51 protein-coding genes and 1 pseudogene (1 of these 52 running past the window's edge) are annotated in these 57,671 nt (G+C 38.8%); 21 read left to right on the top strand and 31 right to left on the bottom strand.

Annotation, left to right across the window (positions count from 1 at the left end; genetic code table 11):
* The first annotated feature begins 290 nt into the window (after positions 1–290).
* The 12 genes from ND2E_RS15135 (at position 291) to ND2E_RS15080 (ending at position 7,576) form a co-directional block, all read left to right on the top strand.
* Positions 291–545: a hypothetical protein gene (locus tag ND2E_RS15135; protein ID WP_033093037.1), complete on the top strand. Its 255-nt coding sequence runs from the start codon at positions 291–293 to the stop codon at positions 543–545.
* Complete coding sequence (locus ND2E_RS15130) at positions 526–855, top strand: hypothetical protein (protein ID WP_150113722.1); 330 nt, start codon at positions 526–528, stop codon at positions 853–855. Before ND2E_RS15135 ends, ND2E_RS15130 begins: the two co-directional genes overlap by 20 nt.
* Before the next feature lie 180 nt (positions 856–1,035).
* Positions 1,036–1,785 (top strand): type 1 glutamine amidotransferase domain-containing protein, encoded by a 750-nt coding sequence (locus ND2E_RS15125; protein WP_033093039.1) that lies wholly within the window; start codon positions 1,036–1,038, stop codon positions 1,783–1,785.
* Positions 1,786–2,416: 631 nt separating this feature from the next.
* Positions 2,417–2,929: a cytochrome b gene (locus ND2E_RS15115; RefSeq protein ID WP_033093041.1), complete on the top strand. Its 513-nt coding sequence runs from the start codon at positions 2,417–2,419 to the stop codon at positions 2,927–2,929.
* A gap of 83 nt (positions 2,930–3,012) precedes the next feature.
* Positions 3,013–3,249, top strand: coding sequence for a CDGSH iron-sulfur domain-containing protein (locus ND2E_RS15110; protein WP_033093042.1), 237 nt, complete (start codon positions 3,013–3,015; stop codon positions 3,247–3,249).
* 97 nt (positions 3,250–3,346) lie between these two features.
* Complete coding sequence (locus tag ND2E_RS15105) at positions 3,347–3,661, top strand: DUF4144 domain-containing protein (RefSeq protein ID WP_033093043.1); 315 nt, start codon at positions 3,347–3,349, stop codon at positions 3,659–3,661.
* 79 nt (positions 3,662–3,740) lie between these two features.
* Complete coding sequence (locus ND2E_RS15100; protein WP_052056309.1) at positions 3,741–4,265, top strand: class I SAM-dependent methyltransferase; 525 nt, start codon at positions 3,741–3,743, stop codon at positions 4,263–4,265.
* Positions 4,266–4,366: 101 nt separating this feature from the next.
* Entirely contained in the window at positions 4,367–4,720 is a 354-nt protein-coding gene (locus ND2E_RS22640) for a YkgJ family cysteine cluster protein (RefSeq protein ID WP_081961990.1), read from the top strand.
* An 81-nt stretch (positions 4,721–4,801) separates the two neighbouring features.
* On the top strand, positions 4,802–5,344 hold the full coding sequence (locus ND2E_RS15095; RefSeq protein ID WP_033093045.1) for a DUF5655 domain-containing protein: 543 nt from the start codon (positions 4,802–4,804) through the stop codon (positions 5,342–5,344).
* 143 nt (positions 5,345–5,487) lie between these two features.
* Positions 5,488–5,763: a hypothetical protein gene (locus tag ND2E_RS15090; protein ID WP_033093046.1), complete on the top strand. Its 276-nt coding sequence runs from the start codon at positions 5,488–5,490 to the stop codon at positions 5,761–5,763.
* Positions 5,764–5,890: 127 nt separating this feature from the next.
* On the top strand, positions 5,891–6,493 hold the full coding sequence (locus ND2E_RS15085; protein WP_033093047.1) for a flavin reductase family protein: 603 nt from the start codon (positions 5,891–5,893) through the stop codon (positions 6,491–6,493).
* A gap of 213 nt (positions 6,494–6,706) precedes the next feature.
* Positions 6,707–7,576 (top strand): MYG1 family protein, encoded by an 870-nt coding sequence (locus ND2E_RS15080; protein WP_033093048.1) that lies wholly within the window; start codon positions 6,707–6,709, stop codon positions 7,574–7,576.
* A 210-nt stretch (positions 7,577–7,786) separates the two neighbouring features.
* Here the strand turns inward: ND2E_RS15080 and ND2E_RS15075 are convergent.
* Positions 7,787–8,206: pseudogene (locus tag ND2E_RS15075) on the bottom strand (tetratricopeptide repeat protein); the annotation flags it as partial.
* A gap of 267 nt (positions 8,207–8,473) precedes the next feature.
* On the opposite strand from ND2E_RS15075, the gene ND2E_RS15070 reads away from it, so the two are divergent.
* The 3 genes from ND2E_RS15070 to ND2E_RS15060 are packed head-to-tail and all read left to right on the top strand — an operon-like array spanning position 8,474 to position 9,913.
* Complete coding sequence (locus ND2E_RS15070; RefSeq protein WP_033093049.1) at positions 8,474–8,758, top strand: hypothetical protein; 285 nt, start codon at positions 8,474–8,476, stop codon at positions 8,756–8,758.
* A gap of 53 nt (positions 8,759–8,811) precedes the next feature.
* Positions 8,812–9,150 carry a hypothetical protein gene (locus ND2E_RS15065; RefSeq protein WP_033093050.1) on the top strand — a complete coding sequence of 113 codons (339 nt, stop codon included), beginning with the start codon at positions 8,812–8,814 and terminating at the stop codon, positions 9,148–9,150.
* A 10-nt stretch (positions 9,151–9,160) separates the two neighbouring features.
* Positions 9,161–9,913 carry an SDR family oxidoreductase gene (locus ND2E_RS15060; RefSeq protein WP_033093051.1) on the top strand — a complete coding sequence of 251 codons (753 nt, stop codon included), beginning with the start codon at positions 9,161–9,163 and terminating at the stop codon, positions 9,911–9,913.
* Positions 9,914–9,976: 63 nt separating this feature from the next.
* Here the strand turns inward: ND2E_RS15060 and ND2E_RS15055 are convergent, their stop codons facing one another.
* The 9 genes from ND2E_RS15055 to ND2E_RS15015 all read right to left on the bottom strand — a co-directional run bounded on the left by ND2E_RS15055 (position 9,977) and on the right by ND2E_RS15015 (position 23,244).
* On the bottom strand, positions 9,977–10,378 hold the full coding sequence (locus ND2E_RS15055; RefSeq protein WP_033093052.1) for a thioesterase family protein: 402 nt from the start codon (positions 10,376–10,378) through the stop codon (positions 9,977–9,979).
* A gap of 52 nt (positions 10,379–10,430) precedes the next feature.
* Positions 10,431–11,603, bottom strand: coding sequence for a 2-alkyl-3-oxoalkanoate reductase (oleD, locus tag ND2E_RS15050; protein ID WP_052056312.1), 1,173 nt, complete (start codon positions 11,601–11,603; stop codon positions 10,431–10,433).
* Between the two features lie 25 nt (positions 11,604–11,628).
* Positions 11,629–13,410 carry an olefin beta-lactone synthetase gene (gene oleC, locus ND2E_RS15045; RefSeq protein WP_033093053.1) on the bottom strand — a complete coding sequence of 594 codons (1,782 nt, stop codon included), beginning with the start codon at positions 13,408–13,410 and terminating at the stop codon, positions 11,629–11,631.
* 39 nt (positions 13,411–13,449) lie between these two features.
* Entirely contained in the window at positions 13,450–14,376 is a 927-nt protein-coding gene (locus ND2E_RS15040) for an alpha/beta fold hydrolase (protein WP_081961991.1), read from the bottom strand.
* Between the two features lie 2 nt (positions 14,377–14,378).
* A complete protein-coding gene (locus ND2E_RS15035; RefSeq protein WP_033093054.1) occupies positions 14,379–15,428 on the bottom strand; it encodes a 3-oxoacyl-ACP synthase III in 1,050 nt (349 codons plus the stop codon).
* Between the two features lie 318 nt (positions 15,429–15,746).
* Positions 15,747–19,715 (bottom strand): thrombospondin type 3 repeat-containing protein, encoded by a 3,969-nt coding sequence (locus tag ND2E_RS15030; protein WP_033093055.1) that lies wholly within the window; start codon positions 19,713–19,715, stop codon positions 15,747–15,749.
* A gap of 174 nt (positions 19,716–19,889) precedes the next feature.
* Positions 19,890–20,495, bottom strand: coding sequence for a hypothetical protein (locus ND2E_RS15025; protein WP_033093056.1), 606 nt, complete (start codon positions 20,493–20,495; stop codon positions 19,890–19,892).
* Between the two features lie 305 nt (positions 20,496–20,800).
* Positions 20,801–22,561 carry a gamma-glutamyltransferase gene (gene ggt / locus ND2E_RS15020; protein ID WP_033093057.1) on the bottom strand — a complete coding sequence of 587 codons (1,761 nt, stop codon included), beginning with the start codon at positions 22,559–22,561 and terminating at the stop codon, positions 20,801–20,803.
* The gene (locus tag ND2E_RS15015; protein WP_033093058.1) at positions 22,561–23,244 is read right to left on the bottom strand and encodes a tRNA-uridine aminocarboxypropyltransferase; all 684 of its coding nucleotides are present in this window, start codon (positions 23,242–23,244) and stop codon (positions 22,561–22,563) included. The genes ggt and ND2E_RS15015 overlap by 1 nt, the downstream gene beginning before the upstream one ends.
* Before the next feature lie 148 nt (positions 23,245–23,392).
* Between ND2E_RS15015 and rrtA the strand changes: the two genes are divergently transcribed.
* Entirely contained in the window at positions 23,393–24,019 is a 627-nt protein-coding gene (gene rrtA, locus ND2E_RS15010) for a rhombosortase (RefSeq protein ID WP_033093059.1), read from the top strand.
* An 86-nt stretch (positions 24,020–24,105) separates the two neighbouring features.
* On the opposite strand, the gene galE is transcribed toward rrtA, so the two are convergent.
* The 8 genes from galE to ND2E_RS14970 form a co-directional block, all read right to left on the bottom strand.
* Positions 24,106–25,128 (bottom strand): UDP-glucose 4-epimerase GalE, encoded by a 1,023-nt coding sequence (gene galE / locus ND2E_RS15005; protein WP_033093060.1) that lies wholly within the window; start codon positions 25,126–25,128, stop codon positions 24,106–24,108.
* A 163-nt stretch (positions 25,129–25,291) separates the two neighbouring features.
* The gene (locus ND2E_RS15000; protein WP_033093061.1) at positions 25,292–26,290 is read right to left on the bottom strand and encodes a hypothetical protein; all 999 of its coding nucleotides are present in this window, start codon (positions 26,288–26,290) and stop codon (positions 25,292–25,294) included.
* 41 nt (positions 26,291–26,331) lie between these two features.
* Entirely contained in the window at positions 26,332–26,964 is a 633-nt protein-coding gene (gene cysC, locus ND2E_RS14995; RefSeq protein WP_033093112.1) for an adenylyl-sulfate kinase, read from the bottom strand.
* Between the two features lie 112 nt (positions 26,965–27,076).
* Positions 27,077–28,804, bottom strand: a complete 1,728-nt coding sequence (locus tag ND2E_RS14990; RefSeq protein WP_033093062.1) for an SLC13 family permease — start codon at positions 28,802–28,804, stop codon at positions 27,077–27,079.
* Between the two features lie 162 nt (positions 28,805–28,966).
* Complete coding sequence (cysN, locus tag ND2E_RS14985) at positions 28,967–30,367, bottom strand: sulfate adenylyltransferase subunit CysN (RefSeq protein ID WP_033093063.1); 1,401 nt, start codon at positions 30,365–30,367, stop codon at positions 28,967–28,969.
* Positions 30,368–30,421: 54 nt separating this feature from the next.
* On the bottom strand, positions 30,422–31,321 hold the full coding sequence (gene cysD, locus ND2E_RS14980) for a sulfate adenylyltransferase subunit CysD (RefSeq protein WP_033093064.1): 900 nt from the start codon (positions 31,319–31,321) through the stop codon (positions 30,422–30,424).
* A 234-nt stretch (positions 31,322–31,555) separates the two neighbouring features.
* Positions 31,556–31,894: a ComEA family DNA-binding protein gene (locus ND2E_RS14975; protein WP_033093065.1), complete on the bottom strand. Its 339-nt coding sequence runs from the start codon at positions 31,892–31,894 to the stop codon at positions 31,556–31,558.
* Positions 31,895–32,069: 175 nt separating this feature from the next.
* A complete protein-coding gene (locus ND2E_RS14970) occupies positions 32,070–32,594 on the bottom strand; it encodes a TlpA family protein disulfide reductase (protein ID WP_033093066.1) in 525 nt (174 codons plus the stop codon).
* A 170-nt stretch (positions 32,595–32,764) separates the two neighbouring features.
* On the opposite strand from ND2E_RS14970, the gene mfd reads away from it, so the two are divergent.
* The 3 genes from mfd to ND2E_RS14960 all read left to right on the top strand — a co-directional run bounded on the left by mfd (position 32,765) and on the right by ND2E_RS14960 (position 38,578).
* Positions 32,765–36,388 carry a transcription-repair coupling factor gene (gene mfd / locus ND2E_RS14965; protein WP_033093067.1) on the top strand — a complete coding sequence of 1,208 codons (3,624 nt, stop codon included), beginning with the start codon at positions 32,765–32,767 and terminating at the stop codon, positions 36,386–36,388.
* A gap of 181 nt (positions 36,389–36,569) precedes the next feature.
* Positions 36,570–38,213 carry a CsiV family protein gene (locus tag ND2E_RS22345; RefSeq protein WP_052056314.1) on the top strand — a complete coding sequence of 548 codons (1,644 nt, stop codon included), beginning with the start codon at positions 36,570–36,572 and terminating at the stop codon, positions 38,211–38,213.
* Between the two features lie 77 nt (positions 38,214–38,290).
* Positions 38,291–38,578, top strand: coding sequence for a DUF1244 domain-containing protein (locus ND2E_RS14960; protein ID WP_033093068.1), 288 nt, complete (start codon positions 38,291–38,293; stop codon positions 38,576–38,578).
* Positions 38,579–38,866: 288 nt separating this feature from the next.
* Here the strand turns inward: ND2E_RS14960 and ND2E_RS22150 are convergent, their stop codons facing one another.
* The 5 genes from ND2E_RS22150 to ubiU all read right to left on the bottom strand — a co-directional run bounded on the left by ND2E_RS22150 (position 38,867) and on the right by ubiU (position 44,101).
* The gene (locus ND2E_RS22150) at positions 38,867–39,754 is read right to left on the bottom strand and encodes a TIGR04219 family outer membrane beta-barrel protein (protein WP_035142417.1); all 888 of its coding nucleotides are present in this window, start codon (positions 39,752–39,754) and stop codon (positions 38,867–38,869) included.
* Between the two features lie 151 nt (positions 39,755–39,905).
* Positions 39,906–40,637 carry a pseudouridine synthase gene (locus tag ND2E_RS14955; RefSeq protein ID WP_033093069.1) on the bottom strand — a complete coding sequence of 244 codons (732 nt, stop codon included), beginning with the start codon at positions 40,635–40,637 and terminating at the stop codon, positions 39,906–39,908.
* Positions 40,638–40,876: 239 nt separating this feature from the next.
* On the bottom strand, positions 40,877–42,028 hold the full coding sequence (locus tag ND2E_RS14950) for a cupin domain-containing protein (protein WP_033093070.1): 1,152 nt from the start codon (positions 42,026–42,028) through the stop codon (positions 40,877–40,879).
* A gap of 54 nt (positions 42,029–42,082) precedes the next feature.
* On the bottom strand, positions 42,083–42,964 hold the full coding sequence (locus ND2E_RS14945; protein ID WP_033093071.1) for a U32 family peptidase: 882 nt from the start codon (positions 42,962–42,964) through the stop codon (positions 42,083–42,085).
* A gap of 141 nt (positions 42,965–43,105) precedes the next feature.
* Positions 43,106–44,101 (bottom strand): ubiquinone anaerobic biosynthesis protein UbiU, encoded by a 996-nt coding sequence (gene ubiU / locus ND2E_RS14940; protein WP_033093072.1) that lies wholly within the window; start codon positions 44,099–44,101, stop codon positions 43,106–43,108.
* Between the two features lie 172 nt (positions 44,102–44,273).
* Between ubiU and ubiT the strand changes: the two genes are divergently transcribed.
* Complete coding sequence (ubiT, locus tag ND2E_RS14935) at positions 44,274–44,864, top strand: ubiquinone anaerobic biosynthesis accessory factor UbiT (protein ID WP_223303559.1); 591 nt, start codon at positions 44,274–44,276, stop codon at positions 44,862–44,864.
* A 119-nt stretch (positions 44,865–44,983) separates the two neighbouring features.
* Here the strand turns inward: ubiT and kdsB are convergent, their stop codons facing one another.
* The 5 genes from kdsB to ND2E_RS14910 form a co-directional block, all read right to left on the bottom strand.
* The gene (kdsB, locus tag ND2E_RS14930) at positions 44,984–45,832 is read right to left on the bottom strand and encodes a 3-deoxy-manno-octulosonate cytidylyltransferase (RefSeq protein WP_052056316.1); all 849 of its coding nucleotides are present in this window, start codon (positions 45,830–45,832) and stop codon (positions 44,984–44,986) included.
* 2 nt (positions 45,833–45,834) lie between these two features.
* Positions 45,835–46,023 (bottom strand): Trm112 family protein, encoded by a 189-nt coding sequence (locus ND2E_RS14925; protein WP_033093073.1) that lies wholly within the window; start codon positions 46,021–46,023, stop codon positions 45,835–45,837.
* Between the two features lie 91 nt (positions 46,024–46,114).
* Positions 46,115–47,143: a tetraacyldisaccharide 4'-kinase gene (gene lpxK, locus ND2E_RS14920; protein ID WP_033093074.1), complete on the bottom strand. Its 1,029-nt coding sequence runs from the start codon at positions 47,141–47,143 to the stop codon at positions 46,115–46,117.
* A gap of 12 nt (positions 47,144–47,155) precedes the next feature.
* Complete coding sequence (gene msbA, locus ND2E_RS14915; protein WP_033093075.1) at positions 47,156–48,961, bottom strand: lipid A export permease/ATP-binding protein MsbA; 1,806 nt, start codon at positions 48,959–48,961, stop codon at positions 47,156–47,158.
* 285 nt (positions 48,962–49,246) lie between these two features.
* Positions 49,247–51,907, bottom strand: a complete 2,661-nt coding sequence (locus ND2E_RS14910; protein ID WP_223303560.1) for a DNA internalization-related competence protein ComEC/Rec2 — start codon at positions 51,905–51,907, stop codon at positions 49,247–49,249.
* A gap of 100 nt (positions 51,908–52,007) precedes the next feature.
* Between ND2E_RS14910 and ND2E_RS14905 the strand changes: the two genes are divergently transcribed.
* Entirely contained in the window at positions 52,008–52,517 is a 510-nt protein-coding gene (locus tag ND2E_RS14905; protein ID WP_033093077.1) for a DUF2062 domain-containing protein, read from the top strand.
* Positions 52,518–52,863: 346 nt separating this feature from the next.
* On the opposite strand, the gene ND2E_RS14900 is transcribed toward ND2E_RS14905, so the two are convergent.
* From ND2E_RS14900 to ND2E_RS14890, 3 genes are all read right to left on the bottom strand, one after another.
* A complete protein-coding gene (locus tag ND2E_RS14900; protein WP_052056318.1) occupies positions 52,864–54,246 on the bottom strand; it encodes a sensor histidine kinase in 1,383 nt (460 codons plus the stop codon).
* Between the two features lie 71 nt (positions 54,247–54,317).
* Positions 54,318–55,712: a sigma-54-dependent transcriptional regulator gene (locus tag ND2E_RS14895; RefSeq protein ID WP_033093078.1), complete on the bottom strand. Its 1,395-nt coding sequence runs from the start codon at positions 55,710–55,712 to the stop codon at positions 54,318–54,320.
* Positions 55,713–55,828: 116 nt separating this feature from the next.
* Positions 55,829–57,671, bottom strand: partial view of an ABC transporter permease gene (locus tag ND2E_RS14890; RefSeq protein WP_052056320.1) — the 3' portion only. 587 nt of this gene lie beyond the right edge of the window; only the last 1,843 of its 2,430 coding nucleotides appear in the window; its start codon lies off the right edge, out of view; its stop codon occupies positions 55,829–55,831.

Below are 57,671 nucleotides of genomic sequence, written 5' to 3' on the forward strand. Positions count from 1 at the left end.
ATGCGAAAAAAACTAAATTCCTTGACTGATGCCGATCACTCAAGTTAGATTTTACTGAGGTCTACTGGCAGACAAAAAAGTGATCGGCTTGAATGGTATTGAGCGATCGGCATCATAGTATTACGCACATTAGTTAACTTTACTGTTTTTAGTCTATTATTTTATCTATTTTCTAAGGTTTTTGGCTGGTTGTACTCTGCATCACCAAATAAAAAATAAAACATTTAGGTAGCTCGGTTCAAACATCGCTAACAAAAAATCAAACTAAAACTGTATAGGCGTTAATACCTATGTCATGTATTAAAACTCGATTTATATTTTTAACTTTAATTCTTTGTGGTTGTACTTCAAGTTCTGCGCCAAGTTATTATGAGCCAGGCTGTGGTAAAGCCGATGCATATTGCATTGCTGAAATTGTTGCTTATGTAATAGACCAACCTGAGTCTAGTAAAAAATGTTCTGCTATGGTGGGTGAACAGAAAAAATCTTGTGATACGCAAGTAAAAGCATTGAAAAAGCATATAAATGACGCAAGTAAAAAGTAAATATAACAATAATATGAACAGGACATTCATCATGGAAGAAGTTGTTACTGAAGCTGCTCGTCCCCTATTACGATTATTCTTTTACATCTTTCGAGGCATACTTTGGCTTGCTTGGGATTTATCTGTTCAAACAATTGGCTGGAGTGTTGGTTGGTGTTTCTTACGTATAATAACAGTCGGCAACTTTCCTAAACATAAGATTTCAGAGCAGAAAAACGCACCTTTAAGGCTATCATTATTAGTAGAGTTTTTGGGTATGGCCATCATTGGCTTTATAACAATGGTATTTTATCGTTTAGCTTTTCAATAGCACTTAATTCACAACAAACCTATGTGGTTCGACTAACAACCTGCTTAATCTCTTTTTAATCTAGCCAGCAATAATTTCTCCCTTAACAAAGCGTAAATTGCCTAACTTTATTTTGTATTTAAACCTTTTAGTTACTTTTTGTCTCTAAATATTGATTTTAACTATCTGAAAAGGAAGATCATGAAACTTTTAGCCACTATTTTATTCATTACCGCCTTACTTGCCATCAATGCGCTAGCAGAGCCTAGCAAGAAAGTACTAATCGTAGCATCTAACATGATAGATATGGGAGATCCTGAAAAGCATGACGCCAGAAATAATTTATGGGAGTTTGCGCCCCCTTACCACATTTTTGTTAGCCACGGCTTTGAAGTTGACTTTGTCTCACCTAAAGGTGGAGAAGTTCAGTTTATGATGGATCCTTTAGGTATCAGCAGCTACACCATCAAACATGAAGGGTTCTTAGAAAAAGCAAACAGTTCAATCTCCCCTTCTCAAATTAATCCAAATAACTATTGGGCCGTATTCATTGGCGGTGGTTATGGTGTGATGTTTGATGTTGCTGATAACCAAAAGATCCACGCTATTATCAGAAGTATATATGAAACAGGTGGTGTCATAGGTGTTGGTGGTCATGGCTCTGCAGGCATAGTCAACGTATCACTCTCTAACGGTGAGTTTTTGGTAAAAGGAAAAAAAATAGCTGGATTTCCTAACTCCACTGAAGAGTCTAAGTCGTGGGCTAAACAAGGTACGCTATTGCCTTTTCTTATCGAAAGTCAACTTAACAAGAATGGTGCTATCGCTCAGAATAAGAAAACACTTAAAGATAAACACGCAGTGGTTACCGATCAACGTATTATTTCAACAATGTTTTTGCCTTCAGCTGCACTTGTTGCAAAAGAAATGATAATCTTGAAGCAACAGTAGCAACGTTTGTTAGAAACCTCTGGTTATCGACTAACGCTTTTACATAAATTCAGCTGTTAGATATCAATATAAGTACTGATATCGACTCGTACTTCATCATTCAGTCCAAGCTAAAAGCAATACTGTAGGCGTGATAATTTACATACAAGAAACTTAACACACGGCTAAATAGGGCAACCAACAGCTAGCTGATTGCTCTTGGATTTATACCCCGTTAGAAGATGGACATTTAATCATCTTTATATCGTAAGGAATTTAAATAATTGGGCACAACAAAAGGGAATAACTATTACAAGCTATTTATCGTTTCTATTAAATATGCTCTGTATTTTATTGTTCCCCTAACGGTATTGATTTTTTGCATCGAATTAGGATTTGAACTCAATGACGGCGGCTCAATAGGTTTATTTTTCACCAAAGAGTTCATAACTACCTTCATATTCCATGAATTAATGTTTATCTTTTATTTTGGTGTATTTTTAATCGTATTTATAATACGTTTGTTACTGACTAGATTAGAAAAAAAGCAGTAAAAGAAATACGATAATTTGGCCCCAACAATAACCTGAACCTACGCCTTAGATTTTAGCAAAAATTATTAAATAATTATGTCGCATAACAAGGAGTTGCTGTGATATCGGATAAAAAATCTTATGTAATTGATAGAGTGTTGCATTGGTCATGCTCTCTTCTCATTTTATTTATGTTATTAGTTATGGGCTCTCAAATTCATAATACCGACTATAGGATTAAGGGGGCTATTGAGCATAAGCAAGATGCGATAGAGGTCCATTTCATCATGGGGGCTTTAGTATTACTGCTCATATTTTCAAGAATTGTTTGGTCAAAGTTCTTTCTAGCTGAATCTCGTAAAACAACATTTAACAGCCTAATGCACAAAAACATTGTCAACCTTGTGCATTTTTCAATGTATTTGGTTTTGTTTTCATTAATGGTATCCGGTTTTTTAATGGTGACAAACTATGAACACCCTCTTTCGATTTTAAATATTATTTCTTTCTCCCTTGGCGAAACTAGACTATTTATCTTTAACCAAGCAAATCAGATTCACCTCTATTTAGAAAGTGCTATTTATTTTTTAATCGCTTTGCATTTCACAGGTGCTTTATATAGTCGACGATAAAGTAACTCACAAAGTAATCAAAAAACTAAAAATAGTTTGCCATTGTTTAGACCTTACCTATTATTAACGTAAGGAGACTTATCATGGCTAAACCTGTACGTGCGTCTGATACACCTTTTGCAGTAGCGGTTGAAAAAGGTAAAAAATATTCTTGGTGCTCTTGTGGTAAAAGCCAGAAACAACCATTTTGTGATGGCTCTCATAAAGGCTCTGAATTCTCACCGGTGAGGTTTACGGCGACAGAGTCTACACAAGTGTATTTTTGTGGCTGTAAACAAACAGCATCACAACCCTTGTGTGATGGTAGCCACAAGTCATAACAAATAGTAATTGGTCATGTCGCATTGTATTTAACAACGGGAAAGGTTTTATTGATGAGCTGTTTTACTTCAGTATTATGTTTTTAAAGGTAACTTTATGATTACATGGCCTTGCATGCTAAAACTTGATGGCGATGATGAGCTTATTTACTTACCTTCTCAAGCAGATTTTATTGTTGAATGTCACGAGGTACTCTTAAGTGATACCGACAATGTTATAGATTCACGGGGAAATAGTTACTTAATACAAGCAACTTCACAGAACCTGAAGTTGCTCCCTACAGAGCGTGTATTCACTGTGGATGAAGTGACGAGTTTGCTAAGGGCGCATGAGTTTCAAAAGGCAACTCTTTGCCTCGCTAAGATTCACTTTGTATCGGTGTCAGATGCGATAAGATCACTCGCTTATTAATGAGGATATTATGCTGTAAGGCAGAGGAGGCAATATTAATTATTATGATGACCCCGAAAATGTCAAAAAATATATTCAAATGTGTAAAGGATATGATGGAAATAATATCTATCAACTTCTGAGTAAATCACTGCCAGTTAAGTCATCATTACTTGAATTAGGCTCTGGAGGGGGGCTAGACATTGAGTATTTAAAGAGAGTGTATTCCATAACAGGCTCAGATTTATCAGACGCCTTTTTGAACGTATGCAAAGCAAAGCATCCTGACGTGCCTTTTTTGAAACTCAATGTACAAAAACTTGAAGTAAATGAGCTATATGACTGTATCTACTCAAATAAAGTATTGCACCATTTAACAAGAGAAGAATTAAAAGCGTCACTTTTTCAACAAGCATCAATCTTAACCTCTAAAGGCCTTATAGCCCACTCATTCTGGCTCGGTGATACAGATGAAGAAATGAATGGTTTGTTATTTACTTACTATAACCCAGACGAACTTATTAGTATTATTTCTCAATCATACGACGTAGTTTCTACGTTAAGTTATCAAGAATTTGAGGAAGATGACTCACTCTTTGTGGTTGCAAGAATAAAAGAGGTTTAAAAGTAATTAACGCGTTACTTGCGTGCTTTATTGAGAGAGCCATTTCTAAAACATAAAATATACAGTAATCATTGTCACGAACAGTATGAAGTTAGGTCATAATGAAAAATAATAGCGAAATAGTCGATCGACTACGAGACCGTATTCCAACATTTAAATGTACGCCAGGTTGTCATGATTGTTGCGGACCGGTAACAACGTCTTCAGAAGAAATGTCACGTCTGCCCGTAAAAACCATTGCTGAACATGAAGCTGCATTAGATCAATATAACTGCGTGCATCTTGGACCTAATGGCTGCGAGGTATACGAGGAGCGTCCGTTGATTTGCCGCGTATTTGGAACAACCCCGAATATGCCCTGTCCCAATGGTTGTCGACCAGAAGATATGATTGACTCGAAAGTTGAACAACAGGTTCATTACTACATTAAGAATACACGACAAGTTTTGGTATAATACCAAGCCGGTGGATTTATTACTCAACTTAACGTAAATGAGTCCATTAGACAGCGGAAATATTTAAGTAAAGGTGAATGTATGGATAAAGCACTGCAAACAATGATTAATAATATGCCTGAAAAAACAGGTAAAAACCTTAAAGAATGGCTTCACATATTGCATAAAGAAAACATTGAGAAACATTCAATCGCAGTGAAGTTTTTAAAAACTGAATATGGGGTAACCCATGGATTTGCCAATACAATAGTTACCTTATCAAAAGAGCAAAATGAAACGTCTGAAGATCTTGTGGTAAACCAATATAAGGGCAAAGAGTTACTTAAGCCAATTTATAACCTATTGATTTCTACCATCGAACAATTTGGCTCTGATGTAGTTATAACCCCGAAAAAAGCCAGTGTTAGTCTTATTAGAAAAAAGCAATTTGCCTTAATAAAACCTGCTACCAAAACAAGAATTGATTTAGGCTTAAAGTTAAAAGATATCGACGTTCAAGGCCGTCTAGAAAACTCAGGTCCCTTTGGTGCTATGTGCACACATAGAATACAGCTTCATACTATTGCTGATATTGATGCAGAGGTAATTGAATGGCTATCGATGGCTTATAAAAAATCGGTATAATACGTAGTTAAACATCAGTTGAATTAGGTAAGATCAGGTTGAATAATCTTGACTACTTAACCTCACCTCAATAAATTCACCAACAATGAATCAATAGAAGCATTGCCCTTATATGGGCTTTTTATCAATCAGGAAATTTAGTTATGCAATCCATATTAGTCTTTTTAGTTTTGTTTTATTTTGTTGCCTTTGCTTATGACAAAACAATTGATAATGAGATTAAACGCGACCAATCATTGGCAGACAAGTTAACCGAATATAAATACTTTCATTCACTGCAATCTAGGCCTAAAGCACTTTCTGGCGTATTGAGTTTTAAATTTTATGGCATCTCAACGCTATTAAATGTTGTTGGCAGTACTTTTTCTTTGATGATGTATTTTGCTTTGATTATTGGACTTTATTTATTATTCCAATAAAGCGCTATGTGCAGAGTCACTTGCTCTGCACTACAGTCAAAATCTCGCCTAAAACAGAACTAAGTGAATTTTAATTGTGTCTTGATGGTCTTATGAGCACGAAATATTTTTAAATAATGGATAACCGATGAACTTTGATATGTCAGAACTCGCGGTTCAAGAAAAATATCGCTTATTAAATGGCGGTGTAACCCCAAGGCCCATAGCTTGGATAAGTACTCGCTCAAAAGCTGGCGTAGATAATCTCGCACCCTACTCGTTTTTTACGGTGGCTAGCTGTAACCCTCCTGTACTTCTCTACACACAGGTGACGCAACGAAATGGCATTGATAAGGATACCTTGCAAAATTTGCGAGAAACCGGCGAATGTGTAGTTAACATTGTTAATTCCACTTTATTAGAAAAGATGAACATCACCAGTACTAGCATTGCGATTGATGAAAGTGAGTTTGACCTAGCAAAGGTTAAGCAAAGTACAAGTTGTAAGGTCGATGCTTTTTCAGTTGCTGAATCACCGATTCGATACGAATGTACCTTAAGAAAAGTCATCTCTATCGGAGATTTACCGGCAGGCGGAAGCATTATTTTGTTAGATGTAAAATCTGTGTATGTAAGAGATGACCTTTACAGTGATGAAGGCATCAACCAAGCATTAATTGACTCTGTTGGTAAAATGGGAGGCGATGGTTATAGCCATACATCTCACTATGTGTCGTTAAACCGACCTTAGAAAACAAGTGGTAGCACATGTATTGCCATACTATGACGATTGTTTTGTTATCAAAAATCAGCTGTTTTTGTTAGCGCGCTTCGTATAGAATCCTGCTCTATAATTTTTACTCGATAAAATTATTAAAACTAAGAAATTTCAAATGGGGGAAGTTCAAACTATAACAGTTAACGAACTCCCCTTATTATCCCCTTCTAACATGATAAGTAACAAATGACCGATAAAGTAATAGCAACTCATAATGGTAGTTTTCATGCAGATGATGTTTTTAGCATCGCAGCACTTAAGAACATCTTTCCTTCTTTTAAGCTGATACGTACTCGTGATTTAGACGTTATCAGCAAAGCCGACATTGTAATAGATGTAGGGGGAGAATATGATGCTGATGCAGGCCGATTTGACCATCATCAACGTGGCGGTGCTGGTGAGCGTGAAAATGGCATTCCTTACTCTTCATTTGGTTTGATTTGGAAAAAATATGGTCTAAAAATATGCCAAAATAATCAAGAGGTTGCTGACAGTGTTGATGCTGGTTTAGTATCAACAATTGATGCTATTGATTGTGGTCATGTAGAAGGAGTTCCGCAAGGCATCAGCCTTAGTCAAACTATTTCAATGTTTAACCCAACGTGGCAAGAAGACAGTCATTTTGACACTTGTTTCGAAGAAGCCGTTGATTTTGCATCACGCGTATTAACGCGATTTATTGCTTCTGCGAGCGGTGGCATTAGCGCAAAAGACCTTGTCGCGAAAGCTATCGATGAAGCAGAAGATCCTAGAGTCATCGTACTTGAAAAGTATATTCCGTGGAAAAGAACTGTCCATGCCTTATCTGCAGAAGCATTATACATGATATACCCGTCACCTACGGGCCAATGGAGAATTCAAACGGTACCTGTTGAACCAGGTTCATTTGAAGACAGGAAGCCACTACCTATGCAGTGGGCTGGTTTATCTGATGATGCACTTAAAGAAGTTACGGGCATTGATGATGCTATGTTTTGCCATAATGGTTTATTTATCGCTGGTGCAGAGTCATTTGAAAGTACCATGAAAATGGCTGCTATCGCACTTCAAGCATAATAAAAGCATCCTATCACCGCTTTGTTTATTTTGGTTTTTAACTTCATAATTAAAACGTGATGTTATAGCTCTGCTTCAAATGAGGTAGGGCTTAACGCAACTTATAGTAAGTTAGTAAAGCCAAGCAGCTTTATAATTTAACTACTGCAAATCTTTCCACCCTTTCAATTTCTTTGTTACTTCAACAACTTCTGCTACTTCTTCAATCTCTTCATCTCCACCTAACTCTTCTAATAAGGCAGAGATTTCTGCTTTTAACTCTTTGTCCGCAATTTTATTACTATTGATTTTGGCATTTTTTAAATGTTCAATAGCACTTGCTTTATCACCTAACTCTACTTGCAATGACGCAATTGCAAAGGCGATTGATGAAAGGAAATCTTTTGAATTAATCGCTTCAGCTTTAACTAATGCTTTGCCATAAATATCAATGGCTAACTCAAGGTCCTCAGTAAAGTCAGCAAGTGTTTCCCATTGTACCGGATGGTCTTTATCCGTGTTTTCATTATCTTCACATACTTGCTTTAATTCGGCGTAACACTCATCAAAACGACTTTGATTTTTTCTATGCACTGCCTGCATTAAGTCTTTAGCCAAAGAATGTACATGTTTATATATTTTTGTATTCATGATTTGCCTTTCTTTATATTTTCATAAAATCTTATGGCGATTATAATACTTTTCCTATAACTAAACAGGTTGCTGATTAAAATATTGCCGCTAAATATCTTCTCATTTAGTGCCTTTGAAACCGAAAGGTGCCTTCTTATCCAAAAATAAGGGCGTGTAGTAATTAATTCATATAAAATGGCACAATTTGGCTAACTTCATATAACATGTGCTTTAGTCTACATCAGTAACCTCTTAATGAATCGTAATATTTTCTGAGTACCTATTATGAATTTAGATAAATCAACTAAACGTATAGCAAAGAGAGTCAAAAAAGGATTTCAAGGTTATCCACAAATATCACTGACGTATTTTGGCGAGTCAATCAATTGTGCAAGCCAAGTAGTCATAAGTTTTATCCAAGAAGAAGGCGCGCCTGTTCAAGAACAAACATTCTCCAGTAAAGGTGATGCAAGACGAGATGAAACCATACAAACAACGTTATTGAAAATTATTGAACGCGCTGAAGCAAAAACGGTAATAGAGGCCGCAGGTGTAAGTCTAAAAAGTTAATGCAACATGAGAATTATTTGCGAGGGTTTACGATGAGCAACAAAGAGAATTAGATGAAAAATTTACTTAAAGTTATTCAGTACGACATGCTAGATTTTATTGAAGGTGAAGATGAAAACGAGACGGTATATAGCGCAGAAGATGTGACTCTCTGTATCACTAGTCTGCTAGAGTTTATGTCAGTGATGGAAGCTGAAGTACAAACAATAGACAGTGCAAAAGAACATATTGAATCGCTAGTTCTGTCTCTAAACTCGTTAAATCACCAGTGTGGTGACTGTTTAATAGAAAAAGGACAAAGTGAAGATATTTGTCAGTTCATTCAACAAGTCATATCTGCTGCCAATATCGAATTTATTGGTGATGTTACAGAGCAATGGCGAGAGTGGTAATTGATATAAAATGAGCAATCTAAATGTAGCAATCATTACTGGTGCAGGTCGTGGTATTGGCGCGGCAACCGCAAGACTTTTTTCTCGTCAAGGCTATGCCGTTTGTATTAACTACAAGTCAGATGAAAAATCAGCGAAGCAACTCGCTAAATCAATTAGTGAGGATGGTGGTCAATGCATTACCGTACAAGCCGACGTCTCCTGCGAAAGCGATGTAGAGCGCCTGTTTTCTACCGTAGACAAAGCCTTGGGCACAGTCACTGTGTTAGTTAATAATGCTGGCATTTTGAAAAAACAATCTCGATTAGAAGAGATGACAGCCGAACGCATAAATTCGATACTAACGACTAACGTGACGAGCTATTTTTTATGCTGTCGTGAAGCAGTTAAACGTATGTCTACTCGCCACAGAGGGTTAGGCGGCGTTATTGTTAATGTATCTTCTGGCGCTGCTCGCTCTGGCTCACCCAACGAGTATATCGATTATGCTGCGTCAAAAGGAGCAATAGACACCTTAACTAAGGGGTTATCACTTGAGGTCGCTGCAGAAGGCATACGTGTTAACTGTGTTCGCCCAGGATTAATCTACACCGATATGCATGCCGATGGCGGCGAGCCTGAACGTATTGAACGATTAAAAGATATTATTCCATTACAAAGAGGTGGACAACCCGAAGAAGTGGCTGAGGCTATTTACTGGCTGGCGAGCGAGAAATCCTCTTTTTCTACCGGTAATTATTTAGACTTGGCTGGTGGTTTATAAATAGAATTGAGCTACTACTTATGAGTAGCTCATCTTAAACGCCCATGAATTCAACCAAGTTAATTAGCCAGCCGTTAAGGGAGCAAGAATCTCATCTGGTATAGGTTGTAAACGCTTTTGTTTATCTAGACAAACCATTTCAATATCGCCAATCACCGCTGGTTTACTTGCATTGGGTCGCCATAACTCTTGCCGCCACAACGTTTTATATTTACCCTCAAACTGGTAGCTGGTACGCACATCACAAATTTCAGCAAACTCAACGCCATCTTGAAAGGTTAAGTTGGCTTTATAGACAGCAAACCCTAGTCCCTTTTCTTGCCATAATGTTGCCAATCTATCACTGTCAATCACGTGCTCACGGGCCCGTTCAAAATACTTGAGAAAATTAGGATGATACACCACGCCAGAATGGTCAGTATCTTCATAATATATTTGAACAGGATGATGGTAAATTTTACTCATTTTAATTCCATAGGTATGCTTCAAAAAAACCACGACAAGGGCTGAAGTCTAATTAGTTACTAACTTCCAATGAAAGTTTAAGTTGTTTCATGCCTTCTTCAATTGATATCAGCGGTGTGTAGCCTAAATCTTTTTTGGCAGCACTAATATCAAAGTAGTGGCAAGTTGAGAGTTGTCTAGCTACAAAGCGTGTCATTACCGGCTCGTGCTTGATATTCAATGTTTTATAGAACCATTCCAACGTCGCACCAACAGCATACGCAACGCTAGTAGGCACTCTTTTAGTGACGGGCGGTAAATCAACACAATGCAGAATTTTATTAAGCATAGCAGCCATCGTAATAGGCTGATCATTGCTAATAAAATAGGCTTTACCACTACAAATTGCTTCAGGTCTGTTTATAACGACGGCTGCTAATATGTGCGCATATGCCGCGTTATCAACAAAAATAGTATCAACAAGCTTATCTTCGTTGCCGACAAGTTTTAACTTACCAGCTCGGGCACGTTCTAATACTCTAGGAACTAAGTGAGGATCATTTGGTCCCCAAATTAAGTGTGGACGTAGCGCTACTGTTTTTAAAACCTTCTCACTTTTCACGTTTTGAGATGGCTCTTCAGCATGGCCATGGGCTTGCCTCGGAGGGTTTGAGGCAGCTAACACCAATTGCTCTGCTAATGCTTTAGACTCACCGTAGAAATTTAAAAAGGTATGGGCATAGGATGTTGACTCATCAATGCCTGCTTCATCAACACCCGCAAATGTGACACTGGGCGTACTGGTATACACCAAGCGAGTGATCTCGAGTTCTTGACAAGCTTGAATGACATTCTTAGCTCCTTGAACATTAGGTTCAAAGTAATCTTCTTTACTACCCCAAACCCCTGCTTTCGCTGCTACATGAAAAACCAGATCGCATGTTTTCATGGCCTCTTTAAGGCGAATATAATCGGTGATATCCCCTTGCACCATCTTAACGCCCATCTGCTCAAGCTCAGGGTAATTTCCCCGTGCAAAACCTGTCACTCTGATGCCTGCTAAGCGTAATAACCGACAAATAGCTTTACCCAAAAAGCCACCAGCCCCAGTAACAAATACATGATTAGCTTGCGTGGCTAACTCATTAAGTGGTGCTTGTATAACCTCATTAAAATGGGCGATTACATCGGTACTGTTGGCTTTGCAATGCGTAGGGATAACACTACTTTGCGAATGTTCAATCATGGTAGAGCTCTAATTATGCTGTAAGTTAGTCAAGTTCTTGTTGTGCCCACACGGCAAGCTTTTCACGAAAAATCTTAGCGTTATGGCGGATATCTACAGGGAAATCATCATGAATCAAAAAGTGTGATATCGCCGATGTTTGTTTATGAGCGAGTGCCGATACTTTTAATGCTGAAAAAAGTGTTGCTTCATCAAAATTCTTATTTCTTTTAGCTTCATCCGTTAGCTCAATACAAAGTAAGGGGACACTTTTATGGTTAATTTTCACTCCAACTAAAGCGGTGCGCTTTACCGATTGATGGGTATTAAAGATGCGTTCGCAGGGTATTGAAAATAAAGTTTTTTTATCCGTTTCAACACGGTGTGCTTTACGACCACACATCCACAGCACACCTGCATCATCAAGGTAACCCAAATCCCCCATCCGGTGACGCACATCATTACTCGTTGAGCATGCCCCATCTGCAGCAAGAATTTTCGCCTGCGCAGTTGCCGACGGACGATTATAATATTGATGGCTAACCATATCACCCTTAACAACAATTTCACCAATGGTGTTTGCCGGCAAGGCTAACTGGTCATGCCATGTTTCAATGACATTATCATTAATAGCAATAATACTGATTTCAACACCGTTCACCGGATGACCTACACAAATACCGCCACCATTATTGGTTATATGGCTGGTTGCCAGTAAATCTGCGCTAGCTATTTTAGTTAATGGTAACGACTCAGTAGCACCATAAGACGTTAGCACAGGAACATCGTCGTTAAGTAGTTGAGTAAATCGCGCTATTGAGCTCAGGGTTGCGGGTGCCCCAGCTGAAATGACTCTTTTTAAACTGCGTAACTTTACGCCAGTTTTATTATCTAACTCAGTATCAGCTGGAATATCAGTCACTCCCGCCTGTCCTAATACTTCTATCAATGCAGGGTTTGCAAATAAGTTAGTGCATTGATATTTTTCAATGGCGGCAAAGATAAAAGCAGGGTTCGCCTTTATCGGTTTGCTTGCATCCATCTCAGGCACAATCGAGGCCATGCCTAATGCTGGCCCAAAAAGTGAAAACAATGGAAAGGTTGCTAAATCACGTTCGCCTGGTGTAATGGCATAATCATCTTTAAGCGCAGTAATTTGTGCTTCAAACATTTTATGACTGTAGACTACACCCTTTGGTGTTCCTGTACTGCCGCTGGTAAATAGAATAGCTGACATCGCATCATCACTAAGCTTTACCATTTCAAAAGACTTTTGTTGCTTTGTTTTAGCGGCATTTTTTATTGGATAGCGAGTCAGTAACTTGGTTAAACTCATACCACCTATAAGCGAGGCGAATACATTTGCGCCAGCGCCCGAATTAGCGTCAGTCACTGTTAATAGTTTTTTAATGCTGGACTTGCCCCAACCAAATAACAGTCTGGCAATATGCGCTTTAGGAATACCGATAAAGGCATCGGGAGCTGATTCAGAGAAACATTGTTTAAGGTTTTTAACGCCCATTCCTGGGTCCACTAAAATAGGGACAATGCCTGCTTTAAATAATGCAAATGTTAAGGCAAAAAAATCAATGCTTGGCGTTACCATTAACACGGCTTTCATACCTGACTTTAAGCCATAAGCCGTTAACGCATAGGCAATTTCATCACTACGTTGGTGTAGAGTAACAAAATCAATTTCTTGATAAGTCAGTTTGCCGCGTTGGCCTTTTTGTACGGCAACAGCTAACGCGTTGGGCGTTGCTATTGCTGCATGTGCGAGATGGCGACATAAATTAGCTTGATTGGACTTATCCATGGTCTCTGTCATTTACACTTTACCTATTAAATAAGTCCTACTAGATTAGTTCTACGCTAATTTGTCTTCGCTCGTCTTTAAGAAGTTACCTATTAACGGAACCACTTCATCGCTCGCGTCTTCTAAAATGTAATGGCCACAATCATCAAACGCATGAACTTGTGCTTCAGGAAAACGGTGTTGCCATTCATCAAGAAAGTGCTTATCAAAAACGAAATCTTTTAGACCCCAACAAATTAGCATAGGGATTTTCTTAAACTGCGCTAAACTGCCTGCAATTTCAGTAACTAACTGATAATTTTTATCGCCAACTTTTAAGGGAATATCTTGAATAAAACGTAATGTTGAAATGCGGTTTGTCCATGAATTAAAAGGCGCTACGTAAGCTTCTCGTATTTCTTTCGACATGGGTTTTCGCTTTACACCAATATATGAAGCGACACTTGAAAAGGCATTAAACCCTCTCACCAATGTAGCCCCTAAAAGGGTATTACGACCTAACCATAACGCTGGTGGTAATTTTTTAGCTTTAGGTAAATGAAAAGCGCCGGTATTTAAAATAACCAGACGTTTGATACGTTCAGGATAACGCGCAGCATACCCCATACCAATCATGCCGCCCCAATCATGTACGACTAAGGTAATTTTTTCTTTTACGTTTAAATGATCAAGTAATGCTTCTAAGTCATCTATTCGATTCGCTAAAGTATAATCATAACCGTCATCATCGGGTTTATCAGACAAACCACAACCAATATGATCTGGCACGATACATTGATGATTCTTGCTCAGTTGCTTAACTAGATTACGGTAATAAAAAGACCAACTTGGGTTGCCATGAACCATTACAACAGGAGAGCCCTGCCCTTCATTAACAAAATGGTATTGATGACCATTACGGTTGATATAGTTACGTGTAAACGGGAAGAGTTTTGTTAATTTATTTTCTAACATACTTTTTGGCATTGTATCAGACATAGTTACCACTTAAGCCCCAACATCATGCAATTTAAACCACTGCCTATCCCTAAAAAGCTAACATTATCGCCTTTTTGTAAAAAACCTTGATCATGAGCCATTGCAGCGGTAACAGGTAACGAAACTGTGCCCATGTTACCTAAACGTTGAAAGGTAGGAAATTCTTTAGCGGCAGGTATATTCAACGCAGACAACACTTGTTTTTGATTAGCTGCACCGACTTGATGACAAATAACTTTATCAACTTGCTCTTCAACCCACTCGCGTTGTTCTAGAAAGTGTTCCCAAGTATCTTTAGCTAAAGAAACACCTTCTTTAAGTAAACTTACAGCATCAGTACGCATAAACTCGCGGAACAGCTGTGGACCCACTTCTTTTAAACCCCATTGACATAAATTGTTATGCTCGGGGGCTGATAAGTGACTAGCCCCTAATAATTGATGATTACGATCACCGTCTAGATCTAAACTTCCATCAGTAAGTAGTACGGCAACAGCACCCGAGCCTCCCGTTAATGTTGCAAGAGAGCGCGCATAATTTTGCATGCTTGGGTCAGCGAGCATGTCATCAATAGTGACATCAACAATATGACGTGCAGATTCACACGATACAACAAGGCCAGCTTTAATTTGTCCAAGTTCAATTCGATTAGCAATATCTAAAATGCCAGAAAGCACACCTAAGCAGGCATTACTAATATCATAAATTGCAGTATCTTTTAATACACCAAGTTTAGCGGCAATTCGACAAGCGGTAGCGGGTTCATGCTGGTCACGACAAACCCCGGTATAAACAACGGCGCCAATATCTGCCGCTGCGATGCCTGTTTCATTCATCGCTTTTTCGGCAGCAACAATAGCACCATCTGAAAGAATATGATCAGATGGCCACCAACGGCGTTCTTCAATCCCAGTTAACGCAGTGAGTTGCCCCATAGGTATACGAAACTTTTGATATAACGGGGTCAAACGAGATTCAAGCTCTGTACTGGTTACCACTTCAGGGGCCAATTCATACGCTAAGCTATTAATAAAGACGCGGGAATATTTCATTTATGTGACTGTTGCTTATTATGTCTAGGTTATCTGTTGCAATACACTGTAAATCCATCGATGTATTGAGGAAACATGCGAACTAAGTAACCAATGTTAATTATTTATGACTCTGGGGCGCCATTTGAGCAAGAATATGCCAAGGATTCAACCAAAAACATGATTTATCGATAATCTACCTGTAAATTGGTTAAATTATTACATGTTATCCTCTGTGATCCCTAATTAGCCATTGTCATGATATCAAAATAAAAAGGCCCTCATCATGAGGGCCTAGATAAATATTTTGTGTTAATTCACCTTCAAGTTTTCTTCATACTATTCTTTAGCCAAATATTTTGAGCGCATTGTTCGAGATACGTACAACAAAAATAGTGCAAGCAAAGCAAAAACTGACAAACTACCACTGCTTGATTTTTCAGGGGTAACGTCAAGTGAAATGGTACTGTTGTCAACTACAGCTATGCCACCAGGATCATCAATAACACCGTTTGCAATACCATCAAGATCATTGGCACCACCATCTTCAATGAATAATTTTAAACAGGTATCTCCTACATTAAGACCTGCTTGGTATAGCTCACTATGCGGTGCTGGGCAAACACCGTTAACAGCTGCACTGGTAAAAATGGCATTATTACTGTCTTCGACAAAATCAACCCATTGATTTTCCGCATTTACCTTACGGTAGACAGAGTATTCAACTATCGCGTCAGATAAAGGCAGTACAATGGCAACTGAACGACCAAAAGGTGCAATATCATGTATTTCAAAATCAAAATAGCCCATGGTATTCTCTAGGTTATCTTGCTCAACTAAACCTGTTGCTAAGATTTCTTGTAGTGTAAGTGCTATACCATCAGAGCTTTGCAGTCGCGCAAACTTACCTAGTTTTAATTGTAAGCCTGGCTCTGTTTCTACTAACTTCACTAATGAAGCATCAATGTGTAATGGCTGTACGTACGGGATGGTTGAATTATCCATGTATGCGGGTAATCCATCTGCGTCCTCATCACTATACCCTTCAATCAAATCACTGATGCCGTCTCTGTCACTATCTAAACCACGTAATGTTCTTTGAGTTGCCAATAAAGCGATAGAAAGCTGTTTAGTTTGTGACAACTCTGCGGTGCCACTATTGGTGCTATTACCGCTATCTGTTACCGTGACACTAAGATTAATCAGACCTTTGTTTTCTTCTGGCACACTTAAACTATCTACTGCAAAGACAAATTGTAATTTATCGGTTGAAAGCACTGCATTTAAGTAGTCGGGGATTTGCCAATCAATTTGATGGGTATCTTGAACATTCGAATCTTCAATGTCCAAAACAACTGTCACTTCACCATCATTCATAGCAACACTAGGCACTTGTATGCCCTTTTGCCAAATTGCTAAATTAATAGTTGGCGCTACATTACCTTCAGTCACTGTGATGATATGCTCAGCATGAACACCCGCATTGACCCCTTGTTCAAAACTAAGTATGAGTTGTTCATCACCCTCTACTTGAAAATCATTATTCACCTTGATATCAATAAACCCTGCTGTGCCCTGTGTGATTACAACCTTGTTATCGGCAATAGTGTAATCCGCATTATCGACAGTACCTGTGATTGTCAGTGGTAATGTCACGGGATAAGCCGGCGCTTCACCTGATAAAACCACTTCAACTCGAGCAACCCCACCTTCAGCAACAACTTGTGCAGAGGAGAAGTTCACTAACGGGTGAATATTTAGCACTTGCGAAACATTGGAAAGATTACCGGCATTATCGACTGCTCGCCATAATATTGGGATCAAACCTGAACTAACATTTTTAGCCCCTGTCTCAAAGCCAAGTGCCGTTAAACCACAACAGTTTGTGCCATCAAGTCCATCACTTACGCTAATACGGGTTAATTCGATTAACCGCTGTAAAGTTAATTGCGTAAAAGTATGATCAGCATTGATGTGCACCGCTTGCGGCGGGGTAATAATAGGCGCGTAATCATCACGCAGAGGATGAGTGCCCGCTAACGCTTCTGCTGCATTGTTAACCCCATCAAAATCGGTATCTAGCAGTCCATCATCGACATTAAGTGGGTCAAAATTATGCAATAATTCGAATTCATCACTCATGCCATCGCCGTCATCGTCTAAATCGGCATTATTGCCAATTAAATCACCATCGGTGTCAAACTGCTCAGTGGCATCTAACGGCAGTTGATCTTGAAAGTCTGAGACACCATCATTATCATCATCACTGTCAAAAACATTACCTAAGCCATCACCATCAGAATCAAACGCTTCAACTGGGTTATTAGGAAAGGCATCTTCGATATCTCTGATACCATCATTGTCATCATCGCTATCAGCATTATCACCTAAACCATCATTATCAGCATCTAGCCATTCTGTTGCATCAAGAGGGAATAAATCAAGACTATCAAGACGACCATCACCATCATCATCATTATCAGTGTTATTACCTGTACCATCTCTGTCAGTATCAAACCATTCCAGTGGGTCATTATCAAAAGCATCGACTGCATCAGAAAAACCGTCGTTATCATCATCACTGTCGGCATTATCACCAATGCCATCGCCATCACTGTCGTATTGCTCATTAGCATTTAACGGATAACTGTCATCGCCATCTAAAACACCATCACCATCATCATCGGTATCGGCATTATTGCCCGTTAAATCACCATCAGTATCAAGCCATTCTGCAGGGTTAAGTGGAAAAGCATCAATACTATCAGGGTAGCCATCACCAACAAGGGTGACATTATGGGTATCATCATCTGAGTCTGCATTATCACCAACACCATCACCATCATTATCAACTGATTCTAAGGGGTCAAACGGAAAGGCATCGAGCCCATCAAGGACACCATCATTGTCATCATCAGTATCTGCTACATTACCAGTACCATCGCCATCGCTATCTCGATCTTCAAGTAAATCAAGCGGAAAAGCATCTATCGCATCAGCAATACCATCATCATCATCATCACTATCAGCAAACCTGTTCCCTAACCCATCGCCATCAGTATCTTGCCATTCAGTCCCATCTAACGGAAAGGCATCTGTCGCATCAGGTAAACCGCCTATAGCCATATCACCATCATCATCTGTGTCAGCATTATTGCCAATACCATCACCGTCAGTGTCTACATATTCATTTAAATCTAAAGGAAAAGCATCAGCGCCGTTAGCAATGCCATCGCCATCAATATCGGCATCACTATTATCGCCAAAGCCATCACCATCTAAATCGAATTGCTCTGTGGCATCTAAAGGAAAGACATCGGTGACATCCAATTCTCCATCGCCATCAGCATCTGTATCTGGTCCATCACAAATACCATCACCATCGGTATCGAGACGCTCTAACGGATCTAAAGGACACGCATCGACTCCATCTTGAACTCCATCACCGTCATCATCATCATCAGCATTATTACCTATACCATCATTATCAGTATCGATTGTTTCTGATGCATCTAGGGGCAAATCATCAGAGATATCAGCAAGACCGTCACCATCATCATCAGTATCAGTATTATTACCAATGCCATCACCATCCGTGTCATACCATTCAGTATTATCGTAAGGAAAAACATCAAGGGTATTCTCAATGCCATCATTATCAATATCAGGATCTTGCGCATTACCCATGCCATCACCGTCAAGATCAGCATTAACATTAAAATCTAACGGGAAAGCATCACTGCCATCATTGACACCATCACCATCATCATCAATATCAGCATTATTACCAATGCCATCAAGGTCTGTATCTATTGTCTCAAGTGGGTCTAACGGAAACTGATCATAAACATCAAGAACACCGTCGCCATCATCATCAGCATCAGCATTGTTACCTATGCCATCAAGATCAGAGTCCAAACTTTCTTGCAAGTTAAGTGGAAATACATCAAGAAGATCAGGAACACCATCGTTATCGTCATCGGTATCGGTATTGTTACCTAAGCCATCATTATCAGTATCTAGCCATTCACTGGGATCTTTTGGTAGGGGATCATAAATATCAATGGCCAAATCACCATCATCATTATTATCAACGCTATTAATTAAACCATCGCCATCAATATCGTTGTCGCTATTATTACCTATACCGTCCCGATCGGTATCAATCCATTCAAGTGGATCACCTGGAAAAAAATCGACGGCATCATCATAGCCATCACCATCAGTATCTACAGCAAAAGCACTGGTACTGATGACAAGGGTAAGTATGCTTAACAATTTAAAGCGACGTATTTTATACTTCAACACACGTTTCTCCACGGAGAGTATTATCTGGAATCAACACCAGATAGTTGTGTCCCATAACTTATGCAAAGCTATAAGACACAAAAGAATATAGGGGTAGAAAAATTTTTATTGCAACAATCCGTTTGCAAGCTTTCTTTATAACGGCCAATCTACATCTAACTTGAATAATTAACGTTAGTAGCCAATTTGGCGACCAAAACGATAATTAAAACCGATAAATACCGTACTGATGCTGCCAAAATCAGAATAGCTAGGGTAATGTTTGACACCTATGTGCATAGCAGAGTTTTTGGTAAAACTTTTTTGAAGAGAAATAGACAACACAGGATTGATATCTCCTTGCTCTGCAAAGTAAACATCATCTAAATTAAGTTCAGGATCTGGAATGAGTTTATTTTCACTAAGGTTGATCGATGCACCCAATTGAAATTCAAGCATAAGGCTAGTGATAAATTTATTATAAGACTTAGGGTAATAACGATAACCTAACGATAAATCGACCGTTTGTAAGGTGAAATCAAAACCTGCTTTGTCCCACACTTCACTTGTTTCATCTAAGTCACTAATTTCCACCTGTTCAAAGCGGTTATAACTAACCTGCCAATTAAACGCTTTTTGATTAAAGAATTCATCGCCAATGGAGAGGCTATAACCATAACTTTTATCTTGATCAACTTTATGCAGTTGCACTGAGCTTTCTAATGCGTAGCTATTGCTTGCCAGCATAGCAATAAAAACACATAACACTTGTACGATATACGGAAGTTTTTTCGAGGTCACTACTTTACACTCCTGCCAACATTTTGTCGGTATTTAGTCAGTATTAGCGGGACTACTAATAATTGGAGTTAAGCAATTATCACACCAAAAATATTCTTGACTACTGGACAGCGATAAAGCAATAACTTTATTGCTTATTAGCCCTAGGCTCCGAAAGAGTAAATAGGAGATGAACTATAGAACCATGATTGATGATGAGTGAATTATTATTTCTGATTGGAATTTTGTACTTAACCTTCGCTTATAGCCACTCTACTTGATGATAGCTAACTCAGGGCTTACAAGTAGAGTGAGTTGATAACCATTTAGCGTCCTAACACTAGCCCTTCTCGACGTGGATCTGCGCCGCCTACGAGCCCAGTATTAGTCACTTCAATTGCGTGTAAGCCACTATTTAACCCTCTAACTTTCACAGTATGCCCTCTCGCTTCAAGCGCTGGTTTTAGTTTAGCAACATCAGTATCTACCTCCAACGTAGTGACGAAATTTCGGTTAGTTACTTTGGGCAAATTAATAGCCTGCTGTACATTCAGCTGCCAATCAAGGACGCCAATAATGGTTTGCGCAACATAATTAATGATACGACTGCCACCCGGTGCACCAAGAATCAAACGTAATGAATTATCTTCATTAAACACCATCATTGGTGCCATAGAGCTACGGGGTCTTTTTAACGGCTCTACTCGATTAGCGACCCAAATTCCATTTCGTTTAGGCGCCAGAGAAAAGTCAGTTAATTGATTATTTAAAATGAAGCCTTGCACCATTAGCGCTGAGCCAAAACCATTCTCAATACTGCTGGTCATCGAAATAGCATTACCTTGTTTATCAACGACGACCAAGTGAGTGGTTGATGGTCTTTCAATAGCGTTATCATTCGCTAATTCTACACTCTTTTCTGGCTTACCTGCTTCAGCTTTACCCATATCTCTTTTTTCATTAATTAACGCAGCACGTTTAGCTAGGTAGTCTTTTGCTATCAACCCTTGAACAGGTACACTAACGAAATCACTGTCGGCAATATATTTATTTCTATCAGCAAAGGCCAATCGTGAACTTTGCGTTAATAGGTGTATCGCATGTAGAGAATTAGGCGGATACTGGGCAAGTTCGAATGTTTGTAATTGTGCTAGTATTTGAATAACGCTGATACCACCCGAGCTCGGCGGTGCCATACCACATACCTTATATTGATGGTAAGGGCCACAGACAGATGCACGTTCTATTGCTTGGTAATTTATCATATCATCTAGGCTTAATAACCCTGGTGAAATGACTGATTTTTGCACCTTTTCAACAATTTTTTTTGCTATCCATCCTTGATAAAACACTGCAACACCGTCTTTAGCAATACTTTTTAAAGCTTTAGCCAATTTAGGATTCTTTAAAGTATCACCCGCTTTTATACCGATACCATTGGGTGAAAAATAACTTTTAATCTCCGGTAACAGATGAATGCCAGGATTGAAATTCATCCCCAGTAATTTTTCTAAGCGTTGTGAGACAATAAAACCATCTTCCGCTAATGCTATTGCTGGTTGAAATAACACTTGCCAAGGCAAGACACCGAACTGCTTATGCGCTTTATCAAGCGCTGCGAGTAGGCCTGGCACACCAACAGATTTACCGCCAACAACGGCTTCAGACCACCTTAGTGGCTTGCCATTTTTATCTAAAAACAATTCACTGGTCGCATTTTTTGGCGCAGTTTCTCTGCCATCAAAAGTTGTTAGTTTCTGGCTTTCATTATGCCAATGCAACATAAAGGTACCGCCACCAAGGCCTGATGATTGCGGCTCTACTAAGCTAAGCACGAGTTGAGCAGCAATAGCAGCATCAACAGCACTTCCCCCTTTTTCAAGCATGGCTAATCCGGCTTTACTTGCATAAGGATTGGCAGCTACCACCATATATTCTTTAGCAGATACGGCTTTCTTTTGATTAAATCCCGTTGCCGCTTCAGGCTCACGAATTTCACGTTTAGCCAGAGCAGTTTGACTGGTAAAAAGATGGGTCACAATCAATGCAAATGTAGAAAGTCGTAATAAAAATGAACGCTGAATCATCAAGTTTCCTTAAGGGATTTTTTTGCAGGTCTAAAAGATAATTGGAACTGGTTAAATTGTTGAAATTTCTCAAGTAGTGGCTGGTATTTACCCGCATGTTGTGGGGTAATCGGTGAAGTATTATTAGCCAGTTCTTTTGAGGCATAATCCTGTTCGAGCAATGCTAAAGCATAACAACTTGCTTCTAAACTAGATAAAGCATTTTTTTTAGCTACTTTTCGAATCAGGTATTGACCCGCATTTGCTAACTCATCAGGTAAACAGACTTGCGGTAACTGTTGTAATTTAGTGGATAACATAAACATGCGATATGCTTTTTTCCATGTTCCATCAAGGATAACTAAACAAAGCGGTTTAGCATCAAGTTTAGTTTTATCAAGACGAGTCAATTGCGTGACAACATGTTGATCAAGTGTTTGCGCTTTCTCACCGGGATAAAGTAAAACGAGCTGATATTGCTGCATCATTTGTAAGAAACGAGCTTCTTTATCAAAGTCCTCACCGACAATAACGTCGCAAGATTGTAATGATTTGGCTAACAAAGCCACAGTACCTTTTGTCTGAGATACTTCACTGGGATGTTGTAGTACAACAAGGTGAATATTATTCGCAATATCTGCACTAAAAGAACAAATACACGCTTTTTTAGGTCGCAGACAACTAGGGCAAAGTATTCGTGACATAGAGTAGTAAAATAAAGCACAATGAATGAAGCAGCCATTGTATACTTTATTAATGATTTATAAATACTTTTGAAGCTATTACTCATAAACAATCATTAAATACCTGTTACTTTGTAAAATTTCTATTTAATCAAAAATACTTAAACACATGACATTATCCTTAAAAAACCTTCCGCTAAAAAAACAACACTGCATACTTGTTACTATCATCGCTATGCTGGCAATTATTGCCTATTTCTTCGATGATGCGATTAGCGATCTTTTCGTTTATCAACACCAATTAATTAGCCAAGGTGAATTATGGCGTACATTCACTGGACACTTTTTCCATACTAATGGTGTTCATCTCTTATTAAACCTAGCCGCGTTAGTGCTTTTATGGGCTTTACACGGTCATTTTTACACTGTAAAAAGCTATAGTTTGCTCTTTATCATATCAGCGTTAATTTGTAGTGCAGGAATGTTTTATTTTTCACCTGAAATTCGTCAATATGTTGGGCTGTCAGGTGTTTTACATGGTATTTTCGTTTTTGGTGCCATCATGGACATTCGGCACAAAGATAAAACAGGCTATTTATTATTTATTGGGCTTTGTCTAAAAATTGCACACGAACAATTTTTTGGAGCAAACGAACAAGTATCGACACTAATTGACGCTAATGTCGCAATTGACGCACATTTATGGGGTGCAATAGGTGGATTACTTTTTAGCTGTTGCTACCTGCTATATTTACTTCCCCTAAAAAAGGCTCCCGCGAATAAAAGTGCCCATTAAAAAGGCAAAAAAAAGACCTATGGTGTGAGCCATTGGTCTTGGTTAATACTTATTATGTCAGTCAATACGTAAACTTTTATTTGTTATTAAAAACCATTTGGGTTTTCAGACTGCCAGCGCCAGGTATCTTGGATCATCGCGGTTAAATCGTATTTAGCCTGCCAATCTAATAATTCATTTGCTAACGTTGCATCAGCATAAACAGTAGCTAAATCACCCGCTCTACGAGGTACTATTTGATACGGAATATCTTGTTTACTGATGTCTTTAAAGGTATTTACTATCTCTAACACTGAAGTACCGTTGCCTGTTCCCAAGTTAATCGCCTGACAACCTTGAACCGTGCCTTTTGCATGACCTAGACTCTCTAACGCTTTGACATGGCCTTGCGCTAAGTCAACCACATGTATGTAGTCACGGACTCCGGTACCATCTTGGGTATCATAATCATCACCAAACACTTGCAACTGCGCTAAGCGGCCAACTGCCACTTGTGCTACATAAGGTAATAAATTATTCGGAATGCCGTTAGGGTTTTCACCTATTAGGCCTGATTGATGAGCGCCAATAGGGTTAAAGTAACGTAAACACGCAATCGACCAAGACGCATCACTTTTGGCTAAATCAAAAAGGACGTGCTCAACCATCAATTTTGTCTGGCCATAAGGATTTGTCGCTGAAGTCGCCATCGTTTCATTCAATGGTGAGACATTATTGCCATAAACCGTTGCCGATGAACTAAACACTAGATTCTTAACCTGATGTTTCGCCATAACTCGCAATAACGTAATCGTACCTGTTACATTATTTTGATAATACGCTAATGGAATTTCATTAGACTCACCCACTGCTTTCAGTCCGGCAAAGTGTACGACCGCTTCGATATTATGTTGTTCAAAGACTTGCTCTAGCGCATTTTCATCACAAACGTCAGCTTTAATAAAGGTAACAGTTTTATTGGTTATTCGCTCAATACGTTCAAGAACTTTAGTTGACGAATTAGATAAATTATCAACAATTACAATACCTTGCTCATTGTTACTTTGCAATAATTCAACAACAGTATGACTGCCAATATAACCAGTACCACCCGTGATTAATAAACTCATGATATCCCTACTTTTTCGATAATTTACTGAAATAGTTTTTTCAATTAGATCACTAATTACCACTAAAACAGTCCAACTTGATGTTAACTATTTTAGCGCTTAGTTTTTGACTTTGGTACTAATTTCTATGCTTAAATGTAGGCTCACAGAAATAGGGTATTATCTAAGCACGGTAATAATGTTCAACGTGCTTGATAAATTTTGCTAATTGGCTCTTAGGGAGAACATTGATGCCAGCCGCTGCCGCCCTGCCGCCCCCTGTTGGAAACTGGGCACAAATATCACCAGCACCTTGTTTATTATTTAACGGAGCCCGTAAACTTAAGGTATAACTTTGCTCAGTTTGACCATCACTTGTCGATGGTTGATCAATTTCATTTGGGTTGAGCGTAACAACAATATGTGCTTTATCTGGTGCTTGATTCGCTAAGTCATTGCCATAAACACCACTGACTCTACGAGACCACGCTGCATCTTCAAGCATGATGGTTTTAACCACCTCATTATCACTCAAAACCTCTGCAGTACGCGCTTTAGCCATATCGGCTAAATAGGCCATTTTGAGCTGACTAAAAACAGAATCTCTTTCATTAATTAAGATAAAAGGGTCGGGATATTGTAATAACAACTGGTAGAGCTCTGCGGGATGAAAGTGCAAATCACTTAATTCTTGCCCATAACCATTATAATTAATGTACGTACCTAGTTCATTGAGCTGTTCTTGCTCCCGCATTGACAAACCAACTTTCTGCGCTAAATGGCTGGCACTAGCGTGCATATTATCGCCAAAAGCAGCAGCTATTGCCCAGTTAGTATATTGCCCTTTTAAAAAGTCATTAACTAATAAACTGGTACACGTATTCGCATCAGTATTAAGTAATGTCGTTAGTTTAGTTGATTTTGGAATATCGCCCGTTCTATGGTGATCAACATAAAAAACATCAACTTGGTTATCGAGCAGTGCTTGCAGCGCTTGATTATTTTTTTCTAAAGAGATGTCTAATACTGTTACCGTTGATGCTTTACTAACATCAACGCGTTTAAGCAGGCTAATATCTCGCTTAACGCCGGTAATTAATCTCGATTCTTTAGGCGCAGCTAAGCGTAACTGGAGTAAGGCAATAATGCCGTCAGCATCGCCATTAAACACATCATAATGCATGGTACAAATATCCCTGATTTACTGAGTCAATTGGCGAATAATTATTGGCCTAACGAGTTATCACTAATGAAGCCTTGCTCCATCAGGTAACCAACAATTTGCTCTGCACATTGCTCTACAGATTGCTCTGCTGTTTTGACGTGAATTTGTGGCGACGTAGGTACATCATAGGTTGAGTCAATACCAGTGAAATCTTTTATCTCACCTGCCCTTGCTTTTTTGTATAACCCTTTAGGATCACGCTGTTCGCAAACACTGATGGGGGTATCGATAAAGACTTCGATAAACTCTCCTGCTTCAAGTTTCGCTTTGGCTAGCGCTCTATCACTGGCAAAAGGAGAGATAAAGGCAGTTGACACAATCAAGCCGGCATCAAGAAATAATTTAGCCACTTCTGAAATACGTCGAATATTTTCAATGCGCGCTTCATCACTAAAACCTAAGTCGCCATTAAGACCATGACGTACATTATCGCCATCAAGTAAATAACTATGACAACCTAATTTAAACAATAAGGCATCCACTGCATTAGCCACGGTTGATTTACCCGAGCCACTTAAGCCGGTATACCATAATAATGCTGGTTTTTGTTGTTTAAGCTCTGCGCGTTGCTCTTTGCTGATTTGTTGGTTATGCCACACAGTGTTCTGTGTTTTCATAGTCGTTGTTGTCATATTATCTGTTGTCATGCTAGGTGAGCTCTGTATTTGGCTGTCATTTGGTTTACTAAGAGAGTTACATAAGTCTGATTATGTAACACAATTAACGACCAAGTTAACAGGAAAGTTAAAACGGATAAACAATGGGAATAACCAAAATTACCGTTGTACTATAAATCAATGAAATGGGTAAACCAAAACGGACAAAGTCCGTTAATTGGTAATTGCCCGCGTTATAGACCATCACGTTGGTTTGATAACCATAAGGACTGATAAAACTGCCACTTGCCGCAAAGGCAACGGCCATCACAAAGGGTGTTGGGTCTACGCCAAGACCTAGCGCAATGTTATATGCAATAGGAAACGCTAAGGCCGCTGCAGCACTGTTAGTGATGAGCTCTGTCATGGTCAATGTTAATAAAAAGATAATAACAAAAGCGATATAGATACTTTGGCCATGTAAAAAACCTTCGATGTTTTGCGCTAACATCGCGGCAATCCCCGTATTCTCAAGGGCCGACGCTAAGGTTAATGCGCCTAGCACTATCATCCAAATTTCTAAAGGAAAGCGGCGTTTTATTTCGTTAACCGACAGTGAATCACTGAAAATTAAAAAAGCTAAATAAATAAATAAACAGCTAAGTAAAGGTAACGGGGTAAAAACTGACACTAAAATACTGGTAATAAAGCCCCACACCGTGGTGTGATCACGCCAACCACTGAGCATATTATCGGCCTGATGGCCGGATAATATATAGAAATTTTTCGATAAATTTGGTCTGGTGGTAAAGTCTTGACCAACCGCTAACACCAGAAAATCCCCTGGTTGTAAGACGATATCACCTAATTTACCCGATAATGCAGAGCCTTCTCGACGCACTGCAACAACCGCAGCATCAAAACGTGCGCGAAAACCGGCTTTTTTTAAAGTTTTCCCGGCAATAGTTGAATCCGCTTTCACCAGTACTTCTGTTAAATTATCTCGCAATAAATCATCTTGCTCGGCATATAAATTCAAACCGTCAAATTGCTGTAATGTTAATACCTTGGAGATATCACCACTGAAAATCAGTTTATCCTGTGCAAGTACACGCTCTTCTGGGCAAACGGGTGAAATTAATCGACCTTGACGGACTATTTCCACTAAAAATAACGAGTCCAAATTTCTCAGACCATTATCTTCAATACTCTTACCAATTAGGGTTGATGAGGTGGCAACTTCCGCTTCAAGTAAATAATCATTGGTGGTTAAATTATCATCTACCAAGGTAGGTAAAGAACGGCTGCGAATTAAAATGACAAAAAGACATAAAACAAAAGCGGCTAGACCAATTAAGGTGAAATCAAAGAAGCCAAAGCCCGCATGACCTTGTTTAATCAATAAGCTGTTTACAATCAGGTTGGTCGAGGTGCCCACGAGTGTCAGTGTCCCCCCTAAAATCGCGGCAAAGGAAAGCGGTAATAAGAGTTTCCCTGCATTAATGAGATTATTCTTTTTCACGGTATTAATCAGTGTGGCCACGACCGCCGTATTACTCATGATAGCCGAAGAAAAGGCCGTACCGAGTAATAAACGTAAGGTTGATTTTACTTTTGAGCCATTAAAAACACCGGCAGATAAACGTCTTAAAATACTGGTACGTTCAAAAGCAAAGGAGCAAATCACTAACAAGACTAGGGTAACAAGGCCTGGGTTAACGGCGTTGGTTAAAATGTCATCAACGCTGACTAATGACAGTGCTAAACACAACAGTATCGTCACAGAGAAAACTCGCTCTGGTACATGGCTGTATTTAACTAAGCTGATAAAAGTGGTAACAAACACACCTATCATCAACCACTGCGCTATTGTCATATAAATTCCCTTGCCTAAAAAATGATAACCACGGTGAAACGTTATACAAAATAAAAAGGCTATAAAGCGCTAACTTTACAGCCTTAAAGCTCTCTCTAGCGCGAACAAGTTCCCGCCTACAATTCATTTAACTCGTAGGCGGAATTTTAATCACGCTTTGGGCTATTTAGTAATGTCGCGTGCACCCCAGTGTGGGAACTGCTTGCGAACTAAAGCATTCAACTCTAATTCAAACGCCGAGTACTCATGCGTTTCTTCATCGATAGCGTGGTTTATCATGCCCGCACCAACGGTTACATTACTGAGTCTGTCGATGATAATGAAAGCACCCGTGCCTTGATTGTCTTGATAAGCATCAAAATGTAGAGTTTCACCAGCGACGAAGTTAACGATACCGATATCATTCACCGCGAGTTGCGAGCTAGATAAACTTTCCATGGTGTTTACGTCGTATTTGCTTACAATGTTTTGTGCATGACCCGTAGTCATTTTACTGCCGTGCTTGATAAAGTATTCACGACCCGGCTCAAGTTCATTTTCATGCATCCAAACAACCGTTGCACTGAACTCTTTTGCTGAAACAGGTAAACAGTCCTTTTTAACTATGATTTCGCCGCGGCTAATATCTATTTCATCTTCTAGGGTTAGCGTTACGGCCATGCCTTTATCTGCACGCTCTAAATTGCCATCAAAGGTAACAATGTCTTTGACGACACTTTCTTTACCTGACGGCAAGGCAACAATAGTGTCACCGACCAGTACATGACCCGAAGCGATAGTGCCGGCAAAACCACGGAAATCAAGATTAGGTCGGTTCACATATTGTACTTGGAAGCGAAACTGAGTGAATTCATCTTGGGTTTTCACATCAATCGTATTAAGCAACTTCATCAAGGTTGCGCCCGGATACCATGGCATGTTGTCGCTTTCTTCGACCACGTTATCGCCATTAAGCGCTGACATTGGCACAAAACGTACATCAGAAAAGGCTAATGATTCACTAAATTCACGGTATTCTTTTTTGATTTCTTGATAACGTTCTTGAGAGTAGTCAACCAAATCCATTTTGTTTACCGCAACGACAATGTGTTTGATACCCAACAATGAACAAATAAATGAATGACGACGAGTTTGCGTCTGTACGCCATAACGCGCATCAATCAAGATAATCGCAATATCACATGTTGAAGCTCCCGTAGCCATATTACGAGTGTACTGTTCGTGGCCTGGGGTGTCAGCGATAATAAACTTACGTTTATCTGTTGAGAAGTAACGATAGGCCACATCAATGGTAATGCCCTGCTCTCGCTCCGACTGAAGACCATCAACCAGTAATGCTAAATCAACGGCTTCGCCTGTTGTACCTGATTTTTTAGAATCTTTTTCAATAGCCGCAAGTTGATCTTCAAAAATCATCTTTGAGTCATGTAATAAACGACCAATTAAGGTGCTCTTACCATCGTCTACGCTACCGCACGTTAAGAAACGTACTAACTCTTTGTTTTCATGTTGCTTTAAGTAAGCCTGAATGTCTTCTTCAATTAAGTCTGATTGGTGACTCATAAGTTTATCCTTCCAAAATTGTTCATCAATAAAATGCTGTAAAATAAATGAGGCTTAGAAATAGCCTTCCATTTTTTTCTTTTCCATTGAACCGGCGCTATCGTGATCTATCACGCGCCCTTGACGTTCAGAGGTTTTCGTTAATAGCATTTCTTGAATAATTTCAGGTAAGGTACTCGCCGTTGACTCAACTGCTCCCGTTAACGGGTAACAACCTAACGTTCTAAAGCGTACATTTTTCATCTGTATTTCTTCATCTTCGCCAATCGGCATACGGTCATCATCTACCATAATTAAGGTACCGTCGCGTTCAACAACAGGACGTTTTTCAGCCAAATAAAGCGGTACAATTGGAATACTTTCTAAATAGATGTATTGCCAGATATCAAGCTCAGTCCAGTTAGATAATGGGAAAACACGTATGCTTTCGCCTTTATTTACTTTACCGTTATAGATATTCCACAATTCTGGACGTTGGCTTTTCGGATCCCAACGATGGTTTTCATCACGGAATGAATAAACACGCTCTTTGGCACGTGATTTTTCTTCATCACGGCGTGCACCACCAAACGCAGCATCAAAACCGTATTTATTAAGTGCTTGCTTTAAACCTTGGGTTTTCATGACATCGGTATGCGTAGCACTACCATGGGTAAATGGCCCCATACCCATTTCAATACCTTCAGGGTTTTGATGCACAAGTAATTCAAAGCCGTAGTCTTTCGCCATTTGGTCACGAAAAGCGATCATCTCTTTAAATTTCCAGTTAGTATCAACATGTAATAACGGAAAAGGAATTTTACCTGGCGCAAAGGCTTTGCGCGCTAAATGCAGTAACACGGCCGAGTCTTTGCCGACAGAGTACAACATCACGGGATTATCAAATTCAGCCGCTACCTCACGAAAGATATGGATAGATTCAGCTTCAAGTTTTTTTAAATGGGTTAAATTCATTGCTAATACAAACTTTATGAAAAATTAATGTCCTTATAATGCCATAAACAGATATATTTTCCATATAAGAAACGCATTCAATATAACCAAAAGTAATATAGATATTTATAGCGATTCTAGTCATTTTGATAATAGAGTGATATTGAGTAAAAGGTAATGCGGGCGATTTGAACTAATAAATAAAAAGTCAGCATTACTGCTGACTTTTAAACAATGGATCTGAGCTAAAAAAACTTAAATAGCTAATCTAGCTTTATTTTCAGCAACAATCTTTTCCCCAATGCCACTAACTTTAGTAAGTTCATTAACAGACTTAAAAGAACCAACCTGTTGTCGATACACAATAATGGCTTGAGCTTTAGTATGCCCAACTCCTTTTAGGGTGACCAACTGTTCAAAGGTGGATTTATTCAGGTTAACAACTTGCTGTTTTACTGCTTGTGCACTTTGTCCTTGTGCAACTTGACTTCCATTAGCCTCTTTAGCAAAAGTTAATGGTGAGCTCACGAGTAAAATTACGCCTAACGTTAAGGCAGCTATGGTTTTATTGAGGTGTTTCGGCTGATTATTCATCTTTAATTCCTTCTAAAGTAATCCATTAAACAACAACTGAATTGCCACTAATAAAAAACCTAGTAACAACTTAACAGTCATTACTAGGTTTAGATCGATAACTCTCTTTTGTCAAAAGCCAAATGAGCTATGAAAAATCACTCGCTAGATCAATAGCCACTAATTATGTCTATTTTTAATGCCAAATAATCTTTGCTAACTGTTGTTCACCCTCAGCTAGATTCATTTGGATTATTTTATTATTTTCACCAATGGTGATCAAACGTGGAATGCCACCTGAAGCAAATCGTTTGTAGATACTTCGATCATTATCAACCGCTAATGCGACCTTAATACCACGCTTATCTCGCCAAGTGCTAACAGTAGTAACATCCTCTTCTCGAGCAATAGCGATGATTTCAATGTCATCACTTTCAAGTAATGGGGAATTATTTAACGCCTTAAGTAATCGGTTAGAATCATGGCACCAGGTCGCGAACAAAATAACCAACTTACGTTTGCCTAGTTGGTGTAAATTCACGGTTTCACCATCAATGGTCGAAATGCTTTCAATCGGTAATATATCGCCCGAATTAACGTATTCATCATGAATAACAGCTTCTTGTTGATTTAACGGTATCGCCTGACAAGCAGATAAAGCAATTGTTAAACTCGCCGTAAAAAATAAACGCTGTAATGTATTCTGGGTGGTTTTAACCATGAAAGATGTCCCTATATATATTAATTGTGGTTAACTACCGGCTATTTAACCTTAATTCACGCTATTTTCCAATAAACAAAACAAAAATACGTATCTACTAGCGCTTTTGTTATAGCTTAATTAGAATAGCTGTCATTATTTTATCGCCTAGTTATTAATGTAAGGAAATCATGAGCAAAGCAAGTAACCTGTTGACCCCTGTATTGGCCAAGCGCCGTGGAAAAAATCCCGATAAGAAGAGTTGGCATAATTTACATGGTAGCAGCAGTAGTTTTGCCCTTTACCAAGCCGCACAAACGGCGAAAACACCTATACTATTGATTACAAGTAATACGCCTCAAGCCCTTAAAATTGAGCAAGAATTACTTAGCTTAACGAAGAGTGATAGCCAAAATAAGGCAAAAATCTGCTTATTTCCCGATTGGGAAACACTGCCGTATGATAACTTTTCCCCACACCAAGACATTATCTCTCAACGCTTAGCTACCTTGTATCATTTATCTCGTATGGAATCTGGCATTATTATTGTGCCGGTTACCACGCTTGTACAAAAGTTAGCGCCGAAACAATATATAGAAGCAAACAGTTTAATCATCAAACAAGGCGATAAAAAAGATTTACATCAAATGCGACAAGCGCTCGAAGCAAGCGGTTATCGTAACGTAGACCAAGTGTTAGAACACGGTGAATTTTCTGCTCGAGGCGCCATTTTAGACCTTTTCCCTATGGGCAGTAATAAACCTTTTCGTTTAGACTTTTTTGATGATGAAATTGATGAGATACGCCTTTTTGATCCTGAGAGTCAGCGTTCAAAAGAAAAGATTGATGAGATTAACTTGCTACCAGCACACGAGTTTCCAATTGATGAAGCAGGTATTAATTTATTTCGTAGTCAATTTCGTGAACAATTTAGTGGCAATATCCATAAAGAATCGGTTTATCACAAGGTTAGTAATGGTATATTGCCACCTGGTATAGAGTATTACCTACCGCTTTTCTTTGATAATAAAAAAGACACCGATAAAGATGCTCTCCCATTAAGTAATACGCTTTGTGATTATTTAACCGATAATACCTTGGTCGTTATTAGTGGTGATATTGAACACTCATTGAACCAATATTGGCTTGATATCGAATATCGCTATGAAAACAGACGATACGACCCTACTCGACCTTTGTTACCGCCAGAGCAGTTATTTTTAACGGCAGAATCACTTTATAGTGCCTTAAAACCTTTTGATCGTATTACCATTGCTGAACAAGCCTCAACCGAGGCATTGCAAGTACAAACTAATGAAGATAAAACAAGCGGTCCACAAGTTACAACAGAGATTATTGCGGATACTACTAATGAAGTAAAAAGTAAAAGTAGTGACATCTGTTTTGACGTTAACGCTTTGCCTGATTTAACCATTAACCATAAATTGAAGCAGCCCTTTGAATTAATCAATCAATTCATCGCCAGTAAAGATACGCCAAGCAAAGTACTGTTTGTTGCGCAAAGCCAGGGGCGTCGAGAAAGTGTGCTTGAGTTACTTGAACGAGATAACATCAAACCAGCACAATTTGACAGTATTGATGAATTTATCAATGCCAAAGATACTCTGGGTATAACCGTTAACAGTTTAAGTCAGGGGTTTTCCTTCCAAGCGAAAGGTCACAGTCAGAAAAATGCTATTGCATTAGTCACTGAAGCTGAATTGCTCGGTGATCATGTTTCACAAGCAAGAAGACGCACCAAAGCCCAAGACTTACAAGCTGATGCTTTATTTAAAAACCTTGCTGAGTTAACCATTGGTCAACCTGTAGTCCATATAGAACATGGTATTGGTCGTTATTTAGGTCTACAAACCATTGAAAACGGCGGCATAGTCACTGAGTTTTTGATGCTAAGTTATGCTAACGAAGCCAAACTTTATGTTCCGGTTAGTTCGTTACACTTAATAGGGCGATATTCGGGTACTGACAGTGAAAATGCACCACTGCACAAGTTAGGTAATGATACATGGAGTAAAGCTAAGCAAAAAGCGGCAGAAAAAGTTCGTGATGTAGCTGCAGAATTACTCGATATTTACGCAAAACGTGCCAGTAATCATGGTTATAGTTTCAAACGTGATAAGCAAGAGTATCAAGCGTTCAGTGACAGTTTTGGCTTTGAGGAAACCTTTGATCAAAAACAAGCAATAAATGCCGTAGTCAGCGATATGTTATCACCTAAAACAATGGACAGGCTTGTTTGTGGTGATGTTGGTTTTGGTAAAACTGAAGTGGCTATGCGCGCTGCTTTTGTAGCAGTAAACGATGGTAAACAAGTGGCAATACTTGTTCCAACAACATTGTTAGCACAACAACATTATGAAAATTTTAGAGACAGATTTGCCAACTGGCCCGTAGTCACCGAAGTCTTATCACGATTTAAAACGGCTAAAGAACAAAAAGAAGCGATAGCCAGGGTTGAATCAGGTAATGTTGACATTCTTATTGGTACCCACAAATTACTACAAAATAGCATAAAATATAAAGATCTTGGTTTGCTTGTAGTTGATGAAGAGCACAGATTTGGCGTAAAACAAAAAGAAAAAATCAAACAGTTACGAAGTAATGTTGATATTTTAACATTAACCGCAACCCCCATTCCGCGTACCTTAAACATGGCGATGGGCGGCATGCGTGATTTATCCATTATTGCCACGCCACCAGCAAAGCGTTTAGCAGTAAAGACCTTTGTTCGTGAACACGATGAAGCATTAATTCGAGAAGCTATTTTACGTGAAACTACCCGTGGTGGTCAGGTATATTATCTACATAACCACGTTGACTCTATTGATAAAACAGCAGCAGATATTCAAGCGCTGGTTCCTGAGGCGCGCGTTGTTACCGCTCACGGACAAATGGGTGAGCGCGAACTTGAACGCATCATGAGTGACTTCTACCATCAACGCTTTAACGTTATTGTTTGCACCACTATCATTGAAACAGGTATAGATGTTCCCAGTGCAAATACGATTATAATGGACAGAGCTGACCATCTTGGTTTAGCACAATTACACCAACTTAGGGGTCGTGTTGGTCGCTCACATCATCAGGCTTATGCTTATTTGTTAACGCCACATGAAAAACGTATTACCAAAGATGCTAAAAAGCGCTTAGAAGCTATCGCTTCTCTAGAAGATTTAGGCGCAGGTTTTACCTTAGCAACTCATGATCTAGAAATTCGTGGTGCGGGTGAGTTATTGGGTGAAGATCAAAGTGGCTCAATGTGCCAAGTTGGTTTTAGCTTGTATATGGAAATGCTCGACCAAGCCGTAGCAGCCCTTAAAGAAGGTAAACAATTATCTTTAAACCAAGTTATGTCTACACAAACCGAAATAGAATTACGGGTTCCAGCACTTCTCCCTGATGATTATATTTTTGATGTGAGCCTACGTTTGAGCTTGTATAAACGTATTGCCAGCTGCAAAACCAAAAATGAGTTGGATGATATACAGGTTGAACTTATCGACCGCTTTGGTTTATTACCTCAGCCAAGTAAGAACTTAGTTCAAATAGCCAAGTTACGCCTGAAAGCTCAAACTATTGGTATATCACGGATTGAAGCTAGCGCCACTGGTGGTTCGATTGAATTTAGTGATAATACCTCTGTCGATCCTATGTTGATTATAGGCTTAATTCAAAAGTTCCCATCGGTCTACAGAATGGCTGGAGCGAGTAAGTTGAAGTTTGTAAAAGCTAATGATGATACTCATAAACGTTTCACCTTAATTACCAATATCTTAAATGACTTAGCTAAATAGTTACAACACTACTTAGATCCGTTCAAAGTGCTGCATTGAGAGTGCTTTGAATGGTAACTGGTATAATGGTAAACTTTGGCAAGTAACAGTTAGTTGTCATAAGTCCCTGATATACGGTGACACAGTTTAAGATAACACCTAGTTCGACTGTTTTACTTTGGCCTTACAATACGGATTTTTAATGAAATACCATTCAATTCTAACCCCTGCACTAACCTCTTTATGCTTATTAACGAGTCATAACACGTTGGCTAACAACGTTAAGGAAGAGCGTTGGTTTGAGATTGAAGTCATTATCTTTAAACAACTTGCAGATAATTCAAAAAATACTGAGCAATTCTCCTCTAACGATTTACGTGCCAAAAAAAGTAACGCTCGTGACTTGCTAGCGCCTTATTTACAACCCGATATAACGTCATTAAAGCAATTACTACCTCATTGTGGAAAACAAGATATACAACTACCCTATGATCTAACTAATACGCCCTATAGCCTTTTAACCGCAAGTAATGATACTGACGAATCTTTACTGCAAATAGAGGGCGAAGCTGAGCAAAATAGCACTGAGGGTCAGCTTAAAGATGCTGCAGAAAATAAAACTTTAGCCACCCCGACTGGCACTATGTCTGTTACAGTTATGTCCGAAGAAGACAATGACACTCCACAAGACGAAAACCATAATGACGATGAACAAGACTTCCAAGCTCAATTTACCGCACTAGAATTACCAGCTTACAACCAGTACCCCACCAGTAACAAAATGCCATTGTGTGTTATTCCTGCTGAATATTTCCAACAACACCTGACGGCTGAGCAACTTGAAAGCTTCAACTTCAATGGTTTCCCTGTAGAGAAATTAACAAGCACAATCAATGGACTAGAGCAATGGCGCGATGATGAAACTGACGCGATCACTTGGGCAAGTGATAGTCCTTACTTAATCAGTAAAGATTCCTTACGTTTAAAATCTATTGCTAGTCGCATAAAACGTTCACGTAATTACGCGCCGTTATTGCATCTCGGCTGGCGACAAGTTGGTGAGAGTAAAAGAAAAGCAAAAGCCATGAAGTTATATGCCGGAGAGCATTTAGACTTACGCTATCAACAAGCAATGGCCAAACAGGAGAGTCAGCAGCAAGCGCTTGAGATACAGGCTATTTTGGAAAAAAGAGAGAAAACTGAAGCGTTAATGGGCAAGCAAATGCCTTTAAGTGGCGGCGAAACAACTCAAGTAACAAGCAAGAATATAGAAAGCTCAGAGACGTTTAATGAGATATCGATAGCTGAAGAATTACGCCAGCAAGCCAAACAGCAACAGCTTGATACTCTATTCAAACAACTTTCAATGTTAGATAGTCAATTAAGTAGTGAGACTAAAACTAATGAACTCGATGCCAATAGCGAAACCACACTGACCATGGCAACAACTAAACGTATAGTTGAGCAGTTGTCCTCTGATATTAGCCTTGAAGATATACCATTAAGCGCAAATAATGTGATAGATGAGCAACAGCAAGCGATACCGCCTCTACAACCATGGTCAATAGACGGCCTGTTCAAAGTGCATTTGGATCATTATCTTTATATTGATACTGAGTTCAATATTATTGAGCCTACAAGCGCTTCTCCAATGATAAATAGTAAAGAAAAGTTAGCCAACAAAGAATCAGATCACACTAAGGTTATCTCTTTTAAGCAAGACCGACGAGTGATCACTGGAGAGATTCATTATTTTGACCACCCCCATATCGGCATGGTCGTTCAAATTCGACGTTTTGATCCAACAAAACCTGCTGATGAAGCGGTTAGTCAATCAAAAAAATAAAGTGGCAAAACTAAATCAAATAATAATCATAAATAACAAGACATTCTCAACAAACAATCAATGTAAAGGTTAGTAAAATGGATAAAGAAATAGAAATTCAAGCAGCAGTATTTCGTCGTTTACTTGCGCACTTAGACTCACGTAAAGACGTACAAAATATTGAATTGATGAATTTAGCTGGTTTTTGCCGTAACTGTTTCAGTAAATGGACAGTCAGTGAAGCCGAAAAGCTAGGTGTTAATGTTGATATAGAGACAGCACGTGAGCAGGTTTATGGCATGCCTTATAGTGAATGGAAAGAAAACCACCAATTACCAGCAACAAAAGAGCAGATGGCTAAGTTTAACGAACTAAATAAAAAATAATCGTTAACTTTCACATGAAATTAGTCATTTTTGGGGGTTTAATTCAGCCTAGGCCTAGATACTAAAATACTTGGTTTTCATATTATCTGACAGGCATCTTCAAACTCTTTGCTGCCTGTTGGAGTTTATCTCAGTACACTAACATTTACCTCATTGAGGGCCTTATACCAAACAAAGTTTCGTATAGGCTTTGTTATAGTTTCGCTTCAAAATGAGAGTTATTCGAGAACAATATAACTTAAACAATGAGCCCTTTCCTTCATTAATTGCAGAAATGACATAGGCTTTTTAAAAGTGTGTAATCATGCCAATGAAAGCACCTTTAAATTCAAGATCCGTATATAAATTGTCTAAATCCTCAAATTCCACTTTCACGGCCCGATACCCTAAGGTCAGATAAACGTCCATTTTACGACTATCAGCTAGGCCGTAACTTAAACCAAGTTGATAATCATAAAGTGAATGATCATTGGCCAATGAAAAATCCCCTTGGGCAAATGCGCTTAGCCTCGTTAACGGCAAGCTAATATTCGTAGCAACATGTAACATAGCTTCAATTTGGTCGGTTTTTATTTTACCCGTAGGAGTGACAGAATTTGATGTTGATAATGGCGAGCAATCCCCATACAACTCCCCATCTTCATTAAAACATGATTCATGCCAACCATCAGCCTCATGCTGGGTATTCTCCGTAATTGTTACCCCTGAGACGGTGGCAGCACCATTAAAATCTCGAGCGGTGAAACCCAAGTCAAAAGAAAAAAAGCCATTACTAAATAATTCATAATAAAAGGTGTAATCAACATAACTGACGTTAAAACGGGCATCAACTTCGGCATCGGTAAGAAAGGTTTCATCGCCGAAGTTAAACTTTTGCGTTAACGTAAATTTACCAGTGCTATCAAGCATGGTACTTGAAATACGTACATTAGGGAGTAGTGGATAAGGGTGTTCAATAGCAAAAAAATAGTTAATCTGCTGTTCTTTGTTTAACTTAAAGTCAATTAGCGTATTTTCTTCACCAAAAATACCACTTGCTTCACTTTGCCAGATTTGACCACCCAGATAAAAACCAACCGTATTATTTTTTTGTGGGGTAAAAGTAAATTGTGCAGCTGTTTGTGGGCTAAAAGCAAAAAGTGTTGCAATAGTTGCTGCAAAAACCATTTCTTTCATCGAGTAATTATCCTTGTGCTTCAAATGGCCATGTTCCATGTTTTATATAATCACCGCCACTTTTATGACCACAAAAGATAATATAAAGAGTTACTTAGACAAAAACTTATTGTAACAAATACTTCGATTCAACTTAAGAAAACCTAAGGGGTTATGAAAATTGCGCTATTTCATTTTCAGTTAATTCACGCCACTCACCCGGTGCTAAATCACCTAAAGTTATTGTTCCTATCTGTTCTCTATGTAAGCCCACTACCCTATTACCAACAGCAGCAAACATACGTTTAACTTGATGATACTTACCTTCAGTAATAGTAAGTAGCACTTCACTTCGATAAGAAGCTTCATCAACCAAGTCATCTTTTTCAACACGAGTTAATAGAGCAGGTCTCGTTAATGAGCTTTCGCCTTGAAGCTGAAGTCCTGTATCAAATTGTGCAACTAAAGCCGATAAGTTATCATCATCAATTTCATTGCGCAGCCATACACGATAAGTTTTCTCGCACTGTTTTTTAGGTGAAATAACATTATGTGACCAGCGCCCATCATCTGTGACTAATACCAAGCCTGTGGTATCCGCATCTAAACGCCCAGCAATGTGTAAATCAAACGCTTTATCAACTTCAATACCGTGCAATACTGATGGATACACCTCATCGACATTTGAGCAAATAGTGTCGGCTAACTTATGTAAAATATAATACCGTGAGCCACGTGCACTTAATTGTTGACCATCAATAGTGATAACGTTATTTTCATGTACTTGCATTGCTGGATTTTTAGCAACTTCATTATTCACTCTAACTTCGCCGCTTTTAAGTACTTTTTTAGCTTCATTTCGAGTGAGTTCAGTACTTTTACAAATAAATTTATCTAAACGCATAGTAGACAAGTCCTACTGAAAATATAAATAAGCCGCTATTATCCGTATTGCTTATTAACAAGCAATAACTAATTCCAATTAGTTGTAAAATGGTCAAATTAACGGCTATTATTAACTAAAAAATCCTGCTCAAGAAACCGTTTAAAGGTACTTTTGCAGGACTCTATAAAGAAGCGTTAACACAAGGTTTATCAGTTACAATCTTAGCTTACAAACACTTGTTAACTATTGTTTTCTCGTTATTCTGCTTCCGCTAAATACCAATAACCTTGGTTAAGCAGTTCTGTTGCTAATTCAACAAAGGCAGCATTGTGACTCCAGTCACTGAGATCATCTGGTAACAACATCACTTTGTCACAAAGTAGTTTCACACCATTTGCTATTTCAGCTGAAAAAGCCAATTCACTGCCATTGATATAACACAAACCTTGCTCAATAGTATCTTCAAAGTAAAAAGCGCGTAAACCGCCTAAACGTTTAATAGCATGGCTATTAAGTAGGTTACTTACCTCTGTTAGATCAAACGGTTCATCGGGTAACAAAATATCAAGATCATGCTTAGCTGCAGTTAAAAACTGGCCAGTAAAGGTTTTAAAAATGGCATCGTCATCTAATAAGCTAGCCACTTGCTTTTTAATGCTGGCATAATCATCATTACTGATTTCACCACTTTGGTTAACGACTTGTCTGTTAGGGTCAGTTAATAATTCAGAGCCGTGTTCATTATCGATTAAATGGTCGGCAAAGGCGCTCAACACACTAACCGATGAATTACCTCTAAAACCAACCGAAAAACTCATTGAAGTTTCAAGCGTAATACCTTCATGAGGAAAACCTGGCGGAATATATAAAATATCGCCAGCTTCAAGTTCAGCATCAATAATCGCTTCAAAAGGTTCAACGTGCAATAAAGCTTCATGAGCAGCAAACTCGACATGTTCACCGCATGCTCCTACTCGCCAGCGACGCTTGCCTGAGCCTTGGCAAATAAATACATCATAGTTATCAATATGAGGACCGACACTACCTCCTGGTGTGGCAAAACTTGCCATTAAATCATCTAAACGCCAATGCGGAATAAACCGAAAAGGCTCAATCATTTCAGCAGCTTCTTCAGAGAAATTATCAAGTGCTTGAACAACCAGAGACCAGTTTTCGCTACCTAAATGTTCATAGCTTTCAAATGGGCCAAAAGCAGCTTGCCATTGTCCATCTTTTTTATGAACTAGACGCGACTCAACTTGCTCTTCCATCGCTAGACCAGCAACTTCATCAGCTGAAATAGGGTCGACAAAATCTTTAAAGCCTTGGCGAATTACAACGGGTTTTTTCTGCCAATATTCATTTAAAAATTCTTGCGGGCTCAATTGGTTCAAGTTTAAGGTATACATAGTAATCTCATTATTCTCATTTAATAATTGCAGCTAATTTAGCTATTGCTAAGTTTACGCTACGGACATGCCTGCAATTTTGTGCCAAAAGCCATTACATTCTGTGACGCCGTCGAGTTCTTTTCTCGTTGGGTTAACGAGTTGCTCTCTAAAGTTATCAAGTTGGGTAAAAGCTTCTGTGCTATCTGCACTAATGCGAGCAATATCAACCCCCATTGCATCAAGGGCTGGCATTTCATTGATGAGATTATACTGGTAACCTGACAAAGTTTGAATACCATTGAGCACAAATACTCGCTCTCCTTCACGACTGTTCATTCGGCGACCTTCAGGGTACTTAATGCAACAATACTCACAGTCATCTTTTGCTTTATCCTCAGAGCGAGCAGTAAAACAACGGGCAGAATAAGCTAAGGGTAGATATCCCCACGAAAAAACTTCACATTCAAACTGCTGTCTAATTCCCGCATCAGATGCTTGATTTAATAATGTTTTCAACCAATCACCACTGAGCTCTACAGGCATTAACCAGCGCGTCATCCCTTGTTTTAACAAGACTTTAAGGGTTGATAAATTATAACAATTGATCGCAGGTCCTGCGACAAATGGCATGTTAAGCTCATGCATGATTTGTACTGCACTCAAATCATTAGCTTCCACCAGAAATTCACCATTATCACACAAGCGCTTTAACACTTGTATTTCAGCAGGTGACTCTAGTAAGGTCATTGTTGAAACGACGATTTGTTTATTGGTATCTTGCGCCACATCTTGCGCTAGACCAAGCCAATCTTTTGCACGAAGTTCTCGCCTTTTTGAACAAACTGTTTCGCCCAGATAAATAACATCGGCACTTGATTCCTTCGCTTGTTGGTAGAAGTCTACCACTTCATTTTTCGGCCAAAAAAATAAGCTAGGTCCTAAAGAGAATTTCATCATTTTTCCTAAATTTTATTGCTATCAATAATTTTGTGCTTTACCAATCAAACATTCTTCGTGTGCTAAGTGACTTCCTGAAGAATCGAGTTGTCCTAAAAACACATTAATTGCTCAGTAAAGCGGTAAGATGTGTGGTAATTATTGCCACTTGCGGTGATATGCCCCTAAAGTAGTTTGTGAGCCTTCAGATAAATTAGCTAAAGTATTCATCCAAGCTCCCTCAACAGCATAGTTTTCAGGGCTCTGTTGGTACCTGTCTAGCGCCATACGCCATGTTTTAGCTACTTGCTCAACATAAGCAGGACTTCGTTGCCTGCCTTCAATTTTTACCGAAACAATCCCCATGGCAATTAAGTCAGGAATAAGTTCTAAGGTATTAAGACTGGTAGGCTCTTCTAGTGCATGATAAACATTATCATCAACTTCGAAACGACCTTTACACAGTGTTGGATAGCCCGCATTCTCATCTTCTTGGTAACGGTCTATAAGTACGCCATTTAAACGAGACTCTAAGCCTTTATCAGTATCTTGCCAACGGACATATTTAGCAGGTGAGCAGGCACCAACGGTGTTAGGAGACTCTCCTGTCATGTAGGACGACAAGTAACAGCGCCCTTCTGCCATAATGCACAAGCTACCAAAAGCAAAAACTTCTAAAGGCACAGGACTGCTTTTAGCTAACTGCCTAACTTGTTGTACAGACAATACCCGTGGCAACACAACGCGTTGAACATCAAAGTTATTTTTGAAGAATTTTATCGCTTCTAGGTTTGTGGTTGAAGCTTGTACTGACACATGACGTTCAACCTCAGGGTATTTTGTTGCGGCGTAGTCCAGTACTCCTAAATCGGCAATGATTAAGGCATCAGTCCCTATAGCAACAGCATTATCAACGGCTTTTTGCCAACGTTCTTCACCATCCGCATGCGCAAAAGTATTGATGGCTACATGCAGCTTTTTACCTCGCTGATGGACATAATCTGCAGCTTTAGCTAATTTACCATCATTAAAGTTAAGACCAGCAAAGTGGCGAGCATTGGTATCATCTTTTAAACCGATATAAACCGCATCGGCGCCATTATCTATTGCTGTTTTTAGCGCAGGTAAATTACCAGCAGGACAAAGTAACTCCACATCAACTCCCAATTGTCATCATGAATAGAAATAAAAATTTTCAGCAGTGTATGTTGTTCATCGTTCTTATTTATTGATGTGTATTAAAGAAAACTTGATCTGCAATATTAATTTAATTTTTAGCCTTGTTAGAATGCCCCCTATTCAATAAACAGTATCAGAGTCAATAAAAGTGCTAAAAGCCCCTACGTTATTACCTTTATCTGTCAATATTATTCCCTCTTTATCACTGGTTGAGAAAAAGATCCCTTTGCGATTTAAAGAAAAACTAATCAAGGTTATGCCAAAAATTTTGCAACCAAGTTTACGTTTTGTTCCTTTTAGCGCGCAAAAGTCTCTACTTATTCCTGCACTACATTCCATTTTTAGTGAAGCAATAACAGAGGGTGATTTTGAGTTTTTGCAAAATAAATGGCTAAAGATTTCCATTATTGATTTACAACTCAATTGGTGGATAAGCTTTGACCAAGAGCAGTTAATCATGGCATCGCCTAAAGATAATATAGCTGAGGATGTTAGTTTTAGTGCTAATGGTGATGACTTAGTGCTCATTGCTGGGCGTAAACAAGATCCCGACACCTTATTTTTTCAACGCCGTTTAAAAATTGAAGGAGATACAGAGCTAGGCTTAGAAGTGAAAAATTTAATTGACGCCATTGATATTGAGCAACTACCGAGCTCTATTCATGACTTAGTGGACTTTGGTGCTAACTTTTTACAAAACACGCAAGATGAACTTGCTGAGGAAAAATCTGAGCATTAACAGTGAGCTAGTAGTAATGCTGATCAGCTAATTTAATTAGTTGATCAACATTTAAGTGTATCGATAGAAGTTAACCTGTCAGCTAAACAGGTTACTTAACGATGCAGACGAAAGCTGAATTAGCTTAAACTTGTCGCGTATGCTCTTGCTTTGGCCAAATCTTCAGGGGTATCAACCCCTTCAACAGGTACATGGCTATTTGCTACGGCAACATGAATTCTCTCACCTTGATATAACACTCTTAACTGCTCGAGCGCTTCCACTTGCTCTAACTCACTTGTTGGCCAATTGACATAATCTTTAATAAAACCTGCACGATAAGCATAAATACCGACATGTCTTAAATAAAAATCACCTATAATCCGAATATTTTCTTCGGTATTAGCCTCTGCTGTTAAAAAACGTTCCCTATCATAAGGAATGGTCGCTCTAGAGAAATACAAAGCATAACCATCTTTATCAAGTATTACCTTAACGGCATTGGGATTAAACGCTTCATCAACAGAATCAATGTTAATAGCCAAAGTCGACATGCGCGCTACTTGACTACTCGCTTGCTGGTTAGCTAGGTTATTCGCTACTTGTGCTATGTTCTCTGGCGGAATAAAAGGTTCATCACCTTGCACATTAACAATAATTTCATCATTGCTAAATTGATATTTTTCCATGACTTCTGCAAGACGTTCAGTGCCTGATTGGTGATCCGCGCGTGTTTTACATACTTCTGCACCAAAGCTAGTTACAACGTCGGCCACTTCATCATTGTCAGTAGCGACAATCACTTGTCGAGCACCACTTAATTGCGCTTTTTCAACAACCCATTGAATCATCGGTTTGCCATTAATATCGGCTAATACCTTTCCTGGTAAACGTGATGATTGATATCTAGCGGGGATAACAACGACAAAGCTAGCATCAATATTGGACTTGTCATTTATCGTTACATCGTTAGTATCACTAACAGCCATAACTAGCTACCTTGCTCGGTAGGCTTAATTTCACGTGCCTCATTTTCAAGTAATACCGGAATATCTTTATCTATGCTGTAAGCTAAACGATCAAAATGGCAGATAAGCTCTTGTGCTGCTTTATCGTAATCTAATTTACCTTTACATACTGGACAGGCGAGGATTTCCATTAATTTTGTATCAAAAGCCATGTTAACTTCTCTCTCGTTTATATTTTATTAGATGAGCTATTTGCTCATTCATTGAACATCTCGGTGAATGTGTTGCTGCTTATATTGTTTACTATATAGCTGATTGAATTGCTATCTGAGTTTTATCGATTATTAACTGCCTATCTTCATCACTAAAAGCGGCATCAACAGGTAAAAACCACCAATTTTCTTTACAAAAATCGTGGCACTTTACAGCATCTTTTTCAGTCATTAATAGCGGTATATTATCATCAAATTCGCTAAAATCAGCAAGGGCAAAAGCATGATGATCAACAAAACTTTGCTGTTTATTTATCTTAAGTTGATGCGCTGTTAGTGTATCGAAAAACCGTTGGGGTGCACCTATACCTGCAATAGCGTTTACCGACTCGTTACGCTTAATAAAGTCCTTCAGCTTAATGCGCTCACCGGTAAGTAAATTACACAGTTCGGTTGCCACTAATGTCATATTTATGCCCGGAGTATATTTTTGCTGACGGTCCTGTGAACTTTTGCCGTTATAAATAACTAGGTCGCTTTTAGGTAAACGCCACTTTCCTTCTCGTAGTGGACCTGCAGGCAATAACAAACCATTACCAAATAAGCGTTTGCCATCAACAATGACTAGCTCTATATCTCGAGCTAAACGATAGTGTTGTAAACCATCATCACTGATAATGATATCGCAGCCTTGAGCGATAAGTAATTCTGCGCTCGCTATACGATCACTACCAACCGCAATAGGCACCTGACAACGTTGCTGTATAAGTATTGGCTCATCACCAGCTTCTAACGAGGTAGAGTTTTCATCAAGCAAATAAGGATAGTGAGGTGCTTTACCACCATAACCTCTAGAAATAACACCTGGCGTTAAGCCTAATAAACGCGTTAGCTCAATCAAATATAAAACTACCGGCGTTTTGCCATTACCGCCGACACCTATGTTGCCAACAACAATAACGGGCTTATTCAAATGATATGATTTTGATAAACCAAAGTTAAAACTAATACGCCTTACTGTGCTTATCAGCCAAAATAAAGCAGATAAAGGCAGTAATATAGGCACTAATAACCATTTAGCGGGATGACTATTAAACCAAACCTTCTCAATTAAGCGCATGTCACAGTCTTCCTATTCAAACTGGAAACTATGTAACTGGGCATAAGCGCCTTGCTTAGCAAGTAAACTTTGATGATTACCTTGCTCCACTATTTTACCTTGATCCATCACGATTATTTTGTCTGCACTCTCAATAGTTGATAAACGATGCGCAATCACAATTGAAGTACGATTTTGTTGCAATGTTTGCAGGGCATCTTGAATATGGCGTTCCGATTCTGTATCAAGTGCACTGGTTGCTTCGTCTAGAATTAAAAAGGGAGTATCGCACAATAAAGCCCGTGCAATAGCGACACGCTGACGTTGCCCGCCGGATAGTAACGCACCATTTTCTCCAATATTCGTTTCAAGCCCCTGTTCCATGTGCTCTGCGAATTCCATGACATGGGCACTCTTAGCCGCTTCGATAATTTCAGCTTCAGTTGCATCAGGTTTACCGTAAGCTATATTATTGGCTAAAGTATCATTAAACAGCACAACCTGTTGAGATACATAAGAAAATTGCTTGCGTAAATCTTTTAGTTGAAATTGTTCGATATTGATATTATCAATTAATATCTCACCTCGGGTCGCATCATAGAAACGTAATAATAACGAGCTGGCCGTTGATTTACCGCTACCCGAACGTCCAACTAAGGCTAAAGTTTCTCCAGGCGCTAAATCAAAAGTCAGATCGCTTAATGCAAGTTTAGCTTCTTCTTTATCGTTTGAAGATTCAGCTTCATTATTTTCATATGAAAAATCAACATGTTTAAATGATAAATGTCCTGAAGCTCTTCCCAATTTTTTATCACCACTATCTTTTTCTTTTTCATGATCGAGTATCGAAAAAATACTAACGCAAGCTGCCATGCCTTGTTGAAACTCACTGTTGACATTCGTTAGCATTTTCAGGGGTCTCAATAACATAGTCATATACGTGATAATACTAACAAAAGTACCAGGAGAGATATTCTCACGTAAGGTGTCTGAAGTAATAGCATAAAAAACAAAGGCTAAGGCAAACGAGGCGATGACTTGAATGATAGGAACACTGGCAGACTTTGTTGCCCGCATTTTCATGCGCTGTTGACGATTATGTTTATTTATTTTGGCAAAACGTGAAAATTCCCTTTGTTGACCACCAAATGTTAGTACCACTTTGTGACCATTAAAGGTTTGCTCTGCCGCAGTGGTAACCTCCCCCATTGCCCCTTGAATATTCTTGCTCACTTTTCTAAAGCGCTTTGAAACCACACTGACAATCAGTGCAATAATAGGGGTTATCAATAAAAAGATTAATGATAACTGCCAGCTGTAATAAAACATTAAGCCGACTAAACCAATAATAAAAGCACTTTGCTGCACTATGGTTAGTATCGATTTACTTACTGAGTTTAATACCTGCTCGGTATCAAAGGTAATTTTCGAAATCAGAGAGCCGGTCGATGTTTGATCATGAAAAGCGACGGGCATTGACATGATATGTTCAAATAGCTTTTGTCTTAAATCAGCAACGACATTGTTACCAACCCAAGCGAGACAGTAATTTGCGATAAAGTGCGCTAAGCCACGAAAAATAAAGGCCACAATAATAAACAAGGGTGCCCACTTCATAAAGTTGGCATTCGCTCCAGAAAGCCCTTCATCTACAAGCGGTTTTAATTGCGATAGAAAATAAACATCAATAGCTGCATAACCAAGCATACCAATGATTGCGGCAACAAAGCCAAGCTTGTAGGGTTTGGCATAACTTACCAGTCGTTTAAAGTTTTGCCATGTGGTTACTTTGGCTGAGTCAGAAGAAGGTAAGGCGTTCGTTTTTGGAGATGAGGCCATTAGTTAAGATTACTCAAGTATTTTAATTGCTTAAAGGAAACGTTGATAAAACATTAACAATACTGTCGTTAATCATAATTGCTTTTATCATGCTCACATTATCGAAATAGTATTTTACCGTGAATTAGCGATACAACCAACAAAAACTATAACGATACTCTTTACCCTACAAAGTGCAGGTTTTCACTGAGGATTAAAGTGACTTAAGGCAAGGTAAATAATGTAAACAAAATCATTCTACGGTTTGATGATTTAACGCCGTATAAAGTCATCTTAACCCTATCTTTAATAGCTAAACCAAAAAGGTCTTAAATCATTAACAAAACTTTGCGTTTGAATGCCTTTATTATTGACCGTAATAATGATTTGCCCTAACTCAGCACTATTTAACAAAGGGATATCATTATCAATATAACGCTGCCTAACTATCGGCACTGGCATATTCCAACGATTTAAATACCCTGCACTCACTAACGCTAGGTCAGGAGATAATTGACTCAGAAATGCCTGACTTGATGATGTTTTTGAGCCATGATGAGGGACTTGTAAAATATCGGCAGTAAGCTGAGGGTAGATGTTTATCAATTTCTGCTCGACTTTCGAGGAAATATCCCCAGTTAGCAGTAAACTTGTTCCTTGTTGATCGCTAACTAAGATCACACAAGAATCATCATTCTGTTGCCTGTCGCTTTTGACACTTCCATTTGAAAACCGCTCTGCTAAAGGCCATAAAATATCAAAGGTTAACCCTTGCCAAGAAAAGCTATTATTTGGCTGACAATCCATCAGGGGTTCAGGATAGTGAGATGATATTTTAGTCTCAGACATAATATCTTCTGATAAAGATTTTGTTGGCGTAAAGAGTGATTTATCATTACTGATAACTTGACCAATAGCTATCTCATCACTTAGCTTTTTGATGCCACCAGCATGGTCATTATCGCTGTGACTGACAATAACTTTATCAAGATATTCAATACCTGAATGTTGTAAATATGGCTTTATCACCGCATCACTCATATTGAAACCGCTGGGGTAAGCTGCGCCCGTATCATATAAGATGGCATGATTATCTCGTTTGATTAACACTGATGTTCCCTGGCCAACATCAAAAAAGATAATATTCCATGGAGTAAAGCCATAATAGGCTTGGTACTTAACACCGGTTTTCGAGCGTTTCTCACTGCTATTTGACAATAAATGCCTATTTTGTGCCTGATCATTAAAAGAATGGGCACTTAACAGACTTACGCTTACAACGATACTTAGTAACACAAAAGCGCCTTGCTTTGACATTCTATTCCATAAAAAGGGTGAAAAATAACACATAATAAATGCAATAATCCCTATCACTAACACAAGTATCTGCTGCATTAGTGATAGTGAAACAGTTGCATAAGGCAGTTCGCTGAGTAATTCGAGGTAATACCACAACAAGGTTAACGATTGCAGTGATAGCGTCATGAACCCTTGCGCTAAAGGCTCACTTAACGGCAACAACATCACTGAAATAAGCGCTGCAGGTATACTCATAACGCTCATCCAAGGTACGGCAATAATATTTGCCAATATACTCACTAACGATATTTGTTGAAAAAACAAAGCTGTTATCGGCATTAACATTAAAGTTAACGTCACTTGAATAAGCAGTAACCCTTTGATGAAACGCCAAAGTACAGCCCCCTTATTCAACCAGTAGTTAAATCGCCACAGCGATAAGAAGATAATTGCTACAGCATAAAAGGATAACCAAAAACTGGCAGTTAATAAGCTAAAAGGACTGATAATTAATATAATGAAAACCGTTGATAACATTAAACGTTTAGCTGAGAATTTTATTGCCAGTAAGCGGCTAAACCAGTAAAGATTTAACATTACTAAAGCCCGCTGAGTGGGCAGCGAGAAGCCTGCTAAATACGCATATAGTGTTGCGAGCAGTAAACTTAAAATAATAGCAATATGCCGAAGATTAAACCGCTGCCAACTCGATGATTGCAACGGTATATAATGGAAAACCACCATTACAATATAAAATACACTACCGGCAAGTAAGCCTACATGTAAGCCTGAAATAGCGATAAGGTGACTTGTCCCTGTTGCTTGCAGTACTTGCCAAAGCTCAGGGCTAAGTAAGCTACGTTCGCCAAAGGCTAACGCTAACAAAATAGGGGTAAGCTGGTGATTAGGTGTATGCCTTTGATAGTGATCAAATAGTCTTTGGCGTAATGTTATATCATCGATAAGCAATATGTTTTTATCTAAGCTATCAGCAACATTCACTTCTTTAGCTGAGTGTTCTTGACCTTTCTTATTTTTCGGGTTTATCACATACCCAGTCGCAGCTATGTGATGTGATCTAAGCCAACTTACGTAGTTAAAGGTGCCGACATTAGCTAAACCATGGGCGGGCTTTAGCTTAACGGCAAGAGAAAGTATTTGGCCTTGGGCTAGATCAATAGTTGGATTTTTCCAACTTAAGCGAATAGTTATCGGGGATTCAAGCCGCTGATGATTCAGTTTATGAACTCGAAAATTAAATCGTGAAGTAGAGTTTGCTTTATCTTTGGCAGAATGAATCTTAAAATTAGAGGTAGATATATTAAGTGCATTAACTTGATTACTAAGTACTTCTCCTTCAATTACAACGGTTTGTTTGTTTTCCATTAATTCAATGAACGAGCTTGGTAATAGGTGCTGATATAGGTACGCTTGGGATAAAATCCACAAAGCCCCGAAAATAAATCCGGAACTAGAACGTAAATTTTGATGGGAAAAAAAGCCAATTGTAATAAAAAGAAGTAGAAATAGCGTAAAAATCGCTGGCACTTCCTGTAAAAACAAGGACAATATAGCACCAAGAAAAAATGTCAGTAACCACCAATCCATAGTGATATAAATCCTTTTATATTTTGTGGCTAACGTATTGAGTAAACGTCTTACTAACATTATCGATTGCTTTACTTAGCAACATATATATTCAGCTAATATATATGTTGCTAAGTAAATTATTTTACACAATTTTTAGCCAAGTGACCTTTAGCAGTATATGCCCAAAAAAACGATTAAACGTATGATGCCAGATCATCAAACGATAAAAGAAAACAAATATCTGAAAGTCTTTGGCGATTTACTTCATAACGCTAACCTTTGGCACTTAAATCGTCACTCTGTTGCTAAAGCTTTTGCTGTTGGGTTATTTTTTGCCTTTATTCCTGTGCCATTTCAGATGGTTTTATCAGCCGGTATTGCTATTATAGTACATGCAAACCTGCCGCTCTCCATTGCGTTGGTTTGGATAACAAATCCATTGACTATGCCGTTTATTTTTTATGCCTGTTATTTGGTAGGCGTATGGGTATTAGGTGTGCCTGAGCAAGAATTTGCCTTTCAAGCAAGCTGGCAGTGGATACTCGATAGCCTTTCAACCATAGGACCTGCCTTTTTAGTTGGCTGTGGTCTCCTTGCTATTATTTTTTCAATATTAGGTTATTTCGTCATACATTCGTTTTGGCGTTACCAAACTATTAAAGCATGGAAAAGTCGTCCGCATCGGTAAATTCCATAATGAATATATTGTGCAGCTAAGATAAAAAGTTAATAGTTAGTACTATAGCCGTTACCATGCAAAGTGCAGGTTTTCAGTGGGAATTAAAATGACTTTAGGCAAGGAAAATAATTTAAGCATAGTCATTCTATGGTTTGATTATTTAACGCGGTATAAAGTCATTTTAAACCCATCGAAGAAGCGCGTGTGCAACATCACTTCATCGTTGCTGTGATTTATAAGGGAATAACCATTATTTCATCACAGCGCCTTGAATTGAAATTGCTCAAACACTATGAAACATGCATCTTGATTGGTAACAGGTATATAACTTAGGCAGGGAAAGATAAGACAAGAATCATAGGGGTAATTCTATGGTCGCTTCACAACCGCGGACACCTGCCCTATTTGTTAAACGTATCTTGCCGCCATGGGCTTCAATTATCTGTCTGCACAAGACAAGACCTATGCCGGATCCTTTTACTTTAGTGGTATAAAAAGGCACAAACAAATTATCAGGGTTACTCACACCAGTGCCATCATCTTTAATACTAAGCTTTAAGTGCTTGCCTTGTTGTTGCCAACTAATAGTAACTCGCCCTTCAACACCAGCATTTTTAATGGCCTCAACGGCATTTTTAACTAAATTAATCAGTACTTGCTCAAGCTGAACAAGGTCAATAGATAACTTAACATCTTCAAGGGCCAATACTTCAACAGTATGTTCAGAGTAAAGCTTAGTCACCTTACTCACTAGGCTTGCAATCGAGGTTAGCTGTTTTATCGGCTCAGGTAAACTGGCTATCTGTTTATAGCTATTAACAAAATTTCCTAAGTTATTTGTGCGTTGAGCGATGACGGTTAAGCCTTCAAGAAGAAAATCGCTATGCGTTTCAATATCGGTATTTTTTATCAATAGCCTTTTTAAACTCTGACTTATCGAGGCAATAGGAGATAAAGAGTTATTAATTTCATGACTGATCACCCGAACTAGCGCCTGCCACGCTTTACGTTCTTCACTACGCAACATGGTACTCACATCAGTAATAAATAACAGCTCTTGCTGCTTGCCATCCTTGCGATAGGCTTCTTTGTGCACACTAAATTTACCCTGTTGACCGGCAAAGGTTAATGCCATCACTTGGCTTTGCCCGTTACTTATCGCATCAACTTGCGCTAACTGATTCGTTGGGTCGGTAAAAGCTTTACCGATATTATCCGTTTCTTTGAGCTGTAATAACTTACGTGCGGCCGGGTTACACAACACCAATTCATTACTTTCATTAAAAGCAATAATAGCGACATCAATGTGCTTAATCACAGTTTGTAACAACAGTTGGCTTTCAATCGACTCAATTCGCTGTTTATTTAGTCGTAAAGCTAAACTATTAATGGCACCAACAAGCTCATTCAGCGCCTTATCCCCTACACTGGTTCGTGCTCTAAGGCTGTAATCACCTTGTACCATGGCATCAAGCAAGTTACTTAAACTGCGAAATTGATAGGCTGATTTTTGATGAATCTTACTATGGCAAAAGGCAATAACTAAACCGCCAATTAAGATCACTAACAGCACTAAATATACTGAGATATTGGCATAAATCATTACCCATATAAGCAGTAGGTATGGTGGGAGCGCAGCAAATAGAGACAATTGGGTAAGCTGTGCTTCAAAGGATGTTCTTTTTTCACTGACTTCTGCTTGAGTTGACCTGTTTTGATTTGGCTTTATATCCAACATCACTTGCCTATTTATCGTTGATTAACAAACTACTATTTGTCTTTAAAGTTATGTAAATGTTGTCCATGCAATTATTTCTCTAACCGCCGATATAAAGCACTACGACTAAGTCCTAATGATTTAGCGGCTTTGAGCACGTTGCCATCAAAATGTGCTAATCGTTTGTCAATTATACTTAATTCCAAATCAGCCAGACTGAGTAAATTTTCTGGGTCATTGGCATTAACTTGCATATCTCCATCCTTTGAGACCCCATCTTGGTTTACATCCAGCGGTAAACCAAGATCGGCAACACAAATGACATCTCCATGACACAATATTTGTGCGCGCTCCATGACATGATTTAGCTCTCTAATATTACCTGGCCAGCTATAAGCTTCTAAAGCTTTTTTGGCCGCATCATCTAATAGCAACTTGTGTTGTCCATGATTTGCCGCTGACTTAGCTAAGAAGGCATCGGCTAGTAAGGTAATGTCTTCTTTTCTAGCTCTTAACGGCGGGATTTCAATGGTAAAGGTATTAATGCGATATAATAAATCTTTACGAAACTTACCTGTTGCCACAGCATCATGTAAATTAGCATTTGTTGCACAAATTAACCTAACATCAACTGACTGGGTTTTACTGTCACCAACTTTTTCAAATTGCTGTTCTTCTAAAACCCGTAATAACTTACCTTGTTGCGAATAGGGTGTATTGGCAATTTCATCTAAAAACAAACTGCCACCATCTGCCAATTCAATTCGTCCAATGCGTGTTGCTTTAGCATCAGTAAAAGCACCTTTAACATGACCAAACATTTCACTTTCAAATAAGCTTTCGCTCACAGCCCCCATATTGACAGAAATTTGATTTGCTATATGACGTTTAGATTTCTGGTGAATATATCGAGCAAACATGCTTTTACCGGTTCCATTTTCACCGGTAAGCAATATGCTGGCATTACTCTGGGCAACTTGCTCAATCATTGCCATGGTTTGTTGCATCACCGGAGATTGGCTTATAATATCCCCGTCAAATTCGCTATCTAAATGTTGCTGTAATAACTGATTTTGCTGACTGAGTTTTTGGGTGTTTTTTTCACTTTGCGCTAATTTTATTTGATTGCAGATAATATTAATTAATCGGTCAACATCCCACGGTTTTTGAATAAAATCATTGGCCCCATTTTGCATAGTACTTACAGCAACTTCTACCGTAGCCCAGCCTGTCATCACCACGATTGGCAATTCTTCATCTAGCTTTCTTATGGACTCAATGAGCTTAATACCCTCATCTCCTGATGTGGTATCAAGTGAGTAATTTAAGTCCATCAATATCAAGTCAAATTGCGTTTTTTTAATGGCTGCTACAGCTGACTCAGGTGTTTGACATAAGTTAACGTTATAACCTTCCGGTACCAGTAAAATCTTCAAGGCTGACAGTATATCGAGATCGTCATCGACTAATAGGATATTTTGTTTCATTAGGTTTAATTATTTACCATGTTTTCGATTAGTTACCATAACGGATTAAAAACAAGAAAAGCAGAGAATATTAACTATTCCCCGCCTTATCTTATGCACTTCTTTATTTTTTCTTATTATTCATAATGTAATGCTTGGCTTGGCTCTAACCTTAACGCATTTTTTGTTGGTAAGTAAGTCGCAACCAACACAGTAGCAACCACTATGCTCACCATGGTAATAACCATAAATATTAAGGCTGAATAAGAAGTACCAAACATTTGCGCCATGGCAAAGCCCATAAAACCTCCGGCTAAAATACCCGGTATACCGCCCCACAATAATAACTTCACACCCGCAAAAACAAATTCCTTGGTAATTCGCTCTTCATCGGCACCCAACGCACGTTTAATGCCTATTTCTTGGGTTCGTTGACTGATGGTATTTGCCATTACACCATAAATGCCGCTTGCCGCCAGTACAACTCCAGCGAGAGCAAATATTGCAGTTAAACTACTGATAAAAACAACTGGCGCGGTAATTCTATCATTACTGGCTTGATAGGTTTCTATGCGATATGAAGCCAATTCACTATCAATGCCTTGTAATACTTTACGTAAATGTTGAACAGCAAGGTTTGCTTTAGCACTAAGTTGCATGGCAATAGTCAACTGTTTACCTGGTGTTTGAGTGAGTGGTCTATAGATTGAAGGCATACTTGCAGCATCACCATCTCTGTTACCTTGAATAGTATGCTCAACCACACCGACAATCGTTACCCATTGAAGCGTATCTTTTGTTGTCTTGGCTAAGCGAAATCTTTGCCCTATAGCATCCTGCTGTGGAAAATGACGTTTGGCAAAACTTTCAGAAACCAAAGCCGTCGACTTTTCTAGACCATCATCACTATTATTGAAATATCGACCTTGGCGTAATTCAACACCTAACTTTGCCAAAGAACCCGGCATAATGGCAATATCATTAGCGCTAGGGTAACTGTTATTACTATCTTTGCCGTATTCTTTACCTTCTATAATGACTTTCGAGATAGAGCTATAGTGTCCAGGTAACGACGTTGCCAACATTGCTGTTTCAATTGCACCACTGTTTTCTAACCGTGATTGTAAAGTTTTGGTAAATTGTGCCTTTTTAGCATCGCTATCATAATTTGCTTCAGGTAATAACACACTAGCCACTAACGTATTCTCGGTATTAGCTCCCATATCTCTATTAGTTTGTTCATAAGCTGATTGCACCATAACAGCCGAAGCAATTAATACTGTCATTGAAATAAAGATTTCACTGATCACTAATGCACGATTAAGACGGCCTGCCTTTTTCCCTTGCGCTCCTCGAGTACCATCACGTAAAACGGCATTAAAATCGCCGCCTGTGCTTCGCCAAGCAGGTAACAAACCCGTGACAAAAATAGTACTAATAAGAATAATTAAAAACAGCGTTACTGAATAACTATCAATACCAAAGTCCCACCAAAATGCTAATGGATCAGCATAAAAAGTCGCAACAATCGGCTCTGTAACCTCTAATCCCCATGCCATGACTAAAAAGCCTATCATGCCACCTAGCGTACAAATAATAGTACTTTCCCATAACATTTGACTAATTAATCGTGACCTAGGTGCGCCTAACGCGACTCTAATTGCTGTTTCTTTACCACGCTCTAAAGCTCGCGATAACAACAAATTTCCGACATTGATTGATGCTAATAATAGAATGAGCACAGCAACGGTGTGCATGGTATAAATAACGGGAGCACCATCTGCGCCACCAACGCCCGGAATTGATGTAACATGAGCACCAACGCCAGTATTTGTTTGTGGGTGTTGATTCTCAATACGTTTCATAACAACGCTAAGCTCACGATTTACCTCAGCCATAGATACGCCGTCTTCTAAGTGTGCTAAACCACGTAATACCGTGCTATTTTCTCGGGTTAATAGTCTAGGATCAATTTGCAAA

Origin of the sequence: Colwellia psychrerythraea (assembly GCF_000764225.1) — a bacterium.
Taxonomy (GTDB): domain Bacteria; phylum Pseudomonadota; class Gammaproteobacteria; order Enterobacterales; family Alteromonadaceae; genus Colwellia; species Colwellia psychrerythraea_D.

Coding starts and splice junctions, on each gene's coding strand:
- ND2E_RS15055 (WP_033093052.1), bottom strand. CDS start 10,378: ATGAGTAAAATTTACCATCATCCTGTTCAAATATATTATGAAGATACT.
- ND2E_RS14905 (WP_033093077.1), top strand. CDS start 52,008: ATGCCCAAAAAAACGATTAAACGTATGATGCCAGATCATCAAACGATA.
- ND2E_RS14910 (WP_223303560.1), bottom strand. CDS start 51,907: ATGTTAGTAAGACGTTTACTCAATACGTTAGCCACAAAATATAAAAGG.
- ND2E_RS22150 (WP_035142417.1), bottom strand. CDS start 39,754: ATGAAAGAAATGGTTTTTGCAGCAACTATTGCAACACTTTTTGCTTTT.
- ND2E_RS15090 (WP_033093046.1), top strand. CDS start 5,488: ATGCAATCCATATTAGTCTTTTTAGTTTTGTTTTATTTTGTTGCCTTT.
- ND2E_RS14900 (WP_052056318.1), bottom strand. CDS start 54,246: ATGTTGGATATAAAGCCAAATCAAAACAGGTCAACTCAAGCAGAAGTC.
- ND2E_RS14990 (WP_033093062.1), bottom strand. CDS start 28,804: ATGACAATAGCGCAGTGGTTGATGATAGGTGTGTTTGTTACCACTTTT.
- ND2E_RS15100 (WP_052056309.1), top strand. CDS start 3,741: ATGTGTAAAGGATATGATGGAAATAATATCTATCAACTTCTGAGTAAA.
- lpxK (WP_033093074.1), bottom strand. CDS start 47,143: ATGCGCTTAATTGAGAAGGTTTGGTTTAATAGTCATCCCGCTAAATGG.
- ND2E_RS14960 (WP_033093068.1), top strand. CDS start 38,291: ATGGATAAAGAAATAGAAATTCAAGCAGCAGTATTTCGTCGTTTACTT.
- ND2E_RS14970 (WP_033093066.1), bottom strand. CDS start 32,594: ATGGTTAAAACCACCCAGAATACATTACAGCGTTTATTTTTTACGGCG.
- ND2E_RS15015 (WP_033093058.1), bottom strand. CDS start 23,244: ATGTCACGAATACTTTGCCCTAGTTGTCTGCGACCTAAAAAAGCGTGT.
- ND2E_RS15080 (WP_033093048.1), top strand. CDS start 6,707: ATGACCGATAAAGTAATAGCAACTCATAATGGTAGTTTTCATGCAGAT.
- ND2E_RS22345 (WP_052056314.1), top strand. CDS start 36,570: ATGAAATACCATTCAATTCTAACCCCTGCACTAACCTCTTTATGCTTA.
- msbA (WP_033093075.1), bottom strand. CDS start 48,961: ATGGCCTCATCTCCAAAAACGAACGCCTTACCTTCTTCTGACTCAGCC.
- ND2E_RS14945 (WP_033093071.1), bottom strand. CDS start 42,964: ATGAAATTCTCTTTAGGACCTAGCTTATTTTTTTGGCCGAAAAATGAA.
- ND2E_RS15040 (WP_081961991.1), bottom strand. CDS start 14,376: ATGTCTGATACAATGCCAAAAAGTATGTTAGAAAATAAATTAACAAAA.
- kdsB (WP_052056316.1), bottom strand. CDS start 45,832: ATGGCTGTTAGTGATACTAACGATGTAACGATAAATGACAAGTCCAAT.
- ND2E_RS15095 (WP_033093045.1), top strand. CDS start 4,802: ATGGATAAAGCACTGCAAACAATGATTAATAATATGCCTGAAAAAACA.
- galE (WP_033093060.1), bottom strand. CDS start 25,128: ATGAGTTTATTAATCACGGGTGGTACTGGTTATATTGGCAGTCATACT.
- ND2E_RS14975 (WP_033093065.1), bottom strand. CDS start 31,894: ATGAATAATCAGCCGAAACACCTCAATAAAACCATAGCTGCCTTAACG.
- rrtA (WP_033093059.1), top strand. CDS start 23,393: ATGACATTATCCTTAAAAAACCTTCCGCTAAAAAAACAACACTGCATA.
- ND2E_RS14950 (WP_033093070.1), bottom strand. CDS start 42,028: ATGTATACCTTAAACTTGAACCAATTGAGCCCGCAAGAATTTTTAAAT.
- ND2E_RS15070 (WP_033093049.1), top strand. CDS start 8,474: ATGAATTTAGATAAATCAACTAAACGTATAGCAAAGAGAGTCAAAAAA.
- ggt (WP_033093057.1), bottom strand. CDS start 22,561: ATGATTCAGCGTTCATTTTTATTACGACTTTCTACATTTGCATTGATT.
- ND2E_RS14955 (WP_033093069.1), bottom strand. CDS start 40,637: ATGCGTTTAGATAAATTTATTTGTAAAAGTACTGAACTCACTCGAAAT.
- ND2E_RS14925 (WP_033093073.1), bottom strand. CDS start 46,023: ATGGCTTTTGATACAAAATTAATGGAAATCCTCGCCTGTCCAGTATGT.
- ND2E_RS15060 (WP_033093051.1), top strand. CDS start 9,161: ATGAGCAATCTAAATGTAGCAATCATTACTGGTGCAGGTCGTGGTATT.
- ND2E_RS15035 (WP_033093054.1), bottom strand. CDS start 15,428: ATGAAATATTCCCGCGTCTTTATTAATAGCTTAGCGTATGAATTGGCC.
- ND2E_RS15065 (WP_033093050.1), top strand. CDS start 8,812: ATGAAAAATTTACTTAAAGTTATTCAGTACGACATGCTAGATTTTATT.
- ND2E_RS15135 (WP_033093037.1), top strand. CDS start 291: ATGTCATGTATTAAAACTCGATTTATATTTTTAACTTTAATTCTTTGT.
- ND2E_RS22640 (WP_081961990.1), top strand. CDS start 4,367: ATGAAAAATAATAGCGAAATAGTCGATCGACTACGAGACCGTATTCCA.
- cysD (WP_033093064.1), bottom strand. CDS start 31,321: ATGAATTTAACCCATTTAAAAAAACTTGAAGCTGAATCTATCCATATC.
- ND2E_RS15130 (WP_150113722.1), top strand. CDS start 526: ATGACGCAAGTAAAAAGTAAATATAACAATAATATGAACAGGACATTC.
- ND2E_RS15105 (WP_033093043.1), top strand. CDS start 3,347: ATGATTACATGGCCTTGCATGCTAAAACTTGATGGCGATGATGAGCTT.
- ND2E_RS14895 (WP_033093078.1), bottom strand. CDS start 55,712: ATGAAACAAAATATCCTATTAGTCGATGACGATCTCGATATACTGTCA.
- ND2E_RS15000 (WP_033093061.1), bottom strand. CDS start 26,290: ATGCATTATGATGTGTTTAATGGCGATGCTGACGGCATTATTGCCTTA.
- oleD (WP_052056312.1), bottom strand. CDS start 11,603: ATGATTGAACATTCGCAAAGTAGTGTTATCCCTACGCATTGCAAAGCC.
- cysC (WP_033093112.1), bottom strand. CDS start 26,964: ATGACAACAACGACTATGAAAACACAGAACACTGTGTGGCATAACCAA.
- oleC (WP_033093053.1), bottom strand. CDS start 13,410: ATGACAGAGACCATGGATAAGTCCAATCAAGCTAATTTATGTCGCCAT.
- mfd (WP_033093067.1), top strand. CDS start 32,765: ATGAGCAAAGCAAGTAACCTGTTGACCCCTGTATTGGCCAAGCGCCGT.
- ND2E_RS15085 (WP_033093047.1), top strand. CDS start 5,891: ATGAACTTTGATATGTCAGAACTCGCGGTTCAAGAAAAATATCGCTTA.
- ND2E_RS15125 (WP_033093039.1), top strand. CDS start 1,036: ATGAAACTTTTAGCCACTATTTTATTCATTACCGCCTTACTTGCCATC.
- cysN (WP_033093063.1), bottom strand. CDS start 30,367: ATGAGTCACCAATCAGACTTAATTGAAGAAGACATTCAGGCTTACTTA.
- ND2E_RS15110 (WP_033093042.1), top strand. CDS start 3,013: ATGGCTAAACCTGTACGTGCGTCTGATACACCTTTTGCAGTAGCGGTT.